This is a genomic window from Acinetobacter sp. YH12097 (assembly GCF_013419225.1).
In the GTDB taxonomy this organism is placed as follows: domain Bacteria; phylum Pseudomonadota; class Gammaproteobacteria; order Pseudomonadales; family Moraxellaceae; genus Acinetobacter; species Acinetobacter amyesii.
This window is the reverse complement of the sequence record NZ_VPAN01000003.1, coordinates 57,672-109,042: the sequence shown is the minus strand read 5'-3', so window position 1 is coordinate 109,042 and position 51,371 is coordinate 57,672. Positions and strand designations below refer to the sequence as shown.

General features: G+C 40.3%; 40 protein-coding genes and 6 tRNA genes (1 of these 46 only partly in view). 27 read left to right on the top strand and 19 right to left on the bottom strand.

Translation table 11 applies throughout. The features are described 5' to 3' along the window. Window positions 1–199: 199 nt before the first annotated feature. Both rnk and glyA read right to left on the bottom strand, forming a co-directional pair. Complete coding sequence (rnk, locus tag FTU37_RS03015; RefSeq protein ID WP_180074340.1) at window positions 200–604, bottom strand: nucleoside diphosphate kinase regulator; 405 nt, start codon at window positions 602–604, stop codon at window positions 200–202. Window positions 605–766: 162 nt separating this feature from the next. Then, on the bottom strand, window positions 767–2,020 hold the full coding sequence (gene glyA / locus FTU37_RS03010) for a serine hydroxymethyltransferase (protein WP_180123774.1): 1,254 nt from the start codon (window positions 2,018–2,020) through the stop codon (window positions 767–769). A gap of 171 nt (window positions 2,021–2,191) precedes the next feature. Here glyA and FTU37_RS03005 point away from each other — a divergent pair, with 171 nt between their 5' ends. Then, window positions 2,192–3,019, top strand: coding sequence for a DUF695 domain-containing protein (locus FTU37_RS03005; protein ID WP_180107240.1), 828 nt, complete (start codon window positions 2,192–2,194; stop codon window positions 3,017–3,019). A gap of 49 nt (window positions 3,020–3,068) precedes the next feature. Here FTU37_RS03005 and FTU37_RS03000 read toward each other — a convergent pair whose 3' ends face one another. Then, window positions 3,069–4,328 carry an alpha/beta fold hydrolase gene (locus FTU37_RS03000; protein WP_180123777.1) on the bottom strand — a complete coding sequence of 420 codons (1,260 nt, stop codon included), beginning with the start codon at window positions 4,326–4,328 and terminating at the stop codon, window positions 3,069–3,071. A 738-nt stretch (window positions 4,329–5,066) separates the two neighbouring features. Here FTU37_RS03000 and FTU37_RS02995 point away from each other — a divergent pair. The 4 genes from FTU37_RS02995 (at window position 5,067) to FTU37_RS02980 (ending at window position 7,634) form a co-directional block, all read left to right on the top strand. Further along, window positions 5,067–5,765, top strand: coding sequence for a 3'-5' exonuclease (locus FTU37_RS02995; protein ID WP_180089086.1), 699 nt, complete (start codon window positions 5,067–5,069; stop codon window positions 5,763–5,765). 88 nt (window positions 5,766–5,853) lie between these two features. Next, a complete protein-coding gene (locus FTU37_RS02990; RefSeq protein WP_180123773.1) occupies window positions 5,854–6,600 on the top strand; it encodes a hypothetical protein in 747 nt (248 codons plus the stop codon). 217 nt (window positions 6,601–6,817) lie between these two features. Beyond that, on the top strand, window positions 6,818–7,174 hold the full coding sequence (locus FTU37_RS02985; RefSeq protein WP_180123772.1) for a hypothetical protein: 357 nt from the start codon (window positions 6,818–6,820) through the stop codon (window positions 7,172–7,174). 166 nt (window positions 7,175–7,340) lie between these two features. Beyond that, on the top strand, window positions 7,341–7,634 hold the full coding sequence (locus tag FTU37_RS02980) for a hypothetical protein (protein WP_111885765.1): 294 nt from the start codon (window positions 7,341–7,343) through the stop codon (window positions 7,632–7,634). A gap of 59 nt (window positions 7,635–7,693) precedes the next feature. Here the strand turns inward: FTU37_RS02980 and FTU37_RS02975 are convergent, their stop codons facing one another. From FTU37_RS02975 to lldP, 7 genes are all read right to left on the bottom strand, one after another. Continuing rightward, window positions 7,694–7,906, bottom strand: a complete 213-nt coding sequence (locus FTU37_RS02975) for a hypothetical protein (protein ID WP_078189132.1) — start codon at window positions 7,904–7,906, stop codon at window positions 7,694–7,696. A gap of 704 nt (window positions 7,907–8,610) precedes the next feature. Next, window positions 8,611–8,700: transfer RNA gene (locus tag FTU37_RS02970), tRNA-Ser, on the bottom strand. Window positions 8,701–8,787: 87 nt separating this feature from the next. Next, complete coding sequence (locus FTU37_RS02965; protein WP_180123771.1) at window positions 8,788–10,824, bottom strand: NADPH-dependent 2,4-dienoyl-CoA reductase; 2,037 nt, start codon at window positions 10,822–10,824, stop codon at window positions 8,788–8,790. 182 nt (window positions 10,825–11,006) lie between these two features. Continuing rightward, window positions 11,007–12,698, bottom strand: coding sequence for a D-lactate dehydrogenase (dld, locus tag FTU37_RS02960; RefSeq protein WP_180123770.1), 1,692 nt, complete (start codon window positions 12,696–12,698; stop codon window positions 11,007–11,009). A gap of 323 nt (window positions 12,699–13,021) precedes the next feature. Further along, window positions 13,022–14,176, bottom strand: a complete 1,155-nt coding sequence (gene lldD, locus FTU37_RS02955) for an FMN-dependent L-lactate dehydrogenase LldD (protein ID WP_078192909.1) — start codon at window positions 14,174–14,176, stop codon at window positions 13,022–13,024. Between the two features lie 2 nt (window positions 14,177–14,178). Continuing rightward, window positions 14,179–14,922, bottom strand: a complete 744-nt coding sequence (gene lldR / locus FTU37_RS02950) for a transcriptional regulator LldR (RefSeq protein WP_180123769.1) — start codon at window positions 14,920–14,922, stop codon at window positions 14,179–14,181. A 32-nt stretch (window positions 14,923–14,954) separates the two neighbouring features. Continuing rightward, a complete protein-coding gene (lldP, locus tag FTU37_RS02945) occupies window positions 14,955–16,622 on the bottom strand; it encodes an L-lactate permease (protein WP_180004194.1) in 1,668 nt (555 codons plus the stop codon). A gap of 619 nt (window positions 16,623–17,241) precedes the next feature. Between lldP and argG the strand changes: the two genes are divergently transcribed. After that, window positions 17,242–18,585, top strand: a complete 1,344-nt coding sequence (argG, locus tag FTU37_RS02940; RefSeq protein ID WP_078192912.1) for an argininosuccinate synthase — start codon at window positions 17,242–17,244, stop codon at window positions 18,583–18,585. Window positions 18,586–18,667: 82 nt separating this feature from the next. On the opposite strand, the gene FTU37_RS02935 is transcribed toward argG, so the two are convergent. After that, window positions 18,668–19,924 carry a diguanylate cyclase gene (locus FTU37_RS02935; protein WP_180026809.1) on the bottom strand — a complete coding sequence of 419 codons (1,257 nt, stop codon included), beginning with the start codon at window positions 19,922–19,924 and terminating at the stop codon, window positions 18,668–18,670. A 151-nt stretch (window positions 19,925–20,075) separates the two neighbouring features. Here FTU37_RS02935 and pyrC point away from each other — a divergent pair, with 151 nt between their 5' ends. The 15 genes from pyrC to FTU37_RS02860 all read left to right on the top strand — a co-directional run bounded on the left by pyrC (window position 20,076) and on the right by FTU37_RS02860 (window position 31,292). After that, complete coding sequence (gene pyrC, locus FTU37_RS02930) at window positions 20,076–21,110, top strand: dihydroorotase (protein WP_180026810.1); 1,035 nt, start codon at window positions 20,076–20,078, stop codon at window positions 21,108–21,110. Next, complete coding sequence (rnt, locus tag FTU37_RS02925) at window positions 21,095–21,754, top strand: ribonuclease T (protein WP_078192915.1); 660 nt, start codon at window positions 21,095–21,097, stop codon at window positions 21,752–21,754. Before pyrC ends, rnt begins: the two co-directional genes overlap by 16 nt. Window positions 21,755–21,774: 20 nt before the next feature. Next, window positions 21,775–21,850: transfer RNA gene (locus FTU37_RS02920), tRNA-Glu, on the top strand. 201 nt (window positions 21,851–22,051) lie between these two features. After that, a complete protein-coding gene (locus tag FTU37_RS02915; RefSeq protein ID WP_180026811.1) occupies window positions 22,052–23,269 on the top strand; it encodes a Plug domain-containing protein in 1,218 nt (405 codons plus the stop codon). Then, window positions 23,257–24,588 carry a hypothetical protein gene (locus tag FTU37_RS02910; protein ID WP_180026812.1) on the top strand — a complete coding sequence of 444 codons (1,332 nt, stop codon included), beginning with the start codon at window positions 23,257–23,259 and terminating at the stop codon, window positions 24,586–24,588. The genes FTU37_RS02915 and FTU37_RS02910 overlap by 13 nt, the downstream gene beginning before the upstream one ends. 60 nt (window positions 24,589–24,648) lie before the next feature. Further along, window positions 24,649–25,485, top strand: a complete 837-nt coding sequence (locus tag FTU37_RS02905; protein WP_180026813.1) for a hypothetical protein — start codon at window positions 24,649–24,651, stop codon at window positions 25,483–25,485. Further along, on the top strand, window positions 25,482–26,249 hold the full coding sequence (locus FTU37_RS02900) for a hypothetical protein (RefSeq protein WP_180026814.1): 768 nt from the start codon (window positions 25,482–25,484) through the stop codon (window positions 26,247–26,249). The genes FTU37_RS02905 and FTU37_RS02900 overlap by 4 nt, the downstream gene beginning before the upstream one ends. A gap of 65 nt (window positions 26,250–26,314) precedes the next feature. Next, window positions 26,315–26,467, top strand: coding sequence for a hypothetical protein (locus tag FTU37_RS02895; protein ID WP_168379378.1), 153 nt, complete (start codon window positions 26,315–26,317; stop codon window positions 26,465–26,467). Window positions 26,468–26,595: 128 nt separating this feature from the next. Then, window positions 26,596–28,026 carry an amino acid permease gene (locus FTU37_RS02890; RefSeq protein ID WP_180026815.1) on the top strand — a complete coding sequence of 477 codons (1,431 nt, stop codon included), beginning with the start codon at window positions 26,596–26,598 and terminating at the stop codon, window positions 28,024–28,026. 191 nt (window positions 28,027–28,217) lie between these two features. Next, window positions 28,218–28,293, top strand: a tRNA-Glu gene (locus tag FTU37_RS02885). Window positions 28,294–28,416: 123 nt separating this feature from the next. Continuing rightward, a complete protein-coding gene (locus FTU37_RS02880) occupies window positions 28,417–29,835 on the top strand; it encodes an amino acid permease (protein WP_180026816.1) in 1,419 nt (472 codons plus the stop codon). 109 nt (window positions 29,836–29,944) lie between these two features. Continuing rightward, the gene (locus FTU37_RS02875) at window positions 29,945–30,850 is read left to right on the top strand and encodes an alpha/beta hydrolase (protein ID WP_180026817.1); all 906 of its coding nucleotides are present in this window, start codon (window positions 29,945–29,947) and stop codon (window positions 30,848–30,850) included. Between the two features lie 132 nt (window positions 30,851–30,982). Further along, window positions 30,983–31,058, top strand: a tRNA-Glu gene (locus FTU37_RS02870). 24 nt (window positions 31,059–31,082) lie between these two features. Continuing rightward, a tRNA-Glu gene (locus FTU37_RS02865) sits at window positions 31,083–31,158 on the top strand. Window positions 31,159–31,216: 58 nt separating this feature from the next. Then, window positions 31,217–31,292 (top strand) — tRNA-Glu (locus FTU37_RS02860). A 66-nt stretch (window positions 31,293–31,358) separates the two neighbouring features. Here the strand turns inward: FTU37_RS02860 and FTU37_RS02855 are convergent. From FTU37_RS02855 to FTU37_RS02825, 7 genes are all read right to left on the bottom strand, one after another. Continuing rightward, window positions 31,359–31,958: a YiiX family permuted papain-like enzyme gene (locus FTU37_RS02855; RefSeq protein WP_180026818.1), complete on the bottom strand. Its 600-nt coding sequence runs from the start codon at window positions 31,956–31,958 to the stop codon at window positions 31,359–31,361. An 88-nt stretch (window positions 31,959–32,046) separates the two neighbouring features. After that, window positions 32,047–33,291 (bottom strand): NADH:flavin oxidoreductase/NADH oxidase family protein, encoded by a 1,245-nt coding sequence (locus FTU37_RS02850; RefSeq protein ID WP_180026819.1) that lies wholly within the window; start codon window positions 33,289–33,291, stop codon window positions 32,047–32,049. 112 nt (window positions 33,292–33,403) lie between these two features. After that, the gene (locus tag FTU37_RS02845; protein ID WP_180123776.1) at window positions 33,404–35,005 is read right to left on the bottom strand and encodes an ABC transporter ATP-binding protein; all 1,602 of its coding nucleotides are present in this window, start codon (window positions 35,003–35,005) and stop codon (window positions 33,404–33,406) included. Further along, complete coding sequence (locus tag FTU37_RS02840) at window positions 34,980–35,993, bottom strand: ABC transporter permease (RefSeq protein WP_180123768.1); 1,014 nt, start codon at window positions 35,991–35,993, stop codon at window positions 34,980–34,982. The genes FTU37_RS02845 and FTU37_RS02840 overlap by 26 nt, the downstream gene beginning before the upstream one ends. Beyond that, the gene (locus FTU37_RS02835; RefSeq protein WP_180123767.1) at window positions 35,993–37,060 is read right to left on the bottom strand and encodes a microcin C ABC transporter permease YejB; all 1,068 of its coding nucleotides are present in this window, start codon (window positions 37,058–37,060) and stop codon (window positions 35,993–35,995) included. Before FTU37_RS02835 ends, FTU37_RS02840 begins: the two co-directional genes overlap by 1 nt. Window positions 37,061–37,093: 33 nt before the next feature. Continuing rightward, a complete protein-coding gene (locus FTU37_RS02830; RefSeq protein WP_257225222.1) occupies window positions 37,094–38,896 on the bottom strand; it encodes an extracellular solute-binding protein in 1,803 nt (600 codons plus the stop codon). A 62-nt stretch (window positions 38,897–38,958) separates the two neighbouring features. Continuing rightward, complete coding sequence (locus FTU37_RS02825) at window positions 38,959–42,285, bottom strand: LysM peptidoglycan-binding domain-containing protein (RefSeq protein WP_180123765.1); 3,327 nt, start codon at window positions 42,283–42,285, stop codon at window positions 38,959–38,961. A gap of 206 nt (window positions 42,286–42,491) precedes the next feature. On the opposite strand from FTU37_RS02825, the gene dnaQ reads away from it, so the two are divergent. From dnaQ to nudC, 3 genes are all read left to right on the top strand, one after another. After that, on the top strand, window positions 42,492–43,895 hold the full coding sequence (gene dnaQ / locus FTU37_RS02820) for a DNA polymerase III subunit epsilon (RefSeq protein WP_168379369.1): 1,404 nt from the start codon (window positions 42,492–42,494) through the stop codon (window positions 43,893–43,895). A gap of 128 nt (window positions 43,896–44,023) precedes the next feature. Next, on the top strand, window positions 44,024–45,670 hold the full coding sequence (locus tag FTU37_RS02815; protein ID WP_180123764.1) for a chemotaxis protein: 1,647 nt from the start codon (window positions 44,024–44,026) through the stop codon (window positions 45,668–45,670). Continuing rightward, complete coding sequence (gene nudC / locus FTU37_RS02810) at window positions 45,670–46,443, top strand: NAD(+) diphosphatase (RefSeq protein WP_180123763.1); 774 nt, start codon at window positions 45,670–45,672, stop codon at window positions 46,441–46,443. Before FTU37_RS02815 ends, nudC begins: the two co-directional genes overlap by 1 nt. Before the next feature lie 607 nt (window positions 46,444–47,050). On the opposite strand, the gene serC is transcribed toward nudC, so the two are convergent. Further along, on the bottom strand, window positions 47,051–48,130 hold the full coding sequence (gene serC / locus FTU37_RS02805) for a 3-phosphoserine/phosphohydroxythreonine transaminase (RefSeq protein ID WP_078192058.1): 1,080 nt from the start codon (window positions 48,128–48,130) through the stop codon (window positions 47,051–47,053). Between the two features lie 347 nt (window positions 48,131–48,477). Between serC and FTU37_RS02800 the strand changes: the two genes are divergently transcribed. The 3 genes in view from FTU37_RS02800 to FTU37_RS02790 are tightly spaced (at most 21 nt apart) and all read left to right on the top strand, a layout consistent with a single transcriptional unit that may run on beyond the window. Next, window positions 48,478–49,965, top strand: a complete 1,488-nt coding sequence (locus tag FTU37_RS02800) for a TolC family protein (RefSeq protein WP_180123762.1) — start codon at window positions 48,478–48,480, stop codon at window positions 49,963–49,965. A 21-nt stretch (window positions 49,966–49,986) separates the two neighbouring features. Continuing rightward, complete coding sequence (locus FTU37_RS02795) at window positions 49,987–51,186, top strand: HlyD family secretion protein (RefSeq protein WP_373686003.1); 1,200 nt, start codon at window positions 49,987–49,989, stop codon at window positions 51,184–51,186. Further along, on the top strand, window positions 51,186–51,371 hold the start of the coding sequence (locus FTU37_RS02790; RefSeq protein WP_180003320.1) for an ABC transporter permease. It continues 945 nt past the right edge of the window; only the first 186 of its 1,131 coding nucleotides appear in the window; the start codon lies at window positions 51,186–51,188; its stop codon lies off the right edge, out of view. Before FTU37_RS02795 ends, FTU37_RS02790 begins: the two co-directional genes overlap by 1 nt.

Sequence of the window (51,371 nt, the reverse complement as noted above, 5' to 3'; positions counted from 1 at the left end):
TACTTCATGTACAACCATCATTTTAAAGGCGAAGCTATAATCACGTTGTGTGCGTTTAACTCGTTGTTCTTGTGCATGTTCCATAAAATAAGTCTCTTAAGGTGTAAACTTATTTCAGGACGGGACATAAAGAAAAAATAAAAAAGCCATCGGTATCGATGGCTTTGTGTGCGGATTTTATCTGTATATCACAGCGGAATTATAGATAATTCCCTTCACGCTCAGGTTGATAGAGCACTTTAATGATTTTGACTTTCATGGTATGACCATCAGGCTGCGGCCATTCTATTTCCTGCCCTTCAGCCAAACCTAAAATGGCAGCGCCCACTGGAGCCAAAACATTGACTTGACCTTTATCGCCACGAAAATCATGTGGATAGACCAGTGTAATTTCGGTTGCTTCTGTCGCAGGTGCAATGTTAATGAGAACTTTGGCATTCATACTCACCACATTGGCAGGGACATCTTGTGGAGCAACCACTTCAGCGCGCGCCATCTCATCTTCCAAATGCTCCATCGTCGGCGTCAACTTAGACTGATGCTCCAACATGGTTTCTAAGCGATGTAAATCTTGTTCTGAAAGAATAATATTGGGTTTATTCATATAAAGTTCCTTTGCGACCTTGCCAGCAGATCTATAGCGATGGGCAAATTTTTTTGTTATCTCTTCTTCTGTTATATCAGAAATATAAATGTTTAGATAACTTTTGAATTTTTCTGATGACATAAAAAAAGCCCCCTTGAGGGGGCTTTTCTCAAGTCTGTTTTATTTTGCGTAAACTGGGAATTTAGCGCAAACAGCAGCAACTTTTTCTTTCACTGCAGCAATTACAGCTTCGTCACCTTTGCTGTCTAGAACGTCAGCGATCCAGCCTGCAAGGTCACGTACTTCAGCTTCGCCAAAACCACGTGTTGTTACAGCAGGTGTACCGATACGGATACCTGAAGTCACGAATGGAGAACGTGGATCGTTTGGTACTGAGTTTTTGTTCACAGTAATGTGAGCAGCACCTAACCAAGCATCGGCATCTTTACCAGTAATGTCTTGTTTAATTAAAGATAATAAGAACAAATGGTTCTTAGTACCGCCAGAAACAACATCATAACCACGTTCGATTAGAACTTCAGCCATTGCTTGCGCATTCTTAACAACTTGTTGTTGGTAAGCTTTATATTCAGGCGCCATTGCTTCTTTGAAGCAGATCGCTTTAGCCGCTATAGCGTGAACTAAAGGACCACCTTGGTTACCTGGGAATACAGCTGATTGTAATTTTTTCTCGATTTCTTCGTTTGCTTTCGCAAGGATTAAACCAGAACGTGGACCACGAAGTGTTTTATGAGTAGTCGTTGTTGTTACGTCAGCAATTTGTACTGGGCTTGGGTAAACGCCAGCAGCAACTAGACCAGCTACGTGAGCCATATCTACGAATAAGTAAGCGCCAACTTTGTCCGCGATATCACGGAAACGCTGCCAATCAACAACTTGACTGTAAGCAGAGAAACCAGCAACGATCATTTTTGGTTTGTGTTCGTCAGCTAGACGTTCAACTTCTTCATAATCGATTTCGCCAGTTTCTGGGTTCAAACCGTATTGAATAGCGTTGTAAGTTTTACCTGAGAAGCTAACTTTAGCACCGTGAGTCAAGTGACCACCGTGAGCCAGGCTCATACCTAAAACAGTATCGCCTGGGTTAAGAAGCGCAAGGTAAACTGCAGAGTTTGCTTGTGAACCAGCGTGTGGTTGAACGTTTGCATAATCAGCACCAAACAATTCTTTAGCACGGTCAATGGCCAATTGTTCGATCACGTCTACATACTCGCAACCGCCGTAGTAGCGTTTGCCAGGGTAGCCTTCTGCATATTTGTTAGTAAGTTTTGAACCTTGAGCTTCCATTACTGCAGGTGAACAGTAGTTTTCTGAAGCGATTAACTCAATGTGCGCTTCTTGGCGAGCATCTTCATTCGAGATCGCTTGAGCTAATTCAGGGTCAAATTGAGCAATAGAGGTGTTGGCAAACATTAGCGAGGTCCTATTAAATTAGGGCTTTTAAGCCGTGCTAAGATTGGCGCGTATTATAACAGAAAGTTTGTCTTTTCCACAGTTTGATATTTATTTAATTCCAAGTGATTATTATTCATTTTAACTGCTAATCTTTAGTGAATAAATGAATAATTACAGGAATTGGGGCTGATGGAAATAGACAATAAATTTACCGATTTACCGCATCATTCAATTTCCGCTCCAGCAGACATTCGATATTTTGAGATCCAAGAAAATTGGGATTTTTATCTTGATGAAATCGATGGAATACCCTCCAGCTATTTTTTGAATTTGGCTTTAGCTCAAAATGCTCCAATTCAGCCGCTTTCAAATTTGATTTGGGTTGCATTACAAATGAATCACCCTCGAGAAGATGGACTATCTTCCAGAGAGGAATATGATCTTTTATTAGAATTAGAAGATACCTTGATTTCAGCCATGACTAAAAACAAGTTAACTGTATATGTGGGCCGTGTAACGCGTGATACAAAAAGGCTGTTTTTCTTCTACGCTGCACCACATATTAATGCAGAGCAATCAATTCAGTCTGCCATGCAGGCATTCCCTGACTACCATTATAGTTTTGGTAAAAAAAGCGATAGAGATTGGAACATATATTTTAGAAACCTTTATCCAAATGAAGTGAATTTACAAATGATGTCCAATAGTAAAGTCCTTGAAAGTCTGCGAAACAATGGAGACAGTCTTGAAATTGCACGTCCAATAGATCATTGGATTTACTTTAAATCACTGAATGAACAGAGTAATTTCATTAAGAAAGTCGAAGACCTTGGCTTTGCTGTAGTTGAGAAAACGACGGTAGAAGAAAATGAAAACTATCCTTATAAACTGATCATTTCGAGAAAAGATCATGTAGATCAATTATCTATTGATCAATGCACATTGGTGCTTTTTGAATTAGCAAAACAGGAAAATGCGCAATATGATGGCTGGGAAACACAAGTCATTCGAAACTGAGGTCTTAAAAATAAAGCCTAATCAGATCAATTAGGCTTTATTTGCATGTTTAATTCGCTGGCATTAGAGATTTTACATCTAAGACAATTTCATCCCAATTCGCGGTATAAACTGTCGCATGATCCCATTTTGGTGTGATGGCATCGTCTGTATCCGTCACATAATTAATTTTAGTTCCTTTACTTGTGGCGAGCTGTATCAACACATCCGTTGCCGCTTTTGGAACTGTTGAGTCATTACTGCCTTGATAAATGAAAATTGGTGTACTCAATTTTTTGAGTAGCGGTTGAGAGTCTTGCTCTAAGAATTGTTTAACCACTTTAATGTTGGTCATAAAATTAGCTTGCGTTCGAGGGTAGCCATCTAATTTTCCATTCTTTTGTACATAAGCCCCCATTGCCCCACCTAAAGTTTGCCCTAAAACGTCATAACATACACTTTCAGCTTGAGCAGCGAGTTGGTCAGTTGGCGGGACAAACACTTCACTATATTGTAAGGTTGGTGTTGAGTTTCTTAAACCTGCTGTAATTAGCGATGTAAAGGTATCAAGCGGTGCAAGAATATTAATTTTCTTAATCGGATCGTCTTCAGCTGCGGCTTTTTGTTCACCTCCCCTGAGAATTAGAGCTAAGTTAGAAGCTGGCGCTACAGCCACTGCCCCCTTATAGCTTAACTGTGCACGTGAAGCATATTGAGCAGCTCCCAATGCTGCTTGCCCACCCTGTGAATGTCCTACAACTGACCATCGTTTTTCTGTGGTGTTTCCTAAGTTTTTACTCGCAGCAACCACTGCATCGGTAATGGAATATGCTTCACTTTTTAAATTTAAGAATGGATGCAACTCTTTACCACTCGGTTCACCCAAACCTTCATAATCAGGTGCAACTACCGCATAACCTGCTGCTAAAAGTTTTGCAATAAAATATTCATTACCCTTTAAGCCTTGTTGGCTTGGAGCACATTCATCAGCAACACCTGTAGTGCCATGCGCCCATGCGACAATAGGCCAACCTCCAGTGGGTTTGGTGCCTTTAGGCGTAAAGAGTAACGCTGTTGCTTGAGTTTCTGCACCATTCACGCCAAGCATTTTATAAGTCATCAATGTTTTATTGGCACTCACCGTATCCAAAACGGTATTAGCATTGGTATTAGCATCAATATAGACCTGTGTTTTTACAACAGGCGCAGCTATATTATTTTTTGGAATCCCATCATCGATAATAAATGACGAATCACCGTCGCTTCCTCCTCCACACGCGACCAAAAAGAGTGTGCTACTAACCAATACCGTTAACTTAAGTCGGTTCATCATCCCTTGTTCCTTCTATTTGTTGTTTTAAAGTCATTCCTAATGATTAATCGCATGGAATTTCAATACGTTCAAGCGATTTCAACGCCATTGATCATCCTATTCATTTATGAAGAATCACACCAACATAATAATACCCTGATTTAATTTATAATTTAATTTTTTAGATTAGATTTTTTAACAAAATAGATTTATGGACTATGCATGTAGCACATATTGATTTTCTCTATTTTAGATTTTGTCTTAGGCTATTTTGTCCGCGGTTCAAAAGTGAAAAACTCAAACTGCAAAAGTCACTTATAAACGTATGACTGCAGCAAGTACCTATCAGCAAAAATGACTACTCAAAATTCATCATCATTCAGACAATGGACGTATTCGAGAGCTGAATCAACTTAGTGCAAATCAAAGCTTTTTTCAAAGATTGTTAAAACAGATGTTTAATTGCTATGAGATCACATTCCAATAATAGCGTTTTATCATTTTAGATTATGATCATATGTTATGTGCCATTTTTGAATATCGTGATAGACAAAAGCCTTTAAAATGAGTCGATTTAGAAGATAATTAGCTTTACCGCTATAAAGGTTTTATTTCTGCAGACGCGATAAAAGCAGATTATTTATACATTACGCTGCCATCTTCATAATATTCCTACAAATAATCACAGCATTGGTTTGTCAGTGTGGATGTGATCATGTACATTCATAAACATTATTCAACATGCTGGAACTGGACATGCAAGCCATCATTCTCGACACAGAAACCCATACACTAAATGGACAACCCATCGAGATTGCCTATGCTCCAATTCAGGTGGCAGATGCTAAAATTACTTTAGATAAATCTAAAATTTTTGATCAACTTTATCGTTGTGATGAAGCGATTTCTTTTGCAGCAATGGCTGTACATCATATTTTAGAATCAGATCTTGAAGGTCAGCCCCACTACAGCAGTTTTGAGCTTCCAACTGAGACGACATACATCATTGGGCATAATATTGACTATGATATTCGCGCGCTCGAAAAATGTGGCGTAGATGGTTCAAAAATTAAAGCCATTTGTACCCTTGCCCTTGCTCGTCGAGTTTGGCCTGATGCAGAAGCACATAATATTTCTGCCTTGATTTATATGATCACCAAAGGCAGTGAAAAAGCCCGTGAAATGATCCGTAAAGCTCACCGCGCAGATATGGATATTATTTTAACTGCCAATATTTTGATGCATATCGTCCATCACTTAAAAATCAACAGCATCGAAGAATTATTTGAAGCTTCGGAAGATGCACGCATTCCACGCAGTATTAATTTTGGTAAACACCGTGGTACTGCAATTGCTGAATTACCTGCGGACTATGTGCAATGGCTATTACGTCAAGATGACTTAGACCCGTATTTACGCAAAGCTTTAGAAAATTCTGCTGTCATTACTTTATAAACCATTGATTATTTAATATTTTCTTAATATTACTGTCATTATCACTGCATAGGATTGCCTTAATTCTTTTGAGCTATGGAATTAAGGCATGTTCAACTATCAAAAAACTGAGCTGGGTTTTCAAACATTAAAAGACCGACAGCTCGCATTAAATGCAAGACAACGTCGTCTGCTACTCTTAATTGGTACTGATGACTTTAACCAAATGCCTGTGCATTATCAGCAGCGCATTGCTGAAGTGACATTGCTTGAGCAACTAATGGAACTTGGGCTGATTCAGCCAATTACAGCACATGATCATCTACGCCTTCAAAGCTCAGATTTTTCTGCTTTTAATACTCCTAAAAAAGCGCCTAGCAATACGTCCGATCTCAATACCTTTAGCCTTGCATCCGATTTCACAGCGCAAGAACATGTGACTTTTAATGAACTTTCAATGCCTACAATGGAAGTTCCTCAGACTCAGACTCAGCACGCACTGACGAACAACCTACCAATGGAGGCGATGGGCTCTACACCCCATCAACTCCCACAAGCCACACCTGAAACTACGACAACGAACGACCCTGTATTACCGGAAAAAACCGTTGATTTCATCGAGCATGATTTTGATGAGTTACAGAGTTTTATGTGCAGTTACTTACAGCGCTATTGTGGGCTGATGGCAAAAAAATTAATTCTTAATATTCAACAGGCCACGGATATTGCAGAATTAAAAGCCTGTCAGATGCAATGGATCACCTGTCTAAATGAATCCAATATTCAACCTAAACTCTTACAACATGCATTACAGCAAATAAATTACAGTTTAAAAAATCTGCAACAACTGGTTTAACTTAGAGACTTTTCCTCACTTCTCATTCAAAAAACAACTTAATGAGGTGAGTTATTTTCCCCACATATCAATATAAGAAATTGAATTTCATTAATTTTATATATTCACTTATTTCTTTTATGGTTTTAACCACTGTTTTATACGACCTTCCCCTAATGTCAATCAACAGTAAAAAATCGCAAGAATTAAACCGACCTCCCAGCGTTTGAGCATGTCAATGTCACAACAATTTTGTTTAGAATTTGATTCTTTCGATAATCCAATGCAACTCAGCAAAATTGGCAATTGGGTGTTTACATTCTTAACCTCACCAGACGAATTGCCCGATGTTCAATTGGCCATTACCTATGTCATGCCACGAAAAATTAGTGATGAATTACAGCCTCGACGGGTGGTCATTCAAAATACAGCCCTTGAAACAATTTGGCGTATAGAACAAGTCGAGTGCTTCAACAGCCAAACGAACCAAGAACTCACCTTTACAGCAGCTGAGCCACAAGCTCAATTGGTTTTAAACAGTATCATTGAGGAATTTGCCCGTTATGATGTCCCATTGGTATTCAAGCCTCTTTAATTTAAAGCGAATTCCAACTTATTTTTCATAAAGATTTAAGCTATCTCAATGATTTAACCAAAGTTAGCTAGACAGACATTAAATGAAAAATAATCCATACAGATTATTATTGCTCAATTCGTATACACTATTCTTGCTCAATAATTTTTGACCATGGATAATAAAAATGAATTTAGCCAATTATTCTAATGATCAGGCACTCATCCTTTTCAACCTATATAGCAGCCTTGAACAATGTCTAGATGCGATTGGACATCTGCACCTTGGACCAAAACTGGTGCTGACCGATCATGATGTATCAAAAGATCATATGATCGTACAACGTTTTCAAGCTGGGGTTTTAACTCAAGAAATCCAAGTGCGTAAACAAGATGTTGAACTGTCTTCTAGCAACCCAATGACACGCTATCAGTTACTGTCTTATATTTTGAATCAATTTAAAGCAGATCAAACAGCTTAAATTTCAATCTCTAAAAATAAAAAAACTCACCATTAAGGTGAGTTTTTTATTCATTCAATTTAAGCTTCTAAAAGCTTGTAAATACTGTCCGATTTTTGACTTTCAAAAAGTAGTTCGATACTGGGTAGGATGATTTCACCTGCAATAATGATATGTTCAATGCGATGAAATAGCGCTCTTGAATCTTCTTCTGAAGGATTACGCACCAAAGCTTGTGCTTCATAAACCTGACTAAATTGGTCCTTCACTTTAATATCGATCATCTGTGTCATAGTGACGTCTCTACTTGTTTTAATAATTGAATTTTTTATATCACACCTTTACGCAACAACCTGCTTTGTAAATGTTAGATTTCATGGCAATGTAAACTTATTTTACTTTAGTAAATATATATCAATAACATAGGTTGACTATTTAATTATTGTTTGACAAAAACACTATATTTTCACATTTTGAAAGACATTAAAAAGCCCGCATTGCTGCGGGCTCTATGTTGGAAGGCTAGTGCTGATTTCTTGTCTGTAATATTCAAAAACATCTTAAACATTACTAAACTCAACGAGCTGTCATTGATCCGTCCAACCTATTAGTAGCGTCTTGGTTATGACCTACTGTGATTTCAATATAGCACTTTTTTATCCCTTGCCAAGGGGTCGTGACACTTCTAAACATTTGATCAAATAAAATACAATTGATATTTTTTCAAAATAAGCGATCATAGCTCTGCCCAATGCTTGTGAAAGATTTAAATAAATAGGCCATTAAAAATAAATTCAACACTATCAATCTATAAACATTCTTTTCTCTTACTTTTAATTCAACCTTTGACAACCCTTGCATTAATTTCTGACTTGAATTTTAAGTCTGATATCCATTTTTAGCATTGCTTAAAATACTAGTAAGTAAGATTGCCGTCTCAAATTAAAATCTAAAACAAAAAAAAGCCCCTGTATCACTACAGGGGCTTTTTTGAATTTGGCGGAAGCGGTGAGATTCGAACTCACGGAGGACTCGCGCCCTCGTCGGTTTTCAAGACCGGTGCATTAAACCGCTCTGCCACGCTTCCATGTGCGCCATAATACGGAGGTTTTATTCATCTGACAAGTAAAAATTACAACTAAACCTTTCAAATGAATATTGTTTCGCCAAATCCTTAAAGTTTAGCCGCAAGCTCCGCACCTTCACGTATTGCGCGTTTCGCATCTAACTCTGCTGCTAGTTTTGCACCACCAATAATATGGTAATTGGCAAGGGTTTTCTCACCCTGTTCAGGCATCAAATGCTTCACCGATTCCTGACCTGCACAAACAACAATCGTATCTACACGTAATAATTGATCATGCCCTGCATGTTCAACCCAAAGCCCTTCATCAGTAATGGCCTTGTATTGAACACCACGCAGCATACGAACCGCATTTTTCTTTAATTGTGCACGGTGCACCCAACCTGATGTTTTACCTAACCCTGCACCAAGTGCAGTTGTTTTACGTTGTAATAAATAAATTTCTCGAACGGGAGGTTCGATCTCAGCAGCCTGCATACCGCCTTCTGTTACATAGTTTGGATTCGGATCAACACCCCACTCCCGCTGCCAATCCGCTAAAGGCATTGGTTGTGGCTGATGTGGCGGTTTGAGTAAAAATTCAGATACATCAAAGCCAATGCCGCCTGCACCAATCACAGCAACTTTATTCCCCACAGCTGCGCCTTTCAGCACTTCCGCATAAGACAAGACATTCGGTGCATCACTACCTTCAATATTCAAGCTGCGAGGAACCACACCTGTTGCAATAACAACTTCCTCAAACCCTTCACGTTCAAGTTGTTCACGGTTTACACGCGTGTTTAAACGCAGATCGACACCCGTTTTTTCGATTTGAACTTTAAAGTAGCGAATCGTTTCGTGAAATTCTTCTTTGCCCGGAACGACTTTCGCCAAATTAAATTGACCACCTACCTCTGCACCAGCTTCAAATAGTGTCACCGCATGGCCTCGGCTTGCCGCTACCGTTGCAGCAGACATCCCAGCAACGCCACCACCGACGACTGCAATACGCTTCGGTTTTTTGGTCTTTAAATAAACCAATTCAGTTTCATATGCCGCTCGTGGGTTGACCAAACACGTCGCACGCTGATTTTTAAAAGTATGATCTAAACAGGCTTGGTTACAGGCAATACAGGTATTAATTTCATCGACACGGTTGGTCGCCGTTTTATTTACCCAAAACGGATCTGCCAAGAATGGACGTGCCATCTGCACCATATCCGCCTTGCCTGAAGCTAAAATTTCTTCAGCAGTATCTGGCATATTGATACGGTTGGACGCAATGACAGGGATCGCAACATGTTTTTTGACTTCAGCGGTATAGTCCACAAACGCTGCGCGAGGCACTGAGGTCACAATTGTCGGAATACGTGCTTCATGCCAACCAATCCCCGTGTTCAATAACGTCACACCTGCTGCTTCCAATGCTTTAGCAACAGTAATGACTTCTGCCATGGTGTTCCCATCATGAACCAAATCAAGCAATGACAAACGGAAGCAGATAATAAATTTCTCACCCACTTCAGCACGTATTGATTTTACAATATCAACCGCAAGACGCATACGATTTTCAATCTCGCCGCCCCAACGGTCAGTCCGTTGGTTGACATGACGACTTAAAAATTGATTCAGCAAATAGCCTTCTGAACCCATGATTTCAACACCGTCATAGCCCGCTTTTTGAGCTAAGCTTGCGCAGCGTACATAGTCGTCTATCGTGTCTAAAATCTGTTTATCACTCAATTGACGCGGTTTAAAAGGTGAAATCGGAGATTTTATCGGACTCGCTGACACTGCAAAAGGCTGATAGCCATAACGCCCTGCATGCAAGATTTGCATTAAAATTTTGGCACCATGCTTATGCACTGCATGAGTCACCAATCGATGTGGAGCGATATCACCTAAAGTATTCATGGTACCGCCAGCAGGTAACAACCAACCTTGACGGTTTGGCGAAATACCGCCTGTAATAATCAGGCCGACACCACCTTTCGCACGCTCACCAAAATAAGCTGCAAGCTTAGGATAATTATAAAAACGATCTTCCAGCCCACTATGCATGGACCCCATCACGACACGATTTTTAATCGTGGTAAAACCCAAATGTAAAGGTTTTAAAATATTTGCATAGCTAGTCGTTGTCATGCTGAATCCTTATTTTGGCTTTGCAACTTGTTGCATAATACTTTAGCGGTTTTTTTATATTTTGGGATGACAGTTTAGAAAATATTCTTCGCTTTTATGGTCAATACCGCCTGATATATAAATCCTCTAACCATAAAAAAAGCCGTGATATTTCACATCACGGCGTGTTATTTTTAAAAGCATTATTTCCAATGGTTCAGCTTACTGGTTTGCCCAATCCCGACATTAAAGCTATTGGTTGGATCCAGTTTTTGATAATGATTTTTTAATGCAGGCTTGGCAACATATAAATGTCCAACATTGTGTTCCGCAGGATATTCAGCACCACGATCATCGAGTAAATGCCACATTGCATGTTCCATTACCAAAGGATCTACACCTTTTTTCACAATATAATCTTGATGAAAAACATGACAGAGAAAATGTCCATAATAGAGTTTATGGATAATTTGCTCATCCATGGCTTTCGGCAAAGTTTCTACCCACTCTCGATCATTGCGACGTAGCGCAATATCCAGCGCAACAATATCTTCCACTTCCGAACGATGCGTATCACGATAACGAATTGCAGCACCCGCCACCGCAAAACGATGTAAAAATGCCTTACGCCCTTCTTCGTCTGTGCATTTAAAATAATTGCCTGCCGTTTTATCTAAAAAATACGTTTTCAAATACGCATCAACTTGATCAACATCCTGATTTTCAATACGAATCATCAAATGATGTTCATATAAATCACGGAAGGCATTCATCCGTTTCGGCAAATGATTCGGCAAAAATTTTGTCACTAGCTGCAAGACTTTATCTGACAAACCTCGCAAGCCCAGTTTTTCTAAATAGCCATCGACTTTATCTTTCATGGCAAAAGCAGCTGGAACTTTTGCCGTGCCAAATTTTTCAATAAATACAAAAGAATCTTTGCCGTACTCAGCCCCAATGTCATATGCCACGCGATGAATGTACTCACCTGCAATCGGCAAGCGCGGCAAATCTTTTAGTAAAAAACGGCGAATTTCCGTCAAATCATCATGTGAATTGGTTCCTACATAAAACACCTGACTTGGAATCTTTTCAAAGGTATCTAAACGTACGGCAAAGACACACACTTTACCCGCTGAACCCGATGCTTCAAATAGTCGACTCGGATCTGCATTAAAACGTGCAGGCGTATTTTCATCAACTTGTTTAACGTCATGTGAATAGCGCTGATCAGAGGCACAGCAACTTGAATTATTCACAATGTCATTGATTTGATATTTTTTATTTTCTAGCGCTGTGAGGATTTCTTCAGGCGTATTGCCAAGATTGACACCTAAATGATTGATCAGCTCCAATTCACCTGACTCATTCACTCGTGCATACAGTGCAAGCTCTGTATAGGCAGGACCGCGGCGCACCAAAGCACCCCCTGAGTTATTGCACACGCCGCCCAAAACCGATGCCCCAATACATGAAGAACCAATCACCGAATGAGGTTCACGATTAAATGGCAGCAAATCTTTTTCAAGTTTGTCTAATGTCGCACCCGGTAGACAAATCACTTGCTTGCCTTCATTAATCACTTGGATGCCAACCAAACGGCGAGTACTTATCAGCACCACAGGACGGTCATAGTCATCACCAAACGGCGTTGAACCACCTGTCAGACCTGTATTGGCAGCTTGCATAATCACAATACAATTTGCATCCACAGCCGCTTGCAGCACTTGCCATTGCTCAAGCAAAGAGCCCGGTGTAACCACAGCCAATACTTTTCCTGCACCGTAACGGCGACCTTGGCGGTATAAACGTGTGTCTTTATCTTCAGTTAGAACATGTTGCTTACCGACGATGTTGATAAGGTTTTGAATGGTTTGTGATGATTGAGTTTGCATGCTCGTAGAATTTTCCATTTTCAATTTTTTCTCTCCTCGCTAAAGAGGAATTGCATTGTTGTGCAATGAAAAAATATTGATTTAAATAATTTTAAACAATGTAGGTTTATTTGCACATATCAAAAGTTTTTAGTCATTGTTATTAAAATCTATAATGAATATCCCTTCTCCCTTAGGGATGAGTAGCAATGCTACGCAAGAGGGTTAGGAGAATTAATCAATAAATACCTCTCCCTAACCCTCTCCTACAAGGAGAGGGAACTTTCATTTTTTAATTTTTTTTTTGATGACGAATAACTTTCCCAAGAGATCTATTCAAAAAATCACCCAGCCAACTCTTTCTCTAACTTCACCAAACAATCAGATGTAATATCCGCAATGGTTTTTGCACCTGTTAAGGTCATCGCAACACGCATTTCTTTATCAATCAGTTCTAGAAGATTGGAAACACCTTCACCACCCGCAGCACCCAAAGCATAGACAAAGGCGCGACCGAGCATACAGGTGTCTGCACCGAGCGCCAGCATACGCACCACATCTAAACCATTTCGAATACCTGAGTCCGCAAGAATTTTAATATCGCCTTTTACTGCATCTGCAATTGGCGGTAATGCACGCGCTGATGATAAAACCCCATCGAGCTGACGGCCACCATGGTTTGACACCACAATGCCATCTGCACCAAAACGCACTGCATCTTTGGCATCTTCAGGATCAAGTATGCCTTTAATGACCATCGGGCCATCCCAAAATTCACGAATCCACTCAAGGTCTTTCCATGAAATTGATGGGTCAAAGTTATTGCCCAACCAGCCGATATAATCTTCCAAACCTGTTGGTTTACCCAAGTATTTAGAAATATTCCCCAAGTCATGTGGACGACCTAACAACCCCACATTCCACGCCCAGTGTGGGTGGAAACACGACTGCATATAACGGCGCATGGCAGCATTTGGGCCGCTCATCCCCGAGTGTGCATCACGGTAACGTGCGCCCGGAACAGGCATATCCACGGTAAACACCAGAGTTGAACAGCCCGCTGCTTTGGCACGTTCTAAAGCATTTTTCATAAAGCCACGGTCACGTAGCACATATAACTGAAACCACATGGGACGCTGAATCGCTGGCGCCACTTCTTCAATTGGACAAACTGAAACGGTAGACAGCGTAAATGGAATGCCCTTTTTATCTGCGGCAACGGCTGCTTGAACTTCACCACGACGTGCATACATCCCGGTTAAACCCACAGGTGATAAAGCCACAGGCATCGATAAGGTTTCATTAAACAGTTGGGTTTCTAGACTCAGCTGTGACATGTCATTCAGCACACGTTGACGCAACGCTATTTTTGATAAATCTTCTACATTACGCTTTAAGGTATATTCGGCATACGCCCCGCCATCGATGTAATGAAATAAAAATGGCGGTAAACGACGACGTGCCGCTTCACGGTAGTCATTGGCAGAAGAAATAATCATGCTTATATCCTGTTTAATCGACTGGCACGCTGACGTCGAGCTTCTTCTTCATCAATCATACGCACCTGTTGTACTACAAACTCAATGTGTCCACAGACTGCTTTACGTGCAGCTTCAGGATCACGACGTTCAATTGCATTCATGACTTGAAAGTGCTGATCATGCAATTGATCAAATCGGTGTGCTTCGCTATAAACTTTTCGACGACCTAAAACGACATTAAATTGCAACAGATCAAATAGACCACGCATCATCTGAATCAACACTAAATTATGTGATGCTTCAGCAATTGCTAAATGAAATTTGGCATCTGCACGCGCTGCTTCATCGTTATTGCCTAAAGCCTGAAAATGGTTAATCTGATCATAATAATGTCGGATATGTGCCAAGTCCTCTGCTGTAGCACGTTGTGCCGCATACCATGCGGTACCACCTTCCAAAATAATGCGCGCCTCTTGCACATCAAAACGGTAGGCAGGGTCTTCACTAATCAAACTGCTGATGGGCTGCACAATTTGATAACTCGACCAAGTCGCTGGTAATTGCTTTAAAAAAGTCCCTGCACCGACTTTACTGACCAACACGCCCATGCTGGTCAATTGAGAAATCGCTTCGCGTAAAGAGGTGCGTGAGACGCCAAGTTGTTCACACAGTTTCCGTTCTGCAGGCAGACGATCTCCAACTTGCATATTGCTTTCTTCAATCAATACACGAAGACTTTGAACAGTTTTATCAGAGACTTTCATCTGCTTTCCTTAACGTTGTTACACAATGCGTGTTATGGAATCATCCAAGGGAACACATAAGCTTGTAGGGTGATTAAAATCCCCATCATGATTGTGAACGTTATACTGTGTTTTACGGTAAAACGGAATAAATCCGACTCTTTACCCACTAAGCCAACTGCCGCACATGCAATTGCAATTGACTGCGGAGAAATCATTTTTCCAGTCACACCGCCACTGGTATTAGCAGCAACGAGTAATACTTCTGGCACACCAATTTGCTGTGCAGTAGTTGCCTGTAATGCAGCAAATAGCGCATTGGCTGACGTATCTGAACCCGTGAGGAATACACCAAGCCATCCTAAAAATGGCGAGAAGAAGGTAAAGGCTTGACCTGTATGTGCAAGGGCCAAAGCCAAGGTCGAAGACATACCTGAATAGTTGGCGATAAAAGCAAAAGACAACACCATCCCAATCGAATAAATTGGAATTTTTAATTCATTAATGGTTTCACCAAAGGTCACAATCGCGTCTTTCGGCTTCATTTTTAAGAAAATAATGGTAATGATCGCAGCGATGACAATTGCCGTACCTGTTGCCGAAAACCAGTCAAATTTATAGATGGCATCGTAGTCTTTCATTTCAGGAACGACTGGCGGCATCTTTTGAACCAATTGGTGTAAGAATGGCACTTTGATCGAAATAACCAAATCATGTAAGGCACCGTCTTTAGTAAATAAATCCTTAAACGGTTTAATACTCCAGATCGTAACCATCACCGTTAAGATCGCAAATGGCGACCATGCTTTTGCAATTTGACCCAAGCTATATTTTTGCTGTTTTTGTGCAGCAACATCTTCACTCATCGTCGCATCTTGATCTGCAAAGCGGAAAATATGTTTAGGCTGCCAATATTTAAATAAAATCGTTAATGACACTAAAGACGCAATCGCCGCAGTAATATCGGGTAATTCAGGACCGACAAAGTTCGACGTTAGGTACTGTGCAATCGCAAAGCTACTCGCGCCAACCACAACTGCAGGCCAAGTTTCCTTCACACCGCGCCAACCATCCATAATCGCCATAATCCAAAACAGTACAATCGGTACCATAAATGGCAACTGTCGACCAACCATCTGACTGATTTCCATCGTATCAACACCAGACACTTGCCCAGCAACGATAATTGGAATACCCATCGCACCAAAAGCCACTGGCGCTGTATTGACGATCAGACAAAGACCTGCCGCATATAAGGGTTTAAAGCCTAAACCTACCAATAGTGCTGCAGTAATCGCCACAGGGGCACCAAAGCCCGCCGCACCTTCGAGGAAAGTACCGAAAGCAAAGCCGACTAACAGCATCTGTAAACGTTGATCTTCAGTAATGGAAAGAATCGAAGAACGGATGATGTCAAACTGCCCTGTTTTGACTGAAATTTTATACAGGAACACCGCACCAATAATGATCCATGCAATCGGCCATAAACCGTAGAAGAAACCATAAACCATCGAAGCCAATGCCATAAGCGCAGGCATGTCATAGGCAAATAAAGACACCAACAGTGCCAGTACAACGGTGATCGTACCTGCCACACTGCCTTTTAAACGAAATACAGCAAGCGCCAAGAAAAAAAAGATAATCGGAATGAGCGCAATTAAACTTGATATCCATATATTCCCCATTGGGTCATATATTTGCTGCCATTGAAGCATTGTCATCTCCTTGAAATGCTTACTAAGATTTAATTATTGAGCAATATCAGCATGTGGTCTTTTTATCATTGGTATGACCAATATAAATATTAAACACATAAAAACTTATGATATTGCTAAAATACTCCGCAATTTTTAATTATTTCAACTCAATCATTCAAGCTTTTCCTATTTTTGGTATGACCAATATATAATGCAAAAACATTATTTTTCCGTTTGAAAACTTCCACATCAACTTTTAAATATCTGTTTTGTAGTTATTATTTATGAATAAACTTTATAAAATATACTTTAGTCGAATAACCTAGCTTTGTATGACCTCAGTCTCATTTCAATGAAAAGCATAAAAACCAAATTAACCCAATAATGGTATGACCATTAATTTAAATCAAATAGATTTCTTTATATTTACATCCTATTCCATTCAGAAAACGCATTTTCCGCCCGCAAAAACTGGATGAAGTATTCACCAATAGATTTCAACGATCATTTTTTTCCACCTCATCGCTTGTATCTCATGATTTTTTAGAAAAACCCCGCAGAAAAGTGCTACAATCATGCACATATATGTATTCTTTCAGGCCACCCATTCTCGGTGCCTATATTTATATCGTTAGGATTAACAATGACTGATAATGCAACTATCTTGCAGAATGTCCCAGTTGGCAAAAAAGTTGGTATTGCCTTCTCTGGTGGTCTAGATACTTCAGCTGCGCTTTTGTGGATGAAACAAAAAGGTGCAGAACCTTATGCTTACACAGCAAACTTAGGTCAACCTGATGAAGACGACTACGATGCGATTCCAAAAAAAGCGGAAGCGTATGGCGCAGTTAAAGCTCGCTTAGTTGATTGTCGTTTACAACTTGCATTAGAAGGTATTGCGGCTATTCAATGTGGTGCTTTCCACATTTCAACTGGTGGTATGCCTTACTTCAACACGACTCCTCTTGGTCGTGCAGTTACAGGTACGATGCTTGTAACCGCAATGAAAGAAGATGATGTAAACATCTGGGGTGACGGTTCGACTTATAAAGGTAACGACATTGAACGTTTCTACCGTTATGGTCTATTGACTAACCCAGCACTTAAAATTTACAAACCGTGGTTAGACCAAACCTTTATTGACGAATTAGGTGGCCGTGCAGAAATGTCACAGTTCCTGATCGACAATGGTTTTGACTACAAAATGTCAAAAGAGAAAGCGTACTCAACTGACTCAAACATGTTAGGTGCGACTCACGAAGCAAAAGATCTTGAATACCTTAATGCGGGTATCAAAATCGTAGACCCAATCATGGGCGTTGCGTTCTGGAAAGATGACGTAGAAGTAAAAGCTGAAGAAGTTTCTGTAACTTTCGAAGAAGGCTTCCCTGTTGCATTAAATGGCAAACGCATCGAAAACCCTGTTGAGTTCATTCTTGAAGCTAACCGTATCGGTGGTCGTCATGGTCTAGGTATGTCTGACCAAATCGAAAACCGTATCATTGAAGCAAAATCTCGTGGTATCTACGAAGCTCCAGGTATGGCACTTCTTCATATTGCTTATGAACGTTTAGTGACTGGTATTCATAACGAAGACACCATCGAACAATACCGTATTAACGGTCTGCGTTTAGGTCGTCTTCTTTACCAAGGTCGTTGGTTCGATTCTCAATCATTAATGCTTCGTGAAACTGCGCAGCGTTGGGTTGCTAAAGCAATCACTGGTACTGTGACTTTAGAACTTCGTCGTGGTAATGACTACACTATTCTAAACACTGAATCTCCTAACCTCACTTATGAAGCTGAGCGTTTAACTATGGAGAAAGGTGACTCTATGTTTAGTCCTGCTGACCGTATCGGTCAATTGACTATGCGTAACCTAGATATCACAGATACTCGCGCTAAATTAGGTATCTACACAAACTCTGGCTTACTTGCAGTAGGTACAGGTTCTGCAGTGCCTCAATTAAAAGACAAAAACAAATAAGATTTGTTGAGTCATAAAAAACCGCGCATTTTGCGCGGTTTTTTATTGCCGATTTCAGAGAAGTTCTCAATTTTATTAAACATTAAGCCACATGTGCTGAACGAATCGACTGATAGTAAATTTGATTCCGGCCTAATTGTTTCGCACGATACAACGCCTGATCGGCAATATTTAACAGTTCATCCTTCGTCATATTTTCAGCACGATATACCGTAATACCCAAACTAATAGTGACGTGATTTGAAACCTGTGATTTGGCATGTGGAATTTCTAAACGATCGATTGCTTTATAAATATTTGACGCTACCGCATAAGCACCATGCGCATCGGTTTCAGGCAATAAAACCACAAATTCTTCACCACCATATCGCGCTACAAAATCCATATGTCGAATGGCATTTTTAATGGTTTTGGCAATGGTTGAAATTACATCATCGCCTTTTTGATGACCGTAGAAATCGTTATAGTTTTTAAAATGATCAACATCGATAAATAGCACAGCAAGCGAGGTGTTATTACGTCGAGATTGCTCATAAAAGGTATCAAGCATTTCATCAAAAGTACGTCGGTTTGAAATCTTGGTTAATTCATCGTGCTGACTTAAATGTAAAAGCTCTGTGGTATGAATACGATGGATTTTTTCACTAATATCCGCGCGCAGCATATTCAAAAATATCATCCGTTCACGCGCACAGAGCATCTTACTGATTGCAAAACCCAATACACAGCTTCCAATCAGTACACGCCCCAACACCATCACATCAAATTTCACTTCTAATGAAAAAAGCATCAACATGGTGACCACAGCAGCCAACAAGCCAGACATCAACATTTGGACTGGTTTAACCCCCGTCAAAATATAGCTCAAGATGTAAATCATACAAAGGATCATCATGGCCTGATGTTTAAGTGCTTCGGTATACACGGTCATGGTGAGCCAAGACATTGAAATAACAGCCCAAAACACTACAAACATACTGGCATGTGAAAAATAAGGCTTCAGACGGTCGTAACGAGCAAAGGCATATAAAGTCAGAAGACACAGCGCACCATTGAGCTGTCCAAGCAAACAATGAATAAAATCATGCACAAAATACTGTTGATCAATAATCCAGTAATCTCCGGGAATGATCAGCATGGTGAGCACAAAGTAGATCAACACCCCCATCCAGAAAAAATGACGTATGTTGGTTTGCGCACGATCGAGGTTTAAAGTCCAAAATTGGGTTTCCAGTTTTTTAGGAAACATTTCCCCTACACGACGAGTTTGCCGTGTAATCAGTTCCTCTATTTTTTCTTTATCGTATTGCAACTTTGCAAGGTTATACTTGTATTCCATTTCCAAGCATTTATCTAATTCTTTTAGTCATTTAAAAATACCACAGTTTTATTCTTTATTTATATCTGTTCAGTCATTTGTACAGAAATCTCGTTACCATTTTCACATTATTTGCATTATCATTTGTTTTATTTCCAAGCTTGGAATCGCTGTGAACACGATTACTCTTCTTCAGCCAGATGATTGGCATGCACATTTACGTGACGGTCTAGCCCTAAAGCGTACAGTTCCTGATTTAGCACAACAATTCTCTCGCGCGATTTGTATGCCAAACACCGTACCACCGGTAAAAACCGTTGAAGAAGCAAATGCATACCGTGAACGTATCATGGCACATGTTCCTGAAGGCGTTCACTTTGACCCGCGCATGGTGCTCTATTTCACAGACAACACACCTGCAAGTGAAGTTAAAAAAATTAAAGAATCTGAGCATGTTAATGCCATTAAGCTCTATCCAGCAGGTGCAACCACGAACTCGGACAGTGGTGTCAGTGACATTAGTAAAGTATATGGTGTGATTGAGCAACTCGAAGAACACCAAGTGCCATTACTCTTACATGGTGAAGTGACGCATAACCATGTCGATATTTTTGACCGTGAAAAACGTTTCCTTGATGAAGTACTTTCTCCACTGTTAAAACAGTTCCCTAAATTAAAATTGGTGCTAGAACACATCACCACAAGTGAAGCTGCGCATTTTGTATTAGAACAAGACCGTAATGTCGCTGCGACAATCACACCGCAACATTTATTGTTTAACCGTAATGATATGTTGGTGGGTGGTATTAAACCGCATTTCTATTGCCTACCGATATTAAAACGTCAAACCCATCAGCAAACTTTGCTCGAAGTCGCGACCAGTGCGAACCCTAAATTTTTCTTAGGTACAGACAGTGCGCCGCACTCAAAAAATGCTAAAGAAAATGCATGTGGCTGTGCAGGATGTTATAGTGCACCAACAGCAATTGAGCTATACGCTCAAGCATTTGATCAAGTCGGTAAAATCGACCGTTTAGAAGGTTTTGCAAGCCACTTTGGTGCAGACTTCTACGGACTCCCTCGAAATACCAATACCATTACCTTGGTAAAAGAAGATCAAATGATCCCTGAAAGTTTAGACTATTTGGATGGCGAAAAAATTATTCCGTTGTATGCGGGTAAGACCATCCAATGGAGAAAAGTGTGACAGATGAAACTCGACCAGTCATTGGTCAACGTTTCCGTGGATTCCTACCTGTTGTTGTCGATGTCGAAACAGCAGGTTTTAATTCACAGACCGATGCCTTACTGGAAATTGCAGCTATTCCTATTGTGTATGATGCAGAAGGTAATTTTGTACCGGGTGAAGCCCACCATGCACATATCAATCCGTTTGAAGGTGCCAACCTTGACCGTCGCTCACTGGATTTTATTGGTGTAGATCCATTTAATCCGATGCGTATGGCCATGGCTGAAGATGAGAAATCAGCATTAAAACGTATTTTTAAGTCAGTGAATGAAGTACGTCGTCAACAAAACTGCACTCATGCTGTTTTAGTTGGTCACAATGCCCATTTTGATTTAGGGTTTGTACAGGCAGCTATTGCACGTACAGGAACAAAAAATCAAAATCCTTTCCATAGTTTTTCCGTATTCGATACAGTGACTTTGAGCGCTGTAATGTTTGGACAAACTGTGCTGGCAAAATCATGTATTCAAGCTGGTATTGAGTTTGATGGTAAAGAAGCACACTCTGCACTTTACGATACTCAGAAGACCGCAGAACTGTTCTGTTATATTTTGAACAAACTCGGCCCTCACCTACTTGACACTATGATGGCGGATCAATAAGATACCGCCATCTTCTAAACGTCCCTATCGTCTAGAGGCCTAGGACATCGCCCTTTCACGGCGGTAACCGGGGTTCGAATCCCCGTAGGGACGCCAATTATTATTCAGACTTTCTCCAAGCTGATTATTCAAGTCTATTGAATACACATCACCATCTCTTCTGATTATTCAAAATTTTCATTGAATTCGCTGTGTATTAAAAAAACACCTATTGCAAATAATTCTCATTTCTATTGATTATTTTTGTAAAGTTAATGATAATCGCTATCGTTTTTATCTGCATAATTGTTGACAGCCATGCGCTTTGCCTATTCTCCCCTCAATCTCGCAATTTTGACTGCTTTAGCATCTCAAGCTTATGCCAATGAAATTGATACAACTCAATTTATTCAAAGCAATAATCTCAAAATGTCGCCGATTGAAGTTGAAGTCAAAGCCAAGCCAGAAGTAGGTAAAACCATCTACACCAAAGAAGATTTAGAAAAAACGCCGAATAGTTCGAAAAATATCACAGACTTTTTAAAAGTTAATCCAAATGTGCAGTTTAGCCGTGAACAACGTTCTGCAGATTCACAGGCTGAGCTACGACCATCCGAGATATCTATTAATGGCGCGCAAACTTACCGAAATAAATTTGTAATTAACGGCGTCAATACCACCAATAACCTTGACCCTCTGGCAAGCGGCAACTCCTATTCAGGCAAGCTTGATGGTGGCTCACAAGGGATGGCCCTAAATACCGATTTAATTTGTAAATTAGAATTGATCGATAGTAATGTTTCTGCAGCATACGGCGAATTTACAGGTGGTGTAGTTAATGCTGAAACTTGTACCCCAAATACTGAAATTGGCAAAATCCACGGCTCCGTTACTTACGACTACACGGAAAGTGATTGGTCACGTTATCATTTTACCGATGAAGAAGAAGCTGCAGAGTTTGAAGATCCAACATCATCAAATAATAAAGAATATAAAAAACACGGCTTAAGCCTGAATCTATACAGCAAACTCTCTGAACAATGGGGCATCAATAGTTATGCCTCTAAACGTGAATCCATCGTTCCAGTAATGAGTGGTTTAGAAGATCGCAGTAAAGTCAAAAGCGAGCGTAATAATATTAACTTAGGGACTACCCTTTTTTACACACCTTCGGACACAACCAAAGCGAAGTTTGGCTTTGATTTAGGGGATTTGGACAGTCTAAATTTCGTTGATAAGCGAATAAATTCAAAAAGTATTAGCAATACAGAAACGTTGACATTTTTTGGTGAATTAGAAAGTAAACTCAATAATTCAACATTAAAACAAAATATTAGCTATCAAACGCTAAGCCAAGCACGTGAAAATGATTCAACTACCGGCATTCTTTGGAAGCAAACACCAACTAAAAACTGGAGTTCCAATCCTGGTGAAGGTGCCACAAGTAGTGATATTGAATTACACCAAGATACATTTTCGTATAGTCTAAAAAATGCGTTGATACCATTCAGATTGGCAACAGCATGCAACAATTAAGCTTTGGTATGGGCTATGACTATTCTAAAGTTGCATGGGAACGGCCTAACGATGCCTATATGTATAATCAGCCTAAGACTTTTACATCTAGTTCAGGCATTAGCTGTACGGCAGGTGATATTCTTTGTGATGAAGCAACGGATGAAAATAACTATCAAGGCCAATATCAAACAAATGGCAAGTATTATCAAAAAGGTAAAGTTAATATTGACCAACAACGTGTGCATACCTTCATTGAAAACACATCGACTTGGGATAATTTTTCAGCGCGTTTAGGTTTACGTGCAGATTATGATAGCTTATCGAAAAATTTAAATATTGCACCTCGTACTGCCTTTAACTATAAACCGCTAAAAAATGATCTTCTGTCCTTCACTACGGGATGGAATCGATATTATGCAAACTATACCTTAGCCACTGAACTGCAAGATCAACTTGCATTTTTGGAATACAATTTAAAACGCACAAAAAATCAAACTGAAGATTATTGGACTCAAACTGGGTTATCAGATTTAATATTAGCTAATTCCAATGTTCAACGTGCCAATTTAAAGACCCCTTATGCTGACGAAATTGTGTTTGCCATTAATAGCCAAGTTAAAAACTGGAACCTTGGTCTGAAATGGGTGAATCGTGATAGCAAAGATGAAATCACAAAAAATCGTTTTATTGATCCAACCACCAGCAACACCATCGATCATTTTGAATATAGTAATAGTGGTAAAGCAAAAGCTGACATTTACACACTCACACTCAGAAATATACTGCCAGTCGTATATAAAAACTCTCTGCACGGGTTTAACTTTGGCTTTGATTACACTGAATCAGAAAAAAATTATTTAGACTATTCTGAGTCATATAACGTTAACAGTAATACGACTGCTGAAGATCGCGATATTATCTTTAACGGCAGCCTCATCCAATTTAATGAACGTCCTGTTGAAAATTTCAATCAGCCTTGGACTGCTCGTTTTGGTTGGGACATTGAGTTTTCAAATTTACCATTAAAGATTAATAACTTTTTAAGCTACAACTCTGAATATAAAGATACGTATAAACTAAAAAACAAAGTTGAGCATGATGGTGTCCTGTTGGAAGCCTATGCTACAGATACGATTAGACCTCGATTTAGTTGGGATATGCGTACCACTTATGATTTCAATTTCGCTAAAGACCTCAAAGCAATATTCGGTTTAACCATTAACAATATTACCAATCGACATAATATCTATACCACCCCAGGTATTAGTGAGTCGACCAACAGACTTAGATCTGAAATTGGGCGACAGTTCATTGCTGATGTCACATTTAAATTTTAAACTTTCCCCTATCAAGAGCGCCTCAAAACGCTCTTGATTCATTTTTAAATAGACGAAAAAATGAAAAAAATAATCTTAATCTTTGGCCTGTGCCTAGTATGTCTCGGTATCTTCATCTACATTTTTAGACCAGAAGCCAGCCTACCGATAAATCCTTCAAATACTGTTGAGCACGATGCCAATCATACAAATCAAACAGCATTGAATGATGACCAAGAATCTTCTATTCCCGAAACCAACGATCATGACACTCAAATACAAGCGAAAAAACCAAAAAAATTGAGCGAAGAAGCAATACAGTATTACCGAACAGCAAGCAAATACGGTTGGGAGTCAATCGTTCGTGATTTTGAAAAAGGAACCATCCTAAAAAGCAAAATGCCTAAAAGGGAAAAAGAAAAACTTTGCGAAATTGCACTGAGTCATAGCACTGCCGATCAAACCAAACGCTTATTTAAAGCAAATTGCAAACCACTCAATGGCCGTTCATCCTCTATGATTATTAATTGCGCATTAACCAATGCAGAAGGCAAAATAGATCAAAACGAAATCATTGAAAAATTAAAACTCTACAAGTCGGAAAATGTTTTACAAACACACGTTACGTATAAATTTGGCCCGTATGAAGAAAAAAGCTCTTTGCAATCTAAAACAATTGGTTGGGGGCTTGAAGACGTTTCTGATTATTTGCTGAGTATTGGTGTCGATTACACGGGCGTGGATGGTAATTTAATTTTAGACAATATCAAAGGCCGTAACCCTTCTGTGAGTTTGGTTCAAAAACTACTGAATGCAGGAATCGAGCCCAATAGTAACGTTTATAAACAAATGGAACAGAATGACTTTTCAACCAAATATCCTGACGTTTACAATTTATTAAAAGCACACAAACCATGAAAAACATCGTTATTACCAGCTGCCTGCTAATGAGTATGCATTGCTTTGCAAATGCTCCATTACCACAAAATCTCTCTACCAATGCACCATCAGTGAAAAACATTCAAGACTTTAAAAAGATCAAAGGGATGACAAATGATACGTCTCGTTATTATAAATTTATAAACATATATGGTTGGTCAGCCATAGTGCAGGAATTTGAAAATAAAAATATTCAAAGCAGTAAAATGAAAAATAAAGAAGTTAAAAAAATGTGTGACACAGCGCATCTTATACTTCCACTTCAAGATATCAAGCGACTGATTGCTGCTAATTGCAAACCCAGCTCAAACGATGTGACTTTTAATACCATCAATAGGACTTTAAAAAATGGCGATGGTTCTATTAATGAACAAGAAATTATTGCCAAGTTAGAATTTTATAATGCATTAGGATTATTAAAAACACATCAAACATACGGCCGTGGCTATCGTGCAGAAACATATAATTTACTCTACAAAGCTGCCGGTTTTGGTTTGCCTGATGTTTTTGATTATCTCCTGAATATCGGACTCACAGTAAAATATACCGATGGTAACTTACTAAATACACATTTTGATGGTCGCTCCCCTCAACTCGCTTTAACCCAAAAAATTTTAAAACTGGGTGTCGAGCCAAATGCTTCAACCATCACAATCATGCAACAACGGAACTTTAAACAACACTACCCCGACATTTACCAAATCATACTGTCCAATCTAGAACAGAAAAACCACAAACTTTAATTAATTACAGCCTGACTGGTTTTGTTTATACTTCAGCTTGATCTATTTTGATGTAAGAATACCCTATGTTTAAAAAGTTGCTCTTGGTTTTAGCCATCTTATTTCCATCTGCACTCTATCTGTATATTGTGAGCCGCGATGACAACAAAGCCCCTGTAGCTGAACAAACTCAAGTACCTGCAACTTCTGAAGCTGAGTATCAAACTCCTGACCATTAATCCAATGGTCAGTGCTAAAGATTTAAATTTTAGATCAGTATTATCACATTATAAGAAAAATTCGATTTATCAATCATTTCACTGCATTCAATCATAAAATATACCTTTCGTTCAATTTTCATTTCACTATGCAATCTCCCTCTGAACCTTCGCAACACTCGTCTGCTGAAGGTAAAAGTCCATCGCTTAAACGTGCGATGACGACTCGACACCTTGTGATGCTCTCACTTGGTGGTGCAATTGGTACTGGTTTGTTTATGGGTTCAGGTGAAGTTATTTCACAAGCTGGGCCTTTAGGCGCTGTTCTTGCCTATATTATTGGCGGTTTGATTGCCTACATGGTCATGCTCTGTTTGGGTGAACTTGCCGTACATTTACCTGTTTCTGGGTCTTTTGGTGCTTTTGCGACAAATTATATTGGCCCTGGTACCGGTTATATGGTGTCTTGGATGTACTGGTTGGGCTGGTCTGCCACCTTAGGTACAGAATTTACTGCGGCGGCTATTTTGATGCAGGAATGGTTTCCACAAACCTCTATTTGGTTATGGACACTGATCTTTGCTGCTGGTGTACTGATTTCTAATCTAAGTTCTACACGCGCATTCGCAGAGTCAGAATTTTGGTTATCAATGGTGAAAGTTGCAACAGTGTTGATTTTCATCATCCTTGGTTTTGCCTGCATCTTTGGTTTCGTGCCTTTCCAAGGCTATGAATCAGCTCCAATGTTCCACAATTTGACTGAACATGGTTGGCTGCCAAATGGTTTGTTCCCACTGTTTGCCACGCTATTGATCGTGAACTTTGCCTTTAATGGTACAGAAATGATTGGTATCGCTGCAGGTGAAACTGAAAACCCTGAAAAGAATGTGCCTAAAGCCATTCATGCTGCGGTATGGCGCTTAATCATTTTCTTTGTCGGCACTATTATCGTCATCAGTTCACTGTTGACCTATACCGATGCAGGTTTAAATGTTGGTGGACATGGCGGCTTAAGTAGTAGCCCATTCGTTTCCGTATTTAACCTGATGGGCATTCCCTATGCAGAAGACTTAATTCGTTTCGTCATTATTACAGCTTTACTGTCTACAGCTAACTCTGGTTTATATGCTGCATCGCGTATGATGTGGGCACTGTCTGCACAAAAACAATTACCACGTGCTTTCGGCAAATTAAGCAAAACAGGTGTGCCTTATATTGCTGTATTGGTCACTATGATCGGTGGTTTACCAGGTCTATTGTCAGAACAATTTGGCGCAGATGTGATCTTCAAAAACTTGATGGGGGTTGCCGCTTTCACTATGGTGATCGTGTGGATGAGTATTTGTTGGAGTCAATTTAACTTCCGTCGCCAATGGCTGAAACAAGGTCATAGCGTGTCAGAACTTAAATTCCGTACACCATGGTTCCCACTGGTTCCAATCCTTGGCTTTGTCTGCTGTACCGCAACAGGTTTAAGTATGGCTGCAGATCCTGAAATGCTTTCAGGCTTTATTGGATGCTTGATCTTTATGGCGGCATGTTATGCAGGTTATTATTGGTTATATCATAATCAAGATTAAGCTGATTTAATGATTAATCTTTAAAGCGAATCCAAAGCCATTGGGTTCGCTTTTTTATTTTCAAAGCCTTTCTTTTCTATAATTTATTAATCGTTGATTTATATGTTTAAATAACAGACAAATGAGCTGAGATTTAAATTTTTTCTTTGACTCACATCATGTTTATTCATACTATGACAGCACCTTAAAACGTCCCTATCGTCTAGAGGCCTAGGACATCGCCCTTTCACGGCGGTAACCGGGGTTCGAATCCCCGTAGGGACGCCAATTCTTCTGTCAGTTCTGACAAACTTAAAGTTTATTTATCTATAATTTATATTAATTGATTGCATCATCATTGCATTCTTCTCTACAATTACTCGCTTCATTATTTGATTCTCCTTTTTCTCTATGCAGTCATCACATTCTCCGAATGATGCTTCGCATCAGGGCAATTCTGCGCCGTTAAAACGCGCTATGAGTACTCGACATCTGGTGATGATTTCGCTTGGCGGCGCAATCGGTACTGGTTTATTTCTTGGTTCGGGTGAAGTCATTGCACAAACGGGGCCTGTAGGTGCCATTATTTCGTATTTTTTAGGCGGTATTATCGCCTATATGGTGATGCTTTGCTTAGGCGAGCTCGCTGTACATATGCCAGAATCTGGTTCATTTGGCGCTTATGCTAAACGCTATATCGGACCTGGTACGGGTTATACCATCACTTGGCTCTATTGGCTGACATGGTCAGTAACGCTAGGAACTGAATTTACCGCTGCTGCACTTTTAATGCAGGAATGGTTCCCAGACAGCTCTATGTGGATGTGGACCCTAATCTTTGGTGCTTTTGTATTCTGCTTGAATATGATTTCAACCAGATGGTTTGCTGAATCTGAATTTTGGCTAGCTTTAGTCAAAGTGATTACCGTTGTAGCCTTTATTATTTTAGGTCTATTGGCCATTTTTGGTGTTTTAGGCTATAGAGGCTATGAAGCTGCACCACTGTTTAGCAACCTCACTGCACAAGGCTGGTTCCCTGAAGGTTTGTTCCCAATCTTCGCTACAATGTTGATTGTGAACTTTGCATTCTCAGGTACTGAACTGATTGGTGTTGCTGCGGGTGAAACCAAAGATCCAGCGAAAAATGTGCCTAAAGCCATTAACACGGCGATTTTCCGCTTATTGATTTTCTTTGTGGGTACCATTGTTGTTATTACTGCACTATTACCCCATCAAGAAGCCGGCTTATCTGCCGAAGGTGTAAGTAGTTCACCTTTCGTAACGGTATTCCAGCACATTGGTATTCCTTATGCAGAAGACATTATCCGCTTTGTGATTATCACAGCGCTACTTTCTGCTGCAAACTCTGGTTTATTTGCTGCATCTCGAATGATGTGGTCATTGTCCTATAGTAAGCAATTACCTGCAGTGTTCTCTAAAGTGAACTCACGTGGTATTCCTTATGTTGCAGTAATTGTGACCATGATCGGTGGTATGCCGGGCTTACTTTCTGAGCAATTTGCACCAGAAACCATCTTCAAAAACTTGTTAGGTGTTGCGGCATTTACCATGGTGGTAGTGTGGATGAGTATTTGTTTAAGCCAATTTAACTTCCGTCGTCAGTGGTATAAAGAAGGCAAAACTGCAAAAGATTTAGCTTTTGCTGCACCACTCTTCCCAATCGTGCCGATACTCGGTTTTGTATTCTGTCTGATTACCTGTATTAGTATGGTATTTGACCCAGAAATGTTGACTGGCTTTATCTGCTGTATGATCTTCATCGTGGCATGTTATATCAGCTACTACACCTTGTATCACAACAAAGATTGATCTGCGTTGTCATACCAAACACAATAAAAGAGTAACTTCGGTTGCTCTTTTTTTATGGCTATATTTTAATAAAAGTAGAATAAAAATTGTTCCGTCGATGGGGTGCAATATGCAGATCATCTTTATCCATGGCATGAATCAACAGCAACAAACTGCACGTTCGCTCGAACAGCATTGGCTTGCACTGTTGTCTCAAGGCTTAAAGCAAAGCCATCAAGAGACTTTTTTATCGTATATACAGCACCATATGCGCATGCCTTTTTATGGGGACTTACTCACGCGTTATCATTTGCAGAATATGCTTCAAGCCAGCACCTTGACGCCTCAAACGTGGCCACATTTTCCGTTTATCCATCGTACTGAACTCCCAGAAAAATCACCAAAAGTACTTGAGCATCACGCTGTACAAAATAATCTACCTGACATCACCCTCAATGATGCTATTGGATTAAGCCAATCATTCAAATCGATCACTGCACTTGGCAAAGATCTTGCGCTACGCGATTTTGCAGTTTTAATGAATTATTTCCCAAAATTACATGCCACACTTTTGCATAAATTTTTGGTCGAAACTTATCTTTATTTATCCAATCCACATTTTATTCAGGCAGTTCACACTCGTCTGCATGAGCAATTACATCAAACGAAACCTACCCTGTTGATTGCACATTCATTAGGTAGCGTGATTGCGTATCATTTTTTACTGCTACATCCTGAACTCAACATACAGCGCTTTATCACCTTAGGCTCACCTTTGGCTTTTCGTGTCATCCAAGCCCACTTACCTCAACCTTTACAGCGATCTGATGCAATTTCAGGCGATTGGTTAAACTTTTATTCACATGATGATTTTCTCAGCGCTTTTCCGCTGAGTCAGGCACCATTTGATTTTCAACCCGCCATCATGAACCAGCAAATTCAGACATCGATTGAACACCCACACGATATTGCAGGATATTTAACACATCCAGAAGTTATTGCTACAATTTTACAAGTGTTGAAAAAATCGACATAAATAATGTATTTTTCAAACATTTTTAGCAAATTGTTTTAATTTTATGCACTCAACAACAAAAACTGAATTTATTTATAGAAAAGCGTTTGACACCCCCCGATTTTCACCCTAATATACGCCCACCTCTGAAACGTCCCTATCGTCTAGAGGCCTAGGACATCGCCCTTTCACGGCGGTAACCGGGGTTCGAATCCCCGTAGGGACGCCAATTTTCAGAAGTACATTTTATTAAGTCCCTATCGTCTAGAGGCCTAGGACATCGCCCTTTCACGGCGGTAACCGGGGTTCGAATCCCCGTAGGGACGCCATTATTTAGTCTAAAAACTTAGACTGAAATGAACGGTTTTAAAATTTGCTTTCTGTACTGTCCCTATCGTCTAGAGGCCTAGGACATCGCCCTTTCACGGCGGTAACCGGGGTTCGAATCCCCGTAGGGACGCCATATTCGAGTTGGTTTTAACCACTCATTAAAAAGCTCAAGCATTGCGACTTGGGCTTTTTTATTGCCTTAATTTCTAAATATTTCTTTTAAAAGTTTTGAATCATAAATGGCCTTAGGGGCAATCACCTGCTCATTTAGCGGAATATTTTGACCATAGCGCTGCCGCATTAGATGCTGCACTTCATTTTGTTTTAAATCAAATTGTTTCAGTTGTTGTAATGGAGAAAGTTCGATTCCTAAAGCATGCTGATAAGCTTTCCAAACAATTTCAGAACAGTAAATTGCACGGTCATCCCATTCAAAATAAATATCATAGGGTTTGCCCAAGTACTTTTCTGCATGTTGTACCAACTTCGTTTTCTGCGGCACATTTAAGGGTTGTTTGAGCCTTTTCACCACATAGTGAGCATTCTCCCCACGCGCGATCCATTGATTTAAAGCGGTATATTGCACAGGTTGAATGGCTTCAAGCACCCAGGTTTGGTTATTTTTATTTACGATCATGCCCATGTGACTATAGGGCGAATGTGTGGCCTTTTGAATGCTTAAACTTTGTTGTGACTTTGAGATATGAAAAATAATATCTCCCGTCTGAAATACGGACTGGGCATAGAGGGCAGAACTGAGCCCCGAAAGAATGACCGTTAATATTAAAATTTTAGACATTTTTATTGTAAGCAATATTGATATGAATGAAGGCAACCATAACAGGAATATATGTCGGTTGCCCTGATTCTAAAAATTCAAAGATTGATTAAGCCGACTTACGTGAATTGACTTGCCCTTTAATGACCGCGGTTAAATTGCCTTTAAGATATTTAAAAAACACTTTTAACGGCGAAAGTTTAGGATTTGGCTGTTTGCCTTCACCAATCGATTTAAACTGAGCGGCATACCAAATAATTTCCATAATCGCCATTTTATCTATCATCGGTATGCCAGTTTTAATTTTGTCCACACCGTAACGAACATCCTGACCCGCCAATAAACGATCAGCCAAATCGACTTCAACAGCGAATGGACGTGCAATACCAATAAAATCACAAGCTCCACTGTCTAGTGCAGCATTCATGCCTTGCACGGTTCTAAACCCGCCGGTAACCATTAACGCGCATTTCACTTCTTTACGGATATTGTCCGCAAAATCGAGGAAATAAGCTTCACGAGCAATGGTACTGGCTTTACGTTTTTCTGCTTTAGCACCGGCCATCGCTGGCGCTTCATAGGAACCGCCCGAGATTTCAATCATATCAATCCCTGCGGCATCGATTGCCTTAAAGACCTCAATCACATCTGTTTCGCTAATTCCGCCGCGTTGGAAATCAGCAGAATTCAGTTTGACCGAAATGATAAAATCATCTGTCGTCGCAGCACGAACTGCCTTATAGATTTCAAGCAAAAAGCGCATGCGATTTTCATTTGAACCACCCCACTGATCTTGACGTTTATTGGTCAGTGGCGACAAGAACTGACTAATTAAATAACCATGCGCACCATGCAATTGCACGCCTTCGAAGCCTGCCTTTTCACAAATGTGTGCAGCACGTGCAAAACGCTGAATGATATCTAAAATTTCATCTTCACGAAGTTCGCGCGGTGTTCCAAACGTTGTAGCTAACATCGGACTAAATGGCACAGCAGACGGTGCAACCGTTTCTTTATTTAAACCTTTAGGACATTGACGACCCGGATGTGAAAGTTGAACCAATTGCACCATGCCGTGCTTTTTCCCCAACTCAGCCCACTGTGTTAACTGCGCCAAATCACGCTCAGTTTCAGCGACCACAACCCCCGGCTCATTTTTAGCACGGAAATCCACCATGACATTACCCGTAATGGCACAGCCTAAACCACCTTTCGCCCAAGCTTCATATAATCCAAAATGTAGGTGATTGGGTTGGCCTGCGGTATTGGCCAATGCTTCACTCATTGCACCTTTGATGATGCGATTTTTAAACGTGGTATTACGAATTTTAAAGCTTTCAGCTAAATGGCTCATGACAATGTCCAAAATGAAATAATAAGTCCTGAGCATTTACTCTAATTATTATTTTCTAAAGGTCAAGGATATTTTGACAATGACACTTGTCAAAATATCCATATGTTTGATTTTAGTATTGGCTGGCTTCAATTAATTTACGGGTATAGCCCGTTTGTGGTCGCGTAAATAGATCTGCGGTGTCTTGAAACTCCATGACTTTGGCATGACGTAGTACCAACACTTTTTGACACAGGGCTTTGACCACGTGTAAATCGTGACTGATAAATAAATAACTCATATTAAATTCTTGCTGCAAACGCCGTAGCAGCTTCACGATGGCTTTTTGTGTCGTCCGATCAAGCGCCGATGTGGGTTCATCGAGAATCAGCAGTTTAGGACGTAAAACCAGCGCACGTGCCAAGGCAACTCGCTGTCGTTGCCCACCCGATAATTCATGTGGGTAACGCTGCTTAAATGAGCTGGCTAATTCGACTTTCTGCAAAGCTTCATCTATACGCTGTACAATTTCATTTGCAGATAAATGCTGTAAGGCCAGACCTTCACCAATGGTTTGCTCTACATTTAGCCGTGGATTTAAACTACTGAATGGATCTTGAAAGACGATTTGAAATTCACGACGTAGAGGTCTGAGCTGTTTTTCTGAAAGTTGATTGATAGCGTATTGATTTAAAATAATTTCGCCATCACTTTCTAAGAGCCGAGCAATAGCCAGTGCTAAAGAGCTTTTGCCTGAACCACTCTCTCCAACAATACCGATCGACTCACCTTCAGCTACTGTTAAATCCAAAGCTTCTACCGCAACGACATAATTTTTGATGCGGTTCAATAAGCCTTGTTTGACTGGGAACTTCACTCCTAACTGGCGTAATTCTAAAAGTGTCTGCGTTTGCGAAACATCTATTGCTACACCAAAATCATGATCTAATAAATTTTTGGTATACGCCTGCTTCGGTTGCTCAAAAATTTCCTGAACACCACCTTGCTCCACCACTTGCCCACGATTCATCACAATCACATGTTCTGCATAGCGCTTGACCAAATTCAGGTCATGGCTAATTAATATCATCGCCATATTACGCTGCTGTTGTAGCGACTTTAATAAATTTAAGATTTGCGCTTGCAAAGTGACATCTAAAGCCGTGGTTGGCTCATCAGCGATTAAAATATCAGGATCTAAGGCCAATGCCATGGCAATCATGACACGTTGACGCTGCCCGCCTGATAACTCATGTGGATAGCGCCTTAACTTATCTTCAGCATCAGGAATACCAACATCATTTAATAATTCTATAACCCGCTGCCGAGTTTTTGCCTTCGACCATCCCTGTAACAACAGTGACTCACCAACAATCTTTTCAACCCGATGTAAGGGATTTAAAGCTGTCATCGGCTCTTGAAAAATCATTGCAATTTTCTGTCCACGAATGTTTCGGTGCTGTTCAGGACTCAGTCCAAGAATATTCTGTCCACTCAGGCTGACGCTGCCTGTGACCTGCAGATCACTCGACAACAAACCGAGTATAGCTAGGCTGCTAATCGATTTACCTGAGCCGCTTTCTCCAACAATCGCTATCGTTTCACCTGCATGCAATTTAAAATTTAGATCATCAACCAAGACCTGTGCTGCATGTGAAATATGTAAATGTTCCACCTCTAACACGATGGGAGGTACATTAACTTGATGATTATTGACGTCTAGGATCGAATGCATCACGTGTCGCCTCCCCAATGTAGATCAATAAAGACAGCACGATCGCTAAGGTAAAGAATCCCGATAAGGCAAGCCATGGTGCATTCAGATTGTTTTTCCCTTGAAGCAATAACTCACCTAAGGATGCTGCATCAGGCGGTAAGCCATACCCTAAGAAATCCAAGGCTGTCAGTGCTGTAATATTTGCCGTAAGCATGAAAGGTAGCTGTGAAAGACTGGAACTCATCGCATTTGGTAAGATATGCCGAAACATAATGGTGCTATCTGTAACACCAAGACTCCGTGCTGCACGTACATAGTCAAAATTACGAGCCCGTAAAAACTCTGCACGAACCAAGCCGACTAAAGTGGGCCAGCCAAACAACAGCATAATGACAAAGAGCCAATACACACTCGGCGTAAACATACTGACTAAAATCATCACCATGAATAGCATCGGTAGTCCGCCCCAGACTTCTAAAATCCGTTGACCAATGAGGTCTATCCACCCACCATAATAGCCCTGTATCGCCCCAACGATGATGCCCAATATGGCTGAAGCAAAAGTTAATGCAAAACCAAACAGGAGCGACACACGTAATCCATATAAAATACGTGCGAGCACATCACGCCCTTGGTCATCGGTACCGAGCCAATTTTGTGCAGTTGGTGCAGATGGTACGGGCACAGCCAGTTCTAAATTCGGTGTTTGATAGGAAAATTTAATCAGTGGCCAAACCGCCCAGCCTTTATCTTCTATCAGTTGCTGAACAACAGGATCTTTATAATCTGCCTCAGTTTCAAATACCCCACCGAAAGCGGTTTCTGGATAACTTTTCAATACGGGCACATATAAAGAATCATCGTATTTAACCAAGAGCGGTTTATCATTGGCAATAAACTCGACAGCTAGGGACAACATAAAAATCAAGGCAAAACTGATAAAGCATGTAAAGCCTAATTTATTGTCTTTAAAACGTTGAAAACGTGCTTGCATGATCGGAGACATTATTTTGCCCCCTGCGAATCAAAATTAATTCGCAGATCAATCATTTGATACATGACATCACTGATTAATCTTAAGATCAGCCCCATCAAGGTAAAAATAAACAAGGTGCCAAAAATGACTGGATAATCGCGCTGTACGATGGCTTCAAACCCCAACAATCCCAGACCATCTAAATTGAAAATAATTTCAATAAATAGATTTCCCACAAAGAAGATCCCAATCAATGCTTCTGGCAGACCAGCAATGACAATGAGCATTGCATTACGAAATACATGCCCATACAGCACACGTGATTCGGTCAAACCTTTAGAACGAGCAGCAAGAACATATTGCTTATTCAACTCTTCCATAAAAGAGTATTTGGTCAGATAAGTTAAGCCTGCAAAACCACCAATTACCATAGCAAACAAAGGCAACGCCATATGCCAAAAATAATCTGCAATTTTGCCAAATACACTTAACTCAGCGAAATTCTCTGAAACTAAACCTTGCAGAGGAAACCACTGAAAATATGAACCACCTGCAAAAAAGACAATGAGTAAAATGGCAAAGGCAAAAGCAGGAATGGCGTAGCCGATAGCCAATAAAATAGACGTACTTTTATCAAATAACAGACCATGTTGACGGGCTTTTTTAATGCCTAATGGAATAGACACCATATAGATCAGCAAGGTACTCCATAAGCCAAGGGATAAGGATACAGGCAGCTTTTCCCAAAGCAGCTGAGTCACAGGCTTATCTTTAAAGAAACTTGTACCAAAATCTAGCGTTACATAGCCCTTTAACATGAGCCAAAAACGTTCGAATAATGGTTTATCGAAACCATATTGCGCTTCGATTTTTGCCACCATTTCTTCACTGAGGCCTTTAGCACCTTGGTATTTACTGCCTGTCGTCGCAGTTTCACCACCATCTGTGTTTCCCATACCTTGAAAGGACTCAGCTTGCTGTATGGCTTGTTCAACAGGTCCTCCCGGTGCAATCTGAATCACGACAAAGTTAATCAGTAAAATGAAAAACAATGTTGGAATAATCAGGAGCAATCTTTTTAAAATATATGTGCCCATGTTGCTTTAACATTCCTAGTCATTCAGGTGTATTTATTGCTGCCGTAGATATTGTGTTATTTGCTTGGCTTGAGCTACATCACTCCACCAATAGTCAATCCCTACAGAAAGTTTAGGTTTGACATAAGGTTGCTTATACATATGCCAATAGGCAAACCAGTTTTCACTTTGCCCAAACATTGGGATTTGATAATAACCCGCTCTAAGCAGGCGGTCTAAAACACGCGTACGAACAATCAATTCCTCCCGATTTGGAGCATTGATCACCTGTTGAATGAGCTTATCGATCACAGGATTTTTTATCCCAGCATAATTATAATTACCCACTTGATCGGCTGCTTGACTGCCCCAAAGTTGAGCTTGCTCACCCGCTGGAGTGAGCGATTGAGGCATTTCATCCACGATCATATCAAAGTCAATATTTCGCATACGCTCGGTGTATTGCGGTCCATCGACTTGCCGTAATAACACCTGAATACCTAAACGTTTCAAATTTCGTATAAATGGCATTAAGGTTCGCTGCAAATCTTGTTGCTGAATCAAAAGTTCAAATTTCACAGGCTGAGATTTTGCATCCACCAATCTGCCGTCTTGATAACGATAACCCGCATTCAATAACAGTTGGCGTGCATGCAGAAGGTTTTTTCGATTAAATCCACTGCCATCAGAAACAGGATATTGCCAATTGGATAAAACCCCCTGTCGTTGAATAGGATCAAGTTGCGATAACATCGGTTTTAAAATATCCAACTCTTGGATAGAGGGTTTTCCCTTTGCTTCTAACACACTATTACTAAAATAACTCTGTAAACGCTGATACTGCCCATAAAACAACGCTCTATTTTGCCATTCAAAATCATAAGCAAAAGTTAAAGCTTGCCGAAAGCGAATATCACTAAATGGCGCACGACGGGTATTAAATACGAGACTTTTTGTGGGAATCGGTCGTTCATGTTTAAAGCGATATTTGACAATTTTACCGTCTTTAAAAGCAGGAAAATTGTACGCTCCCACCCAATTACGTGCGGTCTTTTCCTCATATAACGTAAATTGACCCGCTTTAAAGCCTTCAAAGGCGATGTCTGGGCTGCGGTAATATACATATTTCAGATGGTTAAAATTATACCGACCATGATTGACAGCTAATTTCTGCCCCCAATAGTCTGGATTGCGCTTATAGCGAATACTCCTACCTGCATCGATCGTCTCAATCGTGTAAGGGCCTGAGCCTAATATGGGCTGCAATGTAATTTGAGTAAAATCTTTTTTTGCCCAATCTTTTTTGGAATAAATCGGCATTTGCGCCAAAATCATGGGCATATCAGTATTATGACCAGATTTAAAACTCATCCTCACCTGATATTTAGATAAAACATCTGTTTTGTCCAAATCCGCTAAGTACATTTGTAGACCGGGATTTGATTTAGTTTGAAAGGTATCAAAACTAAATTTAACGTCTTCAGCAGTGAGTTCGGAACCATCACTAAACCGTGCTTTTGGGTTTAAATGAAAAATAACAAAATTAGTTTTTTTGGGGTCAAATGTCACCTTTTCGGCAAGCAACGGATACATCACACCCGGCTCATCTAAAGATGAACTCATCAAACTATCAAATAGATAATTGATACCTTCAACAGAACGCCCTTTTCCATTCATGCTGTTTAAATTATCAAAACTCCCAATACTCGAAGTCGTGATATAGCCCCCTTTAGTGGCAAAAGGATTGGCATAGGGCATTGCCTGTAATTGATGATATTGAGGGCTACTATGTATGGCAAGAAAAGGCGTGGTCTGCAATGCAGCCCACGCCCCTGTTGAAAGTATGCTCAAGGTCATACCAAACACGTAACGCGAAGTTGAAGCAGAATACATTCAACTTAACTCCTTAATGTTTGGACTCAGTTCGGTACTTTTATCACTTCACCAATACGTAACTGAGCAGACGGTTGCATATCATTCATTTCAGCGAGTTTTGATGTATCTAGTCCATAACGACTTGCCAAACCAATCAGCGTATCCCCGCGTTTAATACGGTATTCACTGATGGTTTTAGGAACTTGTAAATTTTGACCAACACGAAGCCCAGCACGCGGGTTCAAGTTATTTAACTCAGCCAATGCTGCCACAGTTAAGCCTGTCCGACTAGCAATCGAATTTAAAGACTCGCCTGATTTCACGGTATACCTTTCAGTATTTGTTGGTTTCACATTGCTCGTAGAGGATTTAGCTTCCGTTTTTTTTGTTTCAGTTGCTTTACTAGCTACATCAGCAGGTAGTTCACCATCTACTTTTAAACGCTGCCCTACACGAATCGCACTATTGGTATTTAGGCCATTTAATTCAGCTAAATAACGTAATTGAAGATGATATTTCTTCGCAATCACACCCAATGTTTCACCTGATTTCACCACATGAATATCGGTCGCATCAACGGAATTCGTTCGTGTATTGGTTTTGCTTTCAATTTTGGTCGCCTCAGCTTTGGTTTCTACTTTAACCGGTGCGACATCACCTGTTAATTTTAATTTCTGCCCAACGCGTAGACCAGAACTACGCTCTATACCATTTAAATTTGCGACATAGTCCATGCCTAAATCATAGCGACTAGCAATGCCTGTCAGTGTATCGCCAGACTGCACCACATATGTATCCGGAACAGTTGAACTTGCAGGAACTTTAATGCTTTGCCCAGCCATCAGCCCACTATTTACCGACATATCATTTAGACTCGCCAATTCTGACAAACTGATTTTTGACCGCGTCGCAATACTGTAAAGCGTATCACCACGCTGCACTTTATAGCTTTCAACTTTATACGCAGGATCAACTTTGACATTTTCAATGCGATTCACGACTTTGCTTTCGAGCTTCTCAACTTCTGCTACAGCTTGTAATGGCACATTAATTTTTTGCCCCACCATCAAGCTACTGCCAGCCGTTAAACCAGTTGTTAAATCTGCCAACTCTTGATTTGACAGCGCATAACGATCTGCAATGAGTTTTAGATATTCACCACGTTTTACCGTGTAGGATTTGGTTTGAACTTTTGCAGGTTTTTCGACAACTTGAGCGGCTTTCTTATCAGCTTCCAATTTTGCTTTAGATGCAGGCGTTTCTTTTAGGGATAATTTCTGTCCAACATATAAACCACTCGTGGTGGTTAAACCATTGTAGTCGGCGAGTTGCTTCGTACTTAAACCAAATTGACTCGCAACAGCTGTAAGACTGTCATTTGCTTTCACCACATAGCTATCTGCGATAGGCTTAGCTTTCGATTCTTCATTATTTTGCACAATCGGTTTCGCATCATATAAATAGATGGTCGTACCGACATACAAGGTCGAATCTGGCGAAATTTGGTTCCAAGCTGCAATATCACGCCAATTCACGCCATTTTTCATCGCGATCAACGCTAATGTGTCGCCCGCCAAAACTGTATAAGTACTGCGTTTACCTTTAGGTGGTACAACTACAATTTCAGAATCTGTACGAATGACATTTTTACCTTGGTTGCGTTTGGCTTCTTCGGAATCTGCACCTGTATTTTCAGCCACGCTTTTCGGGTAAGAGAACCCTTTCGTCAGTTCTTTACCTTGTTGGTCTGCAATTGACTGACTGGTCTGAATCGCAGTCAACTTAATCTTGCCATCATAAGGATCGACAATTTCAGTGCCTTTCGGCGCAATAGCTTTAATTTCCTGAACGACTTCTTCTTGTTCTGCTTTAGTCGCTACTGGTTTTAATACCTCATCTATTGTTTTGGTCTCACCTTCAGCTTTAATAGCCGCCATGATTTGCTCACGCTCATTTGCGCTGAGTGGTGGCTCGACAGACACGGCTTTCACAGGCGTCGAAGGTGTTACAGCGACTGGAATACGCGGCGCACTTGGAATATCACTATTCGATGCAAATGCAGCCAAAGCAGATGATCCTATTGGCGTTTTGCCTTTCGTTCCTGATGGAACACTCGGCGTTACCGTTGTAGCGACTACAGGTGGTTTGGCAGAAGCTGTCACTGTCGGCTGTGTTTTAAGCGTAGGTGGCGTCACTTTAGCGGGCTGAATAGTTTTACTATTTAATTCCGGCGGAGTAACACGTGACGGTGTTATTTCAACATTATTTTTTGGTAAGTTATAAGTTGAATTACTTGCCCAATAACCTGATGAACCACCTGATTGTAATTTTTTCAAACGTGCATCAACTGATGGACTCACATCCGCAGGAATTAAAATCCGCATTGGGCTGCTGCTATCAATCACATCGCCACGATGACCAGGGTTTAGTGCATAGAGTTCTGCACGGCTTAAACCGGTAATAGATGCAATTTCATTTAAATTTGCAGGCCCTACAGCCACTTCACGAAAGTGTGGACGGTTGGCAATTGGCGGCAAACTTACGCCATAGGCACTTGGATTTTTAATAATTTGAGCAACAGCCAAGAAACGTGGAACATAGTTCATGGTTTCTTGTGGCAATTTTAGCGACCAATAATCGGTTGGCAAACCTGCTGCACGGTTACGGTTAATCGCCTGTTGAATACGCCCCGGCCCTGCATTATATGCAGCCAAAGCCAATTCCCACGAACCGAACTGGTTATGTAGCGCACCTAAAAACTCATAAGCTGCACGCGTTGATTCCACTACGTCACGACGACCATCATACATTGAGGTTTGTTTTAAGCCGTAAATACGTCCAGTACTTGGAATAAATTGCCATAAGCCCGCTGCGGCTGCACTTGAGGTTGCTGCTGGGTCATAAGAACTTTCAATCACTGGTAATAACGCCAACTCAGTCGGCAAACCACGACGTTCTGCTTCTTTAACCGTGTGATATAAATAACGGGACGCACGCGCACTTAAACGATCAATATATGGTTGACGTGAAATAAACCAACCACGCTGCGCTTCAATTCGCGTATCCCAGTGGTTCAAATCCATTTTGAAACCCACAGTCATACGCTTCCATACATCACCATGCTTAAGTACTAAAAGGCGATCGCCTTCTACGGCACGCATGTCTGTTGCAGAAAGTAAATCTTCGAGTGAATCTAAACTATTGGCATCGAGAAAGTTTGAGCCAACTTGTTTACTTGCTGAGTTCTGCTTAGTCGTTTGCGATGAAGAACAGCCCGTCAGACCAAGAGCTGCGAGCGCAGAACCCAAGACTGTAAATTTAAAAATTTGTGGTAACGTAGGCTGCCAGACAGTCGCAGTTGATTTATACATAAAAAAATCCAGACAACTCATATAAAATTTATTTTTTAGATATGCCATTGTAGTGAAGCAGAACACAGACACAAGGCGTTAATTTAACGCTATTTCAGTATAAATGTTACAAGAAATTAAAAAAATCGCCAGAAATGGATTTCTCTCTGTCATTTGCGTTATACAATATACGGTTCTGAATGCTTGTTTTTCTCCGGATTTGATTTATGTCTCAAACAATCACGCTTTATGTTGATGGTGCATGTAAAGGCAACCCTGGCTTAGGGGGTTGGGGTGCCTATATCATCCGTGAAACTGGAGAAGAAAAACTCTGCGGCGGCGAAGCTGAAACCACCAATAACCGTATGGAATTGACTGCTGCAATTGAAGGCATTCAACACTGTCCGTCCGATGCAAAACTGATTATTTGGACAGACTCCAACTATGTCAAACAAGGCATTACCGAGTGGATACATGGTTGGAAAAAGAAAAACTGGAAAGATGTTAAAAATCCTGATCTGTGGAAATTACTGGATGCAACTTGTCAGGGTCGGGAAATTGAATGGAACTGGATTAAAGGGCATGCAGGCCATCCGGGAAATGAAATGGCCGATCAATTGGCCAATCTAGGCGCAGAAAAAACCCTCGAACAGATCAAACTAGCGGCATCAACTACAGCTGAAGCACCTAAAAAAAAAGCTGAACCCGACTGGCTATTAAATGATCCATTTGGACTCGAATTTGCTGATAGCGAGGATGAAGCAGAAGAAATCTCAGCTGAGTCAGCTATTGACGCAGAGCAGATTGATGACATTGTGATAGAACAACAAGCAACAGACACTGCTTCAACGTTGAGTCCAGATGCTTCTACACAGTCTAAGCAAGCTGCTGAAATCCATCCAATGATTGTCATTACACCAGCAACAGTTGATGTATCTGGCCCACGACAATTAATTTTGGATACGGAAACCACGGGTTTCTATTTCCAAGATGGAGACCGCATTATTGAAGTTGGTGCGGTGGAAATGATTAACCGCAAACTAACCGGCAGCTCAATCCATATTTATATCAACCCGCAAAAACCTGTCGGTGAATCTGAAAATATTCACGGAATCAGTGATGACTTTCTAAAAGACAAACCACTGTATGCTGAAATTGCTGATGTCTTATTTGACTATCTAAAAGGCGCAGAAATCATTGCGCATAACGCAACCTTCGATATGAACTTCCTTGATATGGAGTTCAAACGTGCCGGTTTTGTGGCCTTATCTGAAGTTTGCGAAGTCACCGATACCTTGGCTATGGCCAAAGCCAAGCATCCAGGCCAGAAAAACTCACTCGATGCATTAGTGCGTCGTTACGAAATTCCACAACGTGACCGTACCTTCCATGGTGCCTTACTCGATGCGGAAATTCTGTCTGACGTATACTTAGCAATGACGGGTGGTCAGGTATCCTTTGATATCGATGCCCTGACCCACTCGCAAAATGAAGATGGTTCGCAAACCCGCGCCGCTGTTGAAATAGAATTACCAGTGATTTTACCTTCAGCAGATGAACTTGAAGCCCATGAGACATGGGTCAAACAATTTGAAGAAAAACATGGTACACCTTGCCTTTTTGCGAAATAAAATCTAAATTTCGTGTTACTTTTTGTATATAAACAATTCTTACATACGCTATAGTAAAACCATAAACATGGACCGCCTTAAGGGGCGGTTAATAAACAAGATAAAACATCTAGGAAAGGTGCAGATACATGTCTTACCAAACCTCTATCCATTTTGATCCAACGGCTTTGCTGATAATAAAAAATGAGGTTGATAACTCAATCAAGTTAGTCGAATCAGCAGTCAGCACCTTAGTTGAAGATCAAACTTTACCTTTCGGGATTGATGATGCACTGATTCAATTTGAACAATGTGCTCAAGTACTAGCTTTAGTTGATATGCCAAGTTTGGCAAAAATCGCTCAATATTCAGCAGAGTTAATGCGCAAGATCATGGGGAATCCTGCGCAAATTAACACTCAAGATGTCATCGCACTGAGCGAAGGCACGACCATGCTGAAACACTATATCGAATTTATCTGCTTGCGTGAAGTTAAAATTCCACAGTTCCTGCTGGACAGTCTTAATCGTCTAGAACTGTCTTTGGGTAAACCTCTAACGTCGGAAGGCCAACACATTGAGTCCCTACTCGATTGTATTACTCCTGACTTTGACTTACCTCAAGCTCCTGCACTTGAAAAATCAAAATACGTTCACCGTCTGTATAAGTTGGCGTTGAATAAATTGATTAAACAAGAAGAAACTGAGCTGGATTTGCAAGCGATTAAATTGGTCGGTACGTATTTAGCAGGTCTTTCAGACAAACATCCAAGCAAACAATACTGGAACTTGGTTTTTGTTGCGTTTAATCAAATTGATCAAATCTTAATTACCGATGCTCGTTTACGTACCTTGGTAAGCATTGAACGCAATATGGCTCAATATTTTGCAGGAACTGAGCGCTTTAAAGCATCCATTTCTGATTTAGCCAATGTCTTAAGTCTAAGCATTAGCCAAGAAGATGACATTTCTCATCATATTCGTGGCAAGTTAAATATCGGTGAAGACCTTCTTACCGACACCCAATTGCAAGTTTTCAGTCGTCATTTATATGGTCCTGACTTCGAAACCATGCATACCATTGGTGAATTGGTTACGACTGAAATGACGCAAATTCGTAATGATATTGAATTTAACTATCAAAATATGACGCCTGAAAAAACCCAAGAACTTCAAGCGAAATTGAACGAATTGGCAAATATTTTCAAAGTCTTGAACTTAAATGAAGCGTATAACGACCTGTCGCGTCAAGCTGCGTCATTAGGTAATGCTGAGATTTTACAAGATGAAAGCTTTGCCCAGCAGTTGATGAACAATATCTTGTCTGCCATGAACTCGATTGGTGTGCTTGAGCGTCATCACACTTCTAGCCGCTTACAACTTCGTGTGAATAATATGAATATTTCACTCGACCGTTTAGATGAAGCACACGCTGCTCTGTTAAATGAGACCAAGGTTTTAATTGATGCTGCTAGCCAATCTTTGGTTCAGTATTTACAAAACCAAGATTTGACACAACTTGAAGCGACTGCAACTCAATTCCGCGAAATTGGTGGTGCAATGTTGTTCCTCAATGCAGATGCGGCTCAAAATGCACTGAACTCAACAGCTCAATTCATTTTGAAACGAGTTGAATCGTCAACAGCCATTGAAGCAAATGAAGTGAATCAAGCATTAGATTCATTGGCAAGCGCAGATATGTTGATTGACAATTTAAAGAACAAACAACCTGTTTTACAGGGCATGTTTAAGGTAGCATTGGACAGTAGCGAAAAACTGAAATCAGCAGCAGCCTAATGTCTAAATTGTCACTTGCGTATATCTTCAAACAACAGCAATTGCTGGTCGATGAAAACTTTCAACTTCCCGAAGTTGAGCAACTCGCAAGTGATTTAAATATCAGCACGGGTGATCGAGTGATTGCCCGTGATCTACTTGAAAATGAGCCAATTCCTGAAGGCTTACAGCTCATCCCTATTCGTCAACTTTTACAACTTTGGAATGTTCAGCAATTTGAACAAGCCAGCCGTGCTATTCAACTCTTAGAATGGCGCCGTAATCATAAATTTTGTAGCCACTGCGGTACTGCAACTCAAGTCCACGCCACAGAATATGCCATGGTTTGCCCTGCTTGCGGTTATCACCAATACCCTCGTGTAAACCCCTGTGTCATTACCGTCATTACCCGTGGTGAAGATGAAATCTTATTGGCAAAAAATGCAAAAAATGTCCGTGCCATGTATGGACTGATCGCGGGTTTTGTTGAAGTCGGTGAAACTTTAGAAGAAGCGGTTCGTCGTGAAACTGAAGAAGAAGTGGGTTTAAAGGTCAAAAATATTCAATACTTAGCCAGCCAACCTTGGCCCTTCCCAAGTAATTTAATGATCGCCTTTAAAGCAGAATATGCTGCTGGTGAACTTCAATTACAAGAAGAAGAAATCAGTGATGCAGCTTTCTTTAAATTTGATGCATTACCTGAAATTCCTTTCAAAGGCAGTATCGCCCATTCGATGATTATGCATGTCATTCATGGTTCTGCTGTTGCAGATGATACCCAGGCATGGTTATAAGCTACTGCTTTTGAGGAACTTAGAAATAAAAAAAGCCACCTCAGTGTGGTTTTTTTATTTCTCACTAATCATGTGTATTCACTGCATATTTAAATAATTGAATATTTTTTATCCACAAGCTGGTCGATTTATTCTACTTTTAAATTCAAATTAAAATAACTTATCCACAATATTAAATTCAAAATAATGCCAAAAAATAAATCTATCTGCAAAAGATAAAATATAAAAATCTAATATAAATAAATAAGATAGGAAATTTATGAAACTAAATTTAGCAATTTAGTTGCTTATTTTTAAATAAAATAAATAGTTTAGTAAGTTTATGGTAGATAGTACTTTATTTAATCAAATAATTATGTTAAAAATGCGTTTAAGAAATAGTAATTAACGATAAATAGATCGGAAAGAATATCTATGAAAGTCGTGCAAGAAGAAAACTTATCGCAAGTTGACCATCACATGGAATCTCGATATCAAATCGAGCCAATGTCCTGCTTATTTTTTATGTTAGGTATGCTGATTTGTGCATACGTGTTACATACTTTTATTTTTTAATCTATTCAATAAAAAAAACCGGCATTTGCCGGTTTTTTTTATGCCTTTAGGATTATGCGTTGCGTTTTGCAAAGTCATCCATAAAGTTAACCAGTGCTTGAACGCCTTCTAGCGGAACAGCATTATAAATACTTGCACGCATACCACCCACTGAACGGTGACCAGCTAAATTCAGCAAGTGGTTTTCTTCAGCTTCTTTCAAGAATTGTTTTTCCAATTCTGGATTCGCCAAAGTAAATGGTACGTTCATGATTGAACGGAATTCTTTTGCAATTGGATTTGCATAGAAATCGCTTGAATCAATATAACCATAAAGTAATTCAGCTTTTGCCATATTCGCTTTATAAATTGCGTCTACACCGCCCTGCTCAAGTAACCATTCAAAAACGAGGCCAGATAAGTACCATGCATAAGTTGAAGGTGTATTCACCATTGAACCATTTTTCGCTTGAGCTGAATATTTCAAGATACTTGGAATATCTGCTTTCGCTTGATCCAATAAATCATCACGAATAATCACCAAAGTTAAACCAGCAGGACCAATATTTTTCTGAGCACCTGCATAGATTAAACCGAACTTAGATACGTCTAATGGTGCAGATAAAATGCTCGATGAAAAATCGGCAACCAATGGTTTGTCCGTTTCAGGAATGTTGGCAAACTGAAGACCACCAATAGTTTCATTATCTGCATAATGCACATAAGCCGCATCATCAGATAAGTTCCAGGTGCTTTGATCAGTAATCGCAAGTTTACCGTCAATGGTGGTACCCGCTTCAACAACATTAATGTCGCCATAACGCTGTGCTTCTTTCAACGCTTTTTCAGACCAAATACCAGTGTGGATATAGTCTGCTTTGCTGTTTTTACCCAATAGGTTTAATGGGATCGCAGAGAATTGAAGTGATGCGCCACCTTGAAGGAATAACACTTTATAGTTGTCTGGAATATTCATCAGCTTACGAAGATCAGCTTCTGCTTTCTCTGCCACAGCGACATAGTCTTTACTACGGTGGCTCATTTCCATGATCGAAAGGCCTTTGCCTTGCCAGTCAAGCATTTCAGCTTGAGCTTTTTCTAAAACGGCAGTGGGTAATGCAGCAGGACCAGCACAGAAGTTGTACGCGCGCATGAGTTTTCCTTTCAAAGTGAAACACAATAAAATGATGGCATTTAACCATATCTGACGCGTGCTTGCAGTAGTTAAAGCTGAAAATATTCCAATGCTGTCTGACATTTGAAGTCAAATTTTCAATAAAGATCAAAATTAATTCTTATTAATTCAAATTATTAGATTTACTGATATTTTTTATCCCTTGAATTGATGCTAATTTAAGGTCTTAATGTGCGAAAATGACGTGCGCTACAAAGATAAAATTTATTTACATATGTATATGAAACAATACAACAACTTAGTGAATTTACCCAACTTCATCACAATGACTATAATGAACCCATCCTAGCTGTGAGTGTGTTTTTATGCCTCTACCTCGAACAGATTATTCTATAAAAATTAAACATACATTTCGTTCAGGATTGCTGCTTGGCCTTGGTTGTTTGAGTGTTTTTTTTAGCCCGACAGTACTTGCGCAAAGTATCAGTTATAGCCAAGCAGAACAAAGTCTACTCACTAGTTCTTTTAGCACTCAGGCCAACCAAGCGCTACAACAATCTGCCGAACTTCAAGCTCAGGCCATTAAAGGCCTTGGTTTACCTCGTGTGGATTTAAACGTCCGTGCCTATGCCTTTCATAATGAACTCGATATTCCTCTCGGCGCCTTAAAAAACAACTTAGAACAAACGCTGAGTAATGGCATTAATAATAAAATTGATGAAAGCTTACCGAGTGATTTGGCAGACCCATTAAAAGACAGTCTGCAACAGCCAATCCGTGATGGTGTCGGATTAATTCCAGATTCTTCCCAAGTGGTCTTAGATGATCAAGTGATCCGCCCTACCGTTTCCGTAATGATGCCGCTGTATACCGGTGGGTTAACGTCTAGCGCCAAGGAAATTGCCAATATCCAAGCCAAACGCAGCGCGATAAGCAGTGAACAACAACAAGATGTGCAACGTTTTGAATTAATCCAAGCCTACTTCAATGCTCAATTACAAAAAAAATTAGTCGAAAGCAGCCGCTTCAATTTAAATGCGATGCAACAACACTATGCCAATGCACTCAAAATGGAACAACAGGGTTTCATTAGCAAAGGCCAGCGTATGCAATTTGAAGTGGCGAAGAATAATGCGCTCAGAACTTTTCAAAATACTGAAGCGAATCTCCGCTCTAGCTTATTTAAGTTAAACAACTTAATGCAAAGCAGCCAAATTACTGATCTTTCAACGCCATTATTTATCAATCAGCAACACAATCAAAATATAACCGCCTTACTAAAAAGTTATCAGGATCAGTCTAGTTTGGTGCGTAAAATGCAATTGGACAGTCAATTGGCTGGTGCCAATGTGAAAGCCCAAAGCGCAGCAAAAAAACCCAACGTCTTTGCATTTGGCGAATATAGTCTCGACGATAAACAAAACTGGATCGTTGGTGTTGCCGCTCGCTACAACTTATTTTCAGGTATTGATAAAAACAAATCCGTACAAGCTGCTGAACTTCAACGCTATGCATCTGAGTTAATGACTGAGCGTACCAAACAAGAAATTGAAAGCCTGATTTATAGCTCATTTAATGAAGTCACCAGCGCTCAACAAAGTCACCTGTTGTTGCAGCAAAACCTAAAAGCTGCTCAAGAAAATTTAAGAATTCAACAACTTTCATTTAAAGAAGATATGGGAACAGCCACACAAGTGATTGATGCACAAAATGCACTGAGCGGGCTACAAAGTGAAATGGCACTCAATGCTTATAAATACGTGATGTCACTTGCAACATTGCTACAAAGTCACGGGAGCATTGACCAGTTCCAAAGCTATATCAATCAAACACACACCGATTACATCCGTTAAACTTAGACTGGGGAAATGCACATGAATCAGGATTCAACTGATCAACCAAAAGACACCTCAACTGAGGATAAATCATCTGTTACATCAACAAATGATACGGTTGTACCAAAGCCTGTTATGGAAAACAGTAGTACGCAAGACGAAATCGCGATGGATAAAAAGCCGACAGAATCTGTTAATTCAACGTCTCTAGAGCAAGACCACTCTTTCTCCCCAACAAAAGACCAACATAAGAAATCTATACTGATAAAAATTGCCGTTGGCATTATATTGATACTACTTTTGGCATTGATTGCATTTGGCTTATGGAAAAGTTATCAGCCCAAGCAGGTTGAATTACAAGGTCGAGTAGAGGCAGAAACCATCCACATTAGTACAAAAGTACCCAGTCGTATCGAAGAAATATATGTGCATGACGGTGAAAAAGTACAAGCAGGTCAAGCACTGGTTCGTTTAACCAGCCCCGAAGTCGATGCAAAGAAACAACAGGCTTTAGCTGCTCTCCAATCTGCGCAAGCACTGCAATCCACAGCTGAACGTGGCTCTCAACAAGAAAATATTGATAGTTTATATGCCAATTGGCAAAGTCTAAAAGCACAGCAACAATTGGCGCAAACCACCTACCAACGTGGTCAAAACCTCTATAAAGAAGGTGTCATTTCACGACAACGCCGTGATGAAATGCAAGCTGCCGCAGTGTCTGCTGCACAAATGACAGAAGCGTCTTATCAACAATATGCGCGTGCAAAACGTGGCAGTACACCGCAACAACAAAGCTCGGCAGATGCCCAAGTCAAGATTGCGCAAGCCGCGTTGGCTGAAGCCAATGCACTTGAGGCTGAAACCAAATTGTTTGCACCCTCCAATGGCACCATTTCAAAAACCTATGGCAAAGTTTCAGAATTAGTTGCGATGGGTGTGCCCGTAGTGAGTCTGATTCAAGATGATAGCTTGTGGATTAGCTTAAATGTCCGTGAAGACCAGTATGCTCAAGTGTATCAACTCAAGACCATGCAAGGATTTATACCGGCGCTAAACAAATCTGCCGATTTTAAAATTGATCACATAGAAGCCGAAGGTGAATTTGCAACGATTAAAACCACGCGGCAAACGGGCGGCTATGATATTCGTAGTTTTAAAGTCCAACTGAAACCCGCTCAGCCGATTGCTGACTTAAAAGTGGGTATGAGCGTTTTGTTTAAAATCGAAGAGCGTAAATAATGTTTAGGGGCATTCTGCGTGAGTTTCGCTATTTGATGCAGCATAAATGGGACTTGTGTATGGTCACACTTGCCCCTGCCCTTGTGATTTTGCTCTTTACCAATATGTTTGCTCAAGGCAAACCAGATCATTTACCCATTGCGATCATAGACCAAGATCAAAGCAGTTTAAGCCGTAACATTACT

Bases quoted from the DNA above. Each gene is read 5' to 3' on its own strand.
- rnk (WP_180074340.1), bottom strand. From the start codon at position 604: ATGAATAAACCCAATATTATTCTTTCAGAACAAGATTTACATCGCTTA.
- glyA (WP_180123774.1), bottom strand. From the start codon at position 2,020: ATGTTTGCCAACACCTCTATTGCTCAATTTGACCCTGAATTAGCTCAA.
- FTU37_RS03005 (WP_180107240.1), top strand. From the start codon at position 2,192: ATGGAAATAGACAATAAATTTACCGATTTACCGCATCATTCAATTTCC.
- FTU37_RS03000 (WP_180123777.1), bottom strand. From the start codon at position 4,328: ATGAACCGACTTAAGTTAACGGTATTGGTTAGTAGCACACTCTTTTTG.
- FTU37_RS02995 (WP_180089086.1), top strand. From the start codon at position 5,067: ATGCAAGCCATCATTCTCGACACAGAAACCCATACACTAAATGGACAA.
- FTU37_RS02990 (WP_180123773.1), top strand. From the start codon at position 5,854: ATGTTCAACTATCAAAAAACTGAGCTGGGTTTTCAAACATTAAAAGAC.
- FTU37_RS02985 (WP_180123772.1), top strand. From the start codon at position 6,818: ATGTCACAACAATTTTGTTTAGAATTTGATTCTTTCGATAATCCAATG.
- FTU37_RS02980 (WP_111885765.1), top strand. From the start codon at position 7,341: ATGAATTTAGCCAATTATTCTAATGATCAGGCACTCATCCTTTTCAAC.
- FTU37_RS02975 (WP_078189132.1), bottom strand. From the start codon at position 7,906: ATGACACAGATGATCGATATTAAAGTGAAGGACCAATTTAGTCAGGTT.
- FTU37_RS02965 (WP_180123771.1), bottom strand. From the start codon at position 10,824: ATGACAACGACTAGCTATGCAAATATTTTAAAACCTTTACATTTGGGT.
- dld (WP_180123770.1), bottom strand. From the start codon at position 12,698: ATGCAAACTCAATCATCACAAACCATTCAAAACCTTATCAACATCGTC.
- lldD (WP_078192909.1), bottom strand. From the start codon at position 14,176: ATGATTATTTCTTCTGCCAATGACTACCGTGAAGCGGCACGTCGTCGT.
- lldR (WP_180123769.1), bottom strand. From the start codon at position 14,922: ATGAAAGTCTCTGATAAAACTGTTCAAAGTCTTCGTGTATTGATTGAA.
- lldP (WP_180004194.1), bottom strand. From the start codon at position 16,622: ATGACAATGCTTCAATGGCAGCAAATATATGACCCAATGGGGAATATA.
- argG (WP_078192912.1), top strand. From the start codon at position 17,242: ATGACTGATAATGCAACTATCTTGCAGAATGTCCCAGTTGGCAAAAAA.
- FTU37_RS02935 (WP_180026809.1), bottom strand. From the start codon at position 19,924: ATGGAATACAAGTATAACCTTGCAAAGTTGCAATACGATAAAGAAAAA.
- rnt (WP_078192915.1), top strand. From the start codon at position 21,095: ATGGAGAAAAGTGTGACAGATGAAACTCGACCAGTCATTGGTCAACGT.
- FTU37_RS02915 (WP_180026811.1), top strand. From the start codon at position 22,052: ATGCGCTTTGCCTATTCTCCCCTCAATCTCGCAATTTTGACTGCTTTA.
- FTU37_RS02910 (WP_180026812.1), top strand. From the start codon at position 23,257: ATGCAACAATTAAGCTTTGGTATGGGCTATGACTATTCTAAAGTTGCA.
- FTU37_RS02905 (WP_180026813.1), top strand. From the start codon at position 24,649: ATGAAAAAAATAATCTTAATCTTTGGCCTGTGCCTAGTATGTCTCGGT.
- FTU37_RS02900 (WP_180026814.1), top strand. From the start codon at position 25,482: ATGAAAAACATCGTTATTACCAGCTGCCTGCTAATGAGTATGCATTGC.
- FTU37_RS02895 (WP_168379378.1), top strand. From the start codon at position 26,315: ATGTTTAAAAAGTTGCTCTTGGTTTTAGCCATCTTATTTCCATCTGCA.
- FTU37_RS02890 (WP_180026815.1), top strand. From the start codon at position 26,596: ATGCAATCTCCCTCTGAACCTTCGCAACACTCGTCTGCTGAAGGTAAA.
- FTU37_RS02880 (WP_180026816.1), top strand. From the start codon at position 28,417: ATGCAGTCATCACATTCTCCGAATGATGCTTCGCATCAGGGCAATTCT.
- FTU37_RS02875 (WP_180026817.1), top strand. From the start codon at position 29,945: ATGCAGATCATCTTTATCCATGGCATGAATCAACAGCAACAAACTGCA.
- FTU37_RS02855 (WP_180026818.1), bottom strand. From the start codon at position 31,958: ATGTCTAAAATTTTAATATTAACGGTCATTCTTTCGGGGCTCAGTTCT.
- FTU37_RS02850 (WP_180026819.1), bottom strand. From the start codon at position 33,291: ATGAGCCATTTAGCTGAAAGCTTTAAAATTCGTAATACCACGTTTAAA.
- FTU37_RS02845 (WP_180123776.1), bottom strand. From the start codon at position 35,005: ATGCATTCGATCCTAGACGTCAATAATCATCAAGTTAATGTACCTCCC.
- FTU37_RS02840 (WP_180123768.1), bottom strand. From the start codon at position 35,993: ATGTCTCCGATCATGCAAGCACGTTTTCAACGTTTTAAAGACAATAAA.
- FTU37_RS02835 (WP_180123767.1), bottom strand. From the start codon at position 37,060: ATGGGCACATATATTTTAAAAAGATTGCTCCTGATTATTCCAACATTG.
- FTU37_RS02830 (WP_257225222.1), bottom strand. From the start codon at position 38,896: ATGACCTTGAGCATACTTTCAACAGGGGCGTGGGCTGCATTGCAGACC.
- FTU37_RS02825 (WP_180123765.1), bottom strand. From the start codon at position 42,285: ATGTATAAATCAACTGCGACTGTCTGGCAGCCTACGTTACCACAAATT.
- dnaQ (WP_168379369.1), top strand. From the start codon at position 42,492: ATGTCTCAAACAATCACGCTTTATGTTGATGGTGCATGTAAAGGCAAC.
- FTU37_RS02815 (WP_180123764.1), top strand. From the start codon at position 44,024: ATGTCTTACCAAACCTCTATCCATTTTGATCCAACGGCTTTGCTGATA.
- nudC (WP_180123763.1), top strand. From the start codon at position 45,670: ATGTCTAAATTGTCACTTGCGTATATCTTCAAACAACAGCAATTGCTG.
- serC (WP_078192058.1), bottom strand. From the start codon at position 48,130: ATGCGCGCGTACAACTTCTGTGCTGGTCCTGCTGCATTACCCACTGCC.
- FTU37_RS02800 (WP_180123762.1), top strand. From the start codon at position 48,478: ATGCCTCTACCTCGAACAGATTATTCTATAAAAATTAAACATACATTT.
- FTU37_RS02795 (WP_373686003.1), top strand. From the start codon at position 49,987: ATGAATCAGGATTCAACTGATCAACCAAAAGACACCTCAACTGAGGAT.